Source organism: Brevundimonas sp. G8, assembly GCF_902506205.1.
Lineage (GTDB): Bacteria > Pseudomonadota > Alphaproteobacteria > Caulobacterales > Caulobacteraceae > Brevundimonas.
The window spans coordinates 1,409,129-1,462,732 of the sequence record NZ_LR732816.1; the positions used below are offsets into that span (position 1 = coordinate 1,409,129).

Here is a 53,604-nt window from a genome sequence, read left to right on the forward strand (position 1 = left end):
CCCCGCATCGGGCGCAGCGCCTGATCGAGATCGGCTGGAAGCTGGACCGGACTGACCTGCCGCTGGTGGCTCTGGTCGGCAAGGGGGTGGTGTTCGACACCGGCGGCCTGGACCTGAAGCCCGCCGCCGGCATGCGTAACATGAAGAAGGACATGGGCGGCTCGGCCCATGCCCTGGCCCTGGGACGGCTGGTGATGCAGGCGGACCTCCCCGTACGGCTGGTGGTCATCGTGGCGGCGGTGGAGAATGCGGTGTCCGCCGACGCCTTCCGGCCCGGCGACGTGCTGAACAGCCGCAAGGGCCTGACGATCGAGATCGGCAACACAGACGCCGAGGGGCGGCTGATCCTGGCCGACGCCCTGACGCGGGCGGGCGAGCACGAACCGGACCTGACGCTGGATTTCGCCACCCTGACCGGGGCTGCAAGGGTCGCGCTGGGGCCGGACCTGCCGCCCCTCTATACCGACGACGAGGCGTTGGCCGCCGGGCTGCTGGCGGCGGCGGGGCAGGTGCGCGATCCGCTGTGGCGGATGCCGCTGTGGGCCGGCTATCGCGCTGCGCTGGATACCGAAATCGCCGATCTTAAGAACGACAGCTCCGCCTGGGCCCAGGCCGGATCGGTCACCGCCGCCCTGTTCCTGCAGAAGTTCGCCCCGACCACCGGCGCCTGGGCGCACATGGACATCTTCGCCTGGAACCCCCGCGCCCGGCCTGGCCACCCCGAGGGCGGTGAGGCTCAGGCGTTGAGGGCCTGCTACGCCATGCTCAAGGCGCGTTACGCCGACTGACGATCAGGCGAAGGCGAAACCAGGGTCCGGCTCGCCGTCGCTGGACGGGGATCGCGGCGCCCACGGCTTTCTGGTGCGCCCGCCCCGCGACCGCGCGCCGCGTCTGATCCGGCCGATCAGGGCGCCGGCTCGGCTGAGGGCCATATCCCGCTGTCGAACCAGGCCGCGCCAGCCGGCGACGGCGCGCAGACTGATAGCCAGGATGACCAGATCGAAGATCACGGTCACGTCGAACATCAGAACCCAGGCGATCATGTCCGGCGCCGCCATGGAGAACAGCCGCACGCCTTCGGCCTCGAACAGCAAGATCGCCGCGACGCCCAGCAGGACGACCAGGCCGAGGCCCAGCATCCGACCGCGCGACAGACGCGCCAGAAGTCGCGCCGGCGCCTCGACCAGCCATCGCCGTAGAGCGATGCCGACAAGCCCTTCGTCGGCGACGGTCAGGCCAAGCACGATCAACAGCATCAGCGACAAAAGCACCTGAATCTCCAATAGAACCGGACGGCGTCTGGCATCTGAGGTGGCCTCTGAAGGCGAAGCTTCAAGGTGTCATATTGAATTCGAGAACGCGGTTCTGTTGATTTCTTTCGTAAAAGCGACGGCCGTTAACGGCCCCTAAGCCATCGGGGGATAAGGCTGTGGGTTCAATCACGCGAGTTCACGTTGACCGACGTCCTCGATCTTCTTCCGCCCGGCGACCGCCTCGCTCGCCCCGACCTCGCCGAACAGGCGCTGGAAGGGCTGGTGCGCGCGGGCGCCTATCGGGCGACCGAGGCCATGCATTGCCGCGCGGCCGTGGCCGACATCCTGTCCGACGAAGACGGGCGGATCGACCAGTTGCTGCACGGCGAAATCTTCGATGTTCTGGATCGGGCGAACGGCCGGGCCTGGGGCCGGGCGCGTCGGGACGGCGTGGTTGGCTGGGTCGTGCTGGACAGCCTGTCGAGCGGCGCGCCGCTGGCGACCTATCGCGTCGCCGCCGTGGACGCGGCCCTGCCGCTGAACGCCCTGGTGATCGAAGCGGCAGATCTGGCCGAGGGCGCTTTGCGTCCTGTGGGCGAGTTCGAGACCGATCTGGTCGCCGTGGCCGAACGGCTGCTGGGCCGTCCGCACGAGCTGGGCGCGCGGTCTTCGATCTCGACCGACTGTTCAGGTCTGGTGCAACAAGCGCTGCTGGCGTGCGGCCTGCCGGGTCCACGCCGGTCGGACGCCCAGGCCCAGCTCGGACGGGCGGTTTCTTCGTCCGACATCCAGCGCGGCGACATCGTCGTCTGGTTGGCGCCGACCGGCGATCAGGACTGGACCGGCCATTCGGCGTTGATGCTGGACGGCGAGCGGATCATCCATGCGACGGGCGGCAAGGGGGTGGTCATCGAACCCCTGGCCGAGGTCGAGGCGCGCCTGATCGCCGACGGTTTCGCCGCCGCCGTCTTCCGCCGCCTCTAGTCGCGCATCGTCCGCATCGCCCCCAGCCGGGCGAAGGCCAGGGTCAGGGCCTTGCGGCGCGCGGGCGCCAGCGTCATCGACGGCGCCTCACGCACCACCGCCCCGCCGAAGCCGTCGGCGACGATCAGGCCCGGCTCGTCCGGCAGGATGTCTTGCGGAAACTCGGGCGTGACGGCGAAATAGAAGGCGTCGCAGAACGGTCCGTATTCATGCCATTTGCGATCGACGCGGTAGTCGTCGACGCCAGACTTCACTTCGCAGATGACGATGTCGCCCTTGCGCCCGATGGCCATGACGTCGGCGCGACGGCCGTTGGGCAGGCAGACTTCCAGCAGTGGTGCATAGCCCATGTCCATCATCAGCCGAGCCGCGCCGCGCGTGACCGATTGCGTGGTTTGGGGGCGGCTGAAGACGAGTTCGAGATGGGCGACGGCGGACATGCCGACAGCTTATGTTCCGCCTACGTTCCCATCGCAAGCGTCGCCTTTACAGGCCGGTGTGGACCAGGCGGCCGGTGCTGAAGCCCAGGGCGCGGACGCGGGTCAGGATGCGGTCGCGCTCGGCTTGGGAAGCATTCTGATTGCGGTGCCAGATCCACCAGTTCGACTTGTCCGGCAGGCCCATGATGGCCCAGCTGTAGTCCGGGGCGTGGTCGTAGACCCAGTAATTCTGGCCGGCCAGACCGCCGAAGCTGAGCAGGCCGGTCAGGCTGAACCTGAACTTGGCGTTGGTCGTGGTGTCGGTCACGCGGGCGTTGGCGCGCAGCACCTCGACCTTGCCGTCGTTGCGGCGGGTGCAGGTCACGGCGATGGCGTAGCGGTCGGCGGCGTCGCGTTGGGTAAAGTCGATCTGCGCGCGGCTGCAGTCCTTCTGGACGTTGTTGTGATTGCGCTCGATCTCGAACCAGCGGCCGTCGAACTGTCCCAGATCGACGCTTTGCGCTTGGGCGAAAGCCGTGGCGGGCAGGAAGGCCAGGGCGGCGGAGGCGGCGATCAGGCTGGCGCGAAACATGGGCGTATCCTCGTTCGGTTTGCAGGGGATACGACGCACCGGCATGATCGGTTGCCTTCAGCGTTTCAAGCGCGACCGATTGACCGCCCATTCCTCGCGCGTCTGGCCCCACAGATCGACGGCGTGATCCTGAAGCGGATCGGGCAGGACGCCCGGTCCGCGATTGCGCGATCCCAGCCGCGTCGCCACCCCGGCCGAGGCCAGATTTTCGGGGTCGATACAGTGGATCACGTCGTCCCAGCCCAGAATGTCGAAGGCATAGTCCATCGTCGCTGTGGCGGCCTCGGCCGCATAGCCCTTGCCGGTCGCATCACGGTGCAGGCTCCAGCCCACCTCGCGGCCGGGCCAGCCATAAGGGTGCAGCGGGCCGATCCGGCCGATCCACAGGCCGGTGGACTTCTCCAGGATCGAGAACATGCCCTCGCCAGTCAGGGCCCACATGCCGGCGACGGTGCAGATCATGCGCCAGACCTGGGGTGCGGGCTGGACGCCGCCGATGAAGCGGGCGGTCTCGGGATCGGCCATGAACTCGGCCCAGCGCGGAAAGTCCTCGACCGCCGGCGGACGCAGGATCAGCCGTTCGGTCTCCAGGGTCGGACCGAGCACCAAATGGGGCGGGACGACATAGGCATCGCTCACAGCAGATACTCCCGCTCAAGCTCGTAATGGCTGCCGCTGTCGGTCAGGACGCTGGAATACAGGCCGAAGCGGTCGATGCGGATCGGCGGCGAGTGCAGCAGATTGTGTCCCGCCATCCACGCGCCGATCCGGTCGGGATTGGTCTGGGTCTTCAGATAGGCCAGGGTCACGTGCGGCTTGTAGGTGCGCGCCTCCATCGTGATCCCGGCCCGCTCGCCCGCCGATTTGCAGCGCCCCGCCAGCACGGACAGCCGTTCGTTGGGCGTCTCGACCCCGGCCCACAGGGTATGGCTGCGGTGGTCGTCGCCGAAACAGCCGACGCCCTTCAGCGCGATTTCGAACGGCCCGCCCGCCACGCGCGCCAGTTCCGACGCCAGGTCGTCGGCGCGGCGTTCGTCGGTTTCGCCATAGAAGCTGAGCGTGACGTGCAGGGCGTCCAAGGGCCGCCAGCGCGCGCCGGGCAGGCCGGATTGACGCCGCTTCAGCGTCTCTCCGACATCGGGCGGCAGGGTCAGGGCGGTGAACAGGCGAAGCATGCGACCGAAGGTAGCGGCAGGAACAACGGCCTCCAAGTCCGGTTTTCCTTGCAGCGGGGGCCCAGGCTCACGATATTCAAACCCTGTGACCGGAGAAGCCTCTCCGGCCAATCGGAGAAAGTTCGTCGCCATGAGCGATTTCAACAACGGCTACGCCCGTCCTCTGCCGCAGACGGCCGACATGTCGGTCGACGCCGGCCTGCGCAGCTTCATGCTGGGCGTCTACAACAAGCTGGCCCTGGGCCTGGTGGTCGCCGCCGCCCTGGCCTACACGACCGGCAACGTCCCGGCCGTCCAGCAACTGCTCTACACCGTCGGTCCCGACGGTCGCATGGGTATGACGATGCTGGGTATGGCGATCCAGTTCGCCCCGCTGGTGCTGATCTTCGGCTCGATGTTCTTTATGAAGAACCCGACGGCCGGCGCGACCAACATTCTCTACTGGCTGGTTGTGGCGACCATGGGCGCCTCGCTGGGCTGGGTCTTCCTGCTCTATACCGGCGCCAGCGTGGCTTCGACCTTCCTGGTCACGGCGGCGGCCTTCGGTGGTCTCAGCCTGTATGGCTACACCACCAAGCGTGATCTCTCGCCGATGGGCACCTTCCTGATCATGGGCGTGATCGGCCTGATCATCGCTTCGCTGGTCAACATGTTCTGGCCGAACGGCGTCCTGTACTGGATCATCAGCGCCGCCGGCGTGCTGTTGTTCTCCGGCCTGATCGCCTTCGACACCCAGCGCCTGAAGATGAGCTACTACGCGCTGGAAGGTGACAAGAACGCCATGGGCGTCGCCACCAGCTATGGCGCGCTCAGCCTGTTCATCAACTTCGTGAACCTGTTCCTCTTCCTGCTGCGTTTCATGGGCGGCAATCGGAACTAAGGTCTGTCGCAAGATGGATATAGAAAGGGCCCCCCGCGGGGCCCTTTCTTTTTGTGCGGTCGAATAAGTGGTGCGACATTTTGGCGCGCTTTGCTCGCTCGCCTCGGTTGCTAAGGCTTCCCGCAGCTTAGCTCTGGGGGAAGAAATGCTGACACAGTCTGCAGAGGTATTTCGCAGGGGTGTCAGGCTGGCCGCTCAGTTGCGTAGGCTGCCTGGCCGCGTCGCCGCCATAGAGCGTTCCTTACGTGATATAACCGAGGTTCAACGCGCACACAGGTTGGTGATTGATCAGGCGACTTTGCCCGAACCTTTGCTTTGGAGAGGACAGCCTCCCCTTCTGGTGAGCGGAGGCCCTGGAGTGCGCATTTTTGATCGCGGGGGCCTATGTCGACAGGATAGCTTCCAGCAACCCTACTTCTCCTTCTGGTCTGCCCGACTCAACGAAAACCTCCGATATCATCGCAAGCTTTGGGAGTTTGTATTTATCGCTCAGGCTTTGTGGGAGAGGGGGTTCTGCGTTCCTGGTAAGCGGGGTCTTGGTTTTGGTGTCGGTCGTGAACCCTTGACGGCAATGTTCGCGTCAGAAGGCGTCGCTGTGACGGCCACAGATTTAGCCGCCGACGGCCGTGTAGAACTGGGCTGGGAAGCGACGAACCAGCACGCGTCGGGGAAGGAAGCATTGCGTAATCCAGAAATATGTCCCGACGCGCTATTCCATAGGAATGTCGAGTTTCTACCCTGCGACATGAACGCCATTTCCCAAGATTTGACCGGCTATGATTTCTGCTGGTCTGCTTGCGCTCTGGAACACTTGGGTTCCATTGAGAAAGGCTTGGCCTTCATAGAGCGTTCGATCGATTGTCTCGCGCCGGGCGGGTGGGCTGTTCACACAACGGAATTCAACATTTCTTCAAACGACGAAACCGTCGACAATGAAGGGACCGTTCTGTTCCGGCGACGCGACATAGAAGCGCTGATGCAAAAGCTATCGGATCAGGGGCATGACGTGGCCGAGATGGACTGGTCATGGGGGGGCGGCCCGTTGAACAATATCTAGACCTGCCGCCCTTTCGGGCTGAGCCCCATCTCAAGATGGCTCTCAGCGGGTTCGAGACCACTTCAATCGGTGTTCTGATCAGAAAGAAGCGGTCCATTTCGACCTAATCCACCACCTGAAACTTGCGGCCGTCGAAGACCCGCAGCACCTGGGCCAGGTCGCGGCCGCGTTTCAGTATCTGGCCGCCTTCGCCGATGACGGCCCATTGGCCCTGGCGCGTCTGGAGGGCGGGGCGTTTTTCGATGCGATAGAGCGGTGCGTCGCCGGAGCGGCGGAAGACGGCGAACTCGGCGAAGTCCTTGTGGCCCACGATGCCGTAGTCGCGCCATTCGCCCTGGGCGACCATGCGGCCATAGACCCGCAGGATGGGGTCCAGTTCGCGACGGTCGAAGAAGACAGGTCCGGCGGTGGGCGTCGCGTCGTGAGGGTTCATGCTCATGCCCCTCAACTTAAGGGCACGGCGGTCCAGCGCCAGTGGGCGCGAGGAAAACAACGCAGACACGAAATGGCCCCGTTTCGGTCCTTCGCCCGCCCGGTTGGGCGACGAAATATCGATCATCGGCTCGTCGGAGTTCGGAAGCGTCCCGGATCCTGAACAGCCCCCCCAGCCCCCCTGGATGTTTCCACCAAGGGCTCCGGCGGCCGATGCTTCCTCCAAGCGAGCGCCCGCCCTGCCTTTCCCCTCCCCCTCCCTGGCAAGGCGGGCGTTTCGCTGTCTGGAGCTCTGCTCGACAGCGGTAGGACGCCCTGACCCGGCCTGGAGCCCCGCCGCCTAGAGCGGCAGGGTCAGGTTAAGGGTCTCTCCATTCCTTAGCACAGTCGCCTCGACCGAACCCGTCGCACCCTGGAGGGCGGTGGCGGCCGCCTGGGCGTCAGGCACGGCTGCGCCGCCGATGGCGGTGATCAGGTCGCCGGCCGTCAGTTCGGCCTGGGCGGCGGGCGAGCCGGCGGTGACGGCGACGACCTGGGCGCCGCCGTCCTGGTTCCGCAGCGTCGCGCCATAGGCCAGCACAGACTGGGCGCCGACGACCACGGGCAGATCAACGGGCGTCTCGACCGACAGGCTGGTCACAGCATCGCGGCCTCCGCGCAGATAGGAAACGCTGAGGTCCGAACCGGGCGCGGCGATGCCGATGGTGGCGTTGACCGAGCCGGCGTTGGCGACGGGGCGGCCCTGGATGCGGGTGATGACGTCGTTGTGGCGCAGGCCTGCACGCTCGGCCGGCGATCCCGGCGCGACATCGGCGACGACTGCGCCGCGCACGATGCCCAGGTGCAGCTCGCGCGCGCGCTCGGCGTTCAGCGAGCCGAAGATGGCGCCGGTCTCGCCGCGCTTGACCTCGCCGTTCTTCTTTAGCTGGTCGGCGACATACAGCATGATCCGCGTCGGCACGGCGAAGGCGATGCCGTCGTTGCCGCCGCCCAGGCCGCCCGACAGGATCGAGGTGTTGATGCCGATCAGCCGGCCGCGGCTGTCCAGCAGCGGCCCGCCCGAGTTGCCCGAGTTTACCGCCGCGTCGGTCTGGATATAGTCCTCGACCGCATCGCCCAGGCCCGAGCGGTTCAAACCCGAGATGACGCCCATGGTCAGGGTCTGGTCCAGGCCCAGCGGATAGCCGACCGCAAAGGCCAGGTCGCCGGTCCGCAGGGTGTCGGAATCCACCGTCTGGACCTGTTTCAGGTTCAGGGGCCGACCATCCGGCACGATGCGCAGCACGGCGATGTCGGTGGCCTTGTCCGCCCCGACCAAGACGGCGTCGAACAGGCGGCCGTCGGTCAGGTCGACGGTGAACTTGCGCCCGCCCTCGACCACGTGATTGTTGGTGATCAACAGGCCCTCGGCCGCATCGACGATGACGCCGGAACCGGAGGCATAGGGTTTGGGATCGGCGGCGTCCGAACTTGGGCCGCGCGACTGGCCCAGGGTCGTCACCTGCACCACCGCCGGCAGCGAACCCTCGAGCCCCGACGAGAAGCTGAACACGCCACGACGGGCGTCATAAGGCAGGCCGGCGGCGCCCGACTGGGCCAGCACCGGCGACGCCGAGGCCAGCAGGGCGAGCGCGAGGGCCATGGAGGAGACGGCCTTGAGGCGGATCGGCATGAGCATTCCCTTGATCGAACGACGACCCTAGCCCGAGTTTTCGCTTCTGACGATGGCCCTGATGCGCGATGGGCGGGCGGAATGAACAGATCGCGACAGGGGTTGCGTCCGGCGCCGTACGGCGTGACCATAGGGCGACGAATACAGGGAAGGCCGCCGCATGAGCCAGACGACGATCGAACGCAGCCGTTCGGGTTCGACGCCGTTCGACCGCCTGTTCCGCGACCACCCGCGCGAGGTCGAAGAGACCTATGTTCAGCACATGGTCGCCTCGGCCGGGTTCGGCTTCAAGCTGCTGCGTCTGGCGGGCGCCGCCTTCGCCCACGCCGTCGTGCCGGGCGTGCACAAGACCACCGTCTCGACCGCGATCCGCGGCATGGCCTGCGACATGGGCGGCCGGGCCGAAGAGGCGCGCGAGACCCGGATGCGCGACGCCGGCGTCTGGGACGTGGGCCTCTAAAGTCGCCGAATCCGCCCCGGCCATGCAATCGCCGGGATCCGTGCTATATAGGCCGGCTTAACCTCACGCAGGATCGCCGCCTTGAGCATCACGCTCGACCTTTCGCGCGTCTCTAACGCGCCCGCCGTAAAGGCCCCCGTCAACCTCAGCGGTCTGACGCGCGCGGGCTTGCGCCAGGCCCTGATCGACGCCGACGTCTGTCCGCCCGAAAAGGCCAAGATGCGCGCCAGCCAAGTCTGGGGCTGGATCCACCACTACGGCGTGACCGAGTTCTCGGCCATGAGCAATGTCGCCAAGGACATGCAGGCCAGGCTGGCCGAGCATTTCACCCTGGCCCGCCCCGAGATCGTCGAACGCCAGGTGTCCAAGGACGGCACTCGCAAATGGCTGATCCGCACCGCGCCGGGCATCGAGATCGAGACGGTCTATATCCCTGACGTCGGCCGGGCCGGCGCCCTGTGCGTGTCCAGCCAGGTCGGCTGCACTCTGAACTGCACCTTCTGCCACACCGGCACGCAGAAGCTGGTGCGCAACCTGACCGCCGCCGAGATCGTGGCCCAGGTGCAGGTCGCCCGCGACGACCTGGAGGAGTGGCCGTCGCCTAAGGAAGACCGTCGCCTGTCGAACATCGTCTTCATGGGCATGGGCGAGCCGCTCTACAATCTGGACCATGTCGCCGACGCCATCGACATCATTTCGGACAACGAGGGCATCGCCCTGTCGCGTCGCCGGATCACCGTCTCGACGTCGGGCGTCGTGCCGCAACTGGACGCCCTGGGCATGCGCACGGCGGCCATGCTGGCCATCAGCCTGCACGCCACCAACGACGCCCTGCGCGACGTGCTGGTGCCGCTGAACAAGAAATACAATCTCGAACAGCTGATGGCGGGCATCCGGGCCTATCCCGGCCTGTCCAACGCGCGCCGGGTGACGTTCGAATACGTCATGCTGAAGGGCGTCAACGACAGCCCCGAGGAGGCGCGCGCCCTGCTGAAGCTGATCGAGGGCATTCCGGCCAAGATCAACCTGATCCCGTTCAACCCCTGGCCGGGCGTCGAATACGAATGCTCGGACTGGAAGACGATCGAGCGTTTCGCCGCCATCCTGAACAAGGCCGGCTACGCCTCGCCCATCCGCACCCCCCGCGGCCGCGACATCCTGGCCGCCTGCGGTCAGCTGAAGTCCGAGAGCGAGAAGGTCCGCGCCAGCACGCTCAGGAAGGCGGAGCAGGCGGCGGCTTGATCTGCGTCTCCTCCCCATGAAATGGGGAGGGGGACCGCGAAGCGGTGGAGGGGCTCTTGGAGTCACGCTGCCGCTTGTGATGGACCAAAGAGCCCCTCCGTCACGGCGCGAAGATGCGCCGCGCCACCTCCCCATCGCTACGCGATAGGGAGGAGACACAACCCTCGACACATAATGTCACGCACTGTGTCCCGGCCGCGCTTGCGGATTGGGGCGACAATCGGGCAAGGCGTCTAGGTATGGATCCGTCCTTGTCGAACGTCCTTTCCAGCGCCGAGGTTCAAGCTTTCGCCTCGGGGTTCCCGGTCATGGTCATGCACCTGATCGTCACCCTGCTGCTGCTCGCGGCGGGCGCCACGGTCTATGCCCTGCTGACGCCTTGGAAAGAGGTCGACCTGATCCGTCAGGGCAATACGGCCGCCGCCATCGCTTTCGCGGGCATCCTGGTGGGTCTGGCCGTGCCGTTGGCGGTGTCTCTTTCGGTCTCGACCTCCGTGCGCGATATCGCCATCTGGGGCGTGGCGACGGTGGTGCTGCAGTTGCTGGCGTTCCGGGTGGTGGACCTGTTGCTGACCGGCCTGCCGCAGCGGATCAAGGACGGCGAGATCGCGGCGGCGGTGGTGCTGCTGGGCGCCAAGCTGGCGACGGCCGTGATCCTGTCCGCCGCGCTGACCGGCTGATCGGCCGGGGTCATGCAGTTTCCCCGCCTGCCGGACTGGGCCATCTACGGAGCGGTGGCGGCCGTGTTTCTGGCGGTGTCTCTGGGCCGTCGCGAGAATGCGGATGCGCCGCCCGCGTCGGCGCCTGCGTCTGAGGTCGAAGGCCCGCTCTTGGGACCGATCACGCCGTTCGACGCCGCCGTGACCGTCGATGCGGGCGAGGCGCCGTTCAAGCCGTCGTCGGGGACCGCCTTCTCCATCGCTGGACGTGGGCGCTGGGTCACGGCGCGCCATGTGGTCGAGGGTTGTCGCAGGCCCGCCCTGGTGGTGGGACAGGGCCGCGCGGTGGCGGCCGACGTGCGCCTGGCGCCGCGCGCGGACATCGCCCTGCTGATCACCGACGGCGGACCGGCGGCGCTGCCGGTTGCGGCCGAGGCGCCGTTGAGGAAGGGGCAGAGGGCCTTTCATCCCGGCTTTCCGCAGGGACGGCCCGGTGAGGTGACCTCGCGCCTCCTGGGTCGCGAGACGCTGAAGGTGTTCGGACGCGGGGCGCGCGACGAGCCTGTTCTGGCCTGGGCCGAGGTCGGGCGGACCAATGGGCTGGAGGGGACGCTGTCGGGACTGTCGGGCGCGCCGGCGCTGGACGGTCAGGGCCGGGTCGTGGGCGTCACCATCGCCGAGGCGCCGCGCCGGGGCCGGATCTATACGACGGCGCCCGAGACCTTCGGCCCGGCGATCCGGGGCGAACAGACGGCGGGCGAGGATGCCCGGGGCCAGGCGGTGACGACAGAGGATTATGGGCGGGTGTCGAACCGGCTGAGGCGCGATCTGCGCGTGGCGCAGGTGGTCTGCCTGTCGGTCTAGACGGCGAAGTTGCACTCGGGAAAAACAGTGCAACGAAGTGTAATTCGCTGTCAATCAACTGTAATCGTTGAAAGAAAAAGTTGCACTCGAATTGCACTGTGCAATTTGAAGGCGAGTTGGACTCGAAGTGTGGCTGCGAAAAAACAGTCCAGATCGTCCAACAAGTCCAAGTCGGCGGATTGCGATGTCAAAGACCGAGGGGGGATCATAACCCCGGTCGGGACCGCGTATGGATGAAAGACGCTGCTGGTCTTCAAGGTATTGAAAAGCTTGGGCGGCGCCGGTTGGATTAGGATGGCTGGCGAGTATGAGACGGCGTCTCTCCCTCCCCTGGCAGGGGAGGGAGAGGGTATTTGCGCGCCCTACTTCAGCGCGCCGTTGTTCAGGTTCAGGGCGCCGGCCTCGATGACTTCGAGGTTGGGGTGTTTGGCGCGCAGGGCGTCGAGGAACAGCGAGCCGTCGCCGACGATGACCAGGCTGGCGCGATTGACCGGCAGGTGTTCGGCGAAGGCGGCCTGGACCTGTTCGGGCGTCACGGCGCGGACCCGGCCGGCGTAGTCGGCGAGGTCGCTCATCGGCAGGTCATAGAGGGCCAGGTTGGCGACCAGGGCGCCCAGGCCATCCACCGTCTCCAGCGAGCGTCCGAAACCGCCGATCAAGGTGGCGCGGCGCGGGGCCAGGTCGGCCTGGCTCGGGGTCTCGGCGCCCAGTTTGGCGATCTCGGCCAGGATCAGGTCGGCGACCTCGTCGGCGGTCTCGTTCTTGGTCTGGGTCGAGGCGGTGAACAGGCCCGCATCCGCCCGCACGCCCAGAGACGACGAGGCGCCGTACGACAGGCCGCGCTTGATGCGGATTTCCTGGTTCAGACGCGACGAGAAGCCGCCGCCCAACAGGGTGTTGCCGACCGTGAGCGGGAAGAAGTCGGCGTCGGTGCGCGACACGCCGCGAACGGCCGCGACAACGGCGGCCTGCCCGGCGCCGGGCTGGTTCACCACGACGATGCGGGGCGCCAGGGCCTGGCCGGCGGGATTGGCGGTCGCGGTCGGCGCTGCGCCGGCCGGACGCCAGTCGCCGAACGCCTGTTGCGCCAGGGCGCGGGCGGCGTCAGGCGTGATGTCGCCCGAGAAGACCAGGGTCGCATCCGACGGCCGATAGCGGGCGGCGTGGAAGGCGGCGACGTCGGCCGGGGTGATGGTCGGCACCGTCTGTTGCGTGATCGTCGCGCCATAGGGGGCGTCGCCATAGATGACGCGGCCCACGGTCATGCCGGCGATGGCGGCCGGCTGGCTGAGGGCGACGCGCAGGCCGTCAAGGGTCTGGGCCTGCTGACGCTCAAGCTCCTCGGCGGCGAAGGTGGGGTTCTTCACCAGATCGGCCATCAGGGCGACGGTCGCCGGGAAGGCGTTGGACGGAGCGTTGGCGTAGACGTTGGAGAAGTCCACGCCCGCGCCGGCGCCGATCGAGGCGCCCAGCTGTTCAATCTGAGTGGCGATCTCGGGCGCCGTCCTGGTCTTGGTGCCTTGGGTCAGCAGGGCGGCGGTCATGGCGGCGATCCCGGCCTTGCCCGTCGGATCGTCGGACGAGCCGGCGTCGAAGCTGAGACGGGCCGAGACCAGCGGCACGCCGTCGGTCGGGGCGACCAGGACGCGCAGGCCGTTATCCAGGCGGAAGTCCGCGACGGCCGGCGTCACGGGCGCGACCTCCGCGCCCGGCTGGGGCAGGGGCGTGCGCTCGGCCTCGGGCAGGAGGACGGCGGGCGGACCGGCCGGCGCCAGGTCGGCGACGGTGACGGGGGCGCCGACGTTCATCTTCTGGACCGAGGCGGGGTTTGCGTCATCGGCGGCCAGGAAGGTGATCGTCGATTGGCGCTGCGGCGTCAGGTATTTGCGAGCCACGCGCTGGACGTCGGCGACGGTGACGGCCTGGATCTGGGCGACCTCATCGTCGGCGGCGGCGGCCGAGCCGGTGTTGATCAGGGCGAAACCGAGGGCGGTGGCGCGGTCGTCCACCGTCTCGCGGCTGCGCAGGGCGTCGGCGACCAGTTCGTTCTTGGCCTCGGACAACTCCTCGGCCGTGACGGGGGCGTCGCGCAGTTTGGCGATTTCTTCGTTCAGGGCGGCGACGCCTTCTTCGGCCGTATGGCCCTGGGCCATGATGGCCAGCGCCGACAGGTTGCCGGCCTGTTGCGCGAAGTCGGGGGTCGAGCCTATCTGGGCCGCGATCTGCTTGTCATAGACCAGCGAACGATAGAGGCGGCTCGATTCGCCCGTCGACAGGATGCCGTCCAGCACGGTCAGGGCGGCGCGGTCGGCGTCGGCGTATTTGACCGTCGGCCAAGCGACGACGGCGGCCGGCAGGGGTACGTTCGGCGCGTAATAGGTCACGGCGCGCGGCGCGGTCGGCTCGGGCTCGACGACATTATTGGCCGGGATGGGCGTGGTCGGGTTCTTCAGCGGGGTGAAATACTGGTCGATCCAGCGGTCCAACTGGGCCTGGTCGAAGTTGCCCGCCACGATCAGATAGGCGTTGTCGGGCCGGTAGTAGGTGGCGTGGAAGCGGCGCACGTCGTCCAGCGACGAGGCCTCAAGCTCCTCGATCGAGCCGATGCCGGGACGGCGATAGGGGCTGTCCTGATAGATGGTCTCGGGCACGAACAGGCCGAACAGGCGGCCGTAGGGATTGGCCAGGATGCGCTGACGGTATTCCTCCTTCACCACGTCGCGCTCGGCGACGAAGGTCGGCTCGTCCACGACTAGCGAGCCCATGCGGTCGGCCTCGGCGAACAGCATCCGCTCCAGATGGTTGGCGGGCACGGTCTCGAAATAGGCGGTGGTGTCGTCGGCGGTGAAGGCGTTGTTGGAGCCGCCCACATCCTCGGTCAGCCGGTCGAAGGTCTCGGGCGGCAGGTTCCTGGTGGACTTGAACATCAGGTGTTCGAACAGGTGGGCGAAGCCCGAGCGGCCTGCCGGATCGTCCTTGGAGCCGACCTTGTACCAGACCTGGACCGTGACGTTGGAGGTGTCGGCGTCACGCGCAGTATAGACCTCCAGCCCGTTCGGCAGGACGCGCTTGGCGAAGCCCAGCGGGGGCACGACGACGCCCTGGGGCGCCTGAACGGCGGCGGGGGCGGCGGCGCCTTCTGCGAAGGCGGGGGCGGCGAGGCCCAGCATCAGGGCCGAGGCGGCTGCCCCGACTTTGAGAGTGGCGGTCAGGCGGAATTTCATGAGGGGCTCCGAAGCCCGGAACGCCGGGCGCGCTGAACCTATCAGCGATTGGCCGACATGCACCTTACCGAGATGTAATGAAGCTGGGGACCAAGCCGGTCGTTCATGGACAAGTTCATGGCGGCGATCTATTGCCGAAAGGTCGCATCCAGCGACCACCAAGCTGAGGTTGCGTGCCGAGACGAGCGAAAGCGACTTCTGTCTCCGACGAAAAGATCGCAGTCTGGGCCTTCGTCCTGGAAAATATGGTTACTCCGCCGGCCGTTCTGTACGGCAGTTGGGCGGCGGCGGGGCTGATCCTGGCGGCCCTGGGGCAGCCTTGGCTGGGGCTGGGGTTCGCCGCCGTCGGCATGGCGTTCGACGCCTGGGCGCAGCAGAGGGTCAAGCGTTATCAGAACGAGGCGGCGCCGGCGTCTGGCTGGCCGGTCGTGCTGATGGTGATCGTGGCGGTTCGGTTCGGACTGGGGGTGTCGGGGCCCTTGGTCGCCTGGCTGATGAACCCCCGCCCCGACGTGATGTTGGTGGTCGTGTTGATCCAGGTCTGGTCGATCGGGGTGGCCTTCGTTCAGTTCAGCGCGGCGCCGAGGCTGTTGGGTCTGGCGGCGGCGCCGATCTGCGCCACCGTGCTGGTGGTGATTTATCCGTCGTTGATCGGTCCGCACGGCTTGGCGGTCGGGGCGGCCTTTGTCATGCTGGCGGCGATCCTGGTCATCATCTCGCGCGCGACCCACGCCCTGTGGTGCGACCTGTTCGCCGCCGACCAGCGCAACAAGGCCCTGCTGGTCGAGGTCCAGACGGCGCACGCGGCGGCCGTGGGGGACCGTGACGCCGCCGAGGGCGCGCGAGCTGAAGCGGATGAGGCCAACGCCGCCAAGTCCCGCTTCCTGGCCAATATGAGCCACGAGATCCGCACCCCCCTGAACGGCGTCATCGGCATGGCGCAGATCATGGCCGGGGATGTGCTGGAGGATCGGCAGAAGACGCGGCTGGAGATATTGGACCGCTCGGCGCACACCCTGCTGGACCTGATCAACCAGATCCTGGACCTGTCGCGGATCGAGGAGGGGCGGCTGGAGATCGTGCCCCAGGCCATCGACGCCGACGCCCTGATCCATGAGGTGACCGAGACGCTGAGGCCGCTGGCGGACAGCAAGGGACTGGCCTTCCATGTACGGTCGGCGGGCCTGGGCTGGGTCAGCGCCGATCCGGTGCGCCTGCGCCAGATCCTGTTCAACCTGTTGTCCAACGCCATCAAGTTCACGGCCGAGGGTCAGGTGGCGCTGGATGTCGCACGCACGGATGCCGGGGTGGTGTTGCGGGTCTCGGACACCGGGCGGGGCATACCGGCCGATCAGATCGAACATCTGTTCACGCGCTTCGCCCAGATCGAGGCGGCGGCGGTGGACCGGCGCGACGGGGCGGGGCTGGGGCTGTCGATCGTGGCGACGCTGGTGGAACTGCTGGGCGGCCGGATCGACGTGGAGAGCGAGGCCGGAGAAGGGGCGACCTTCGTCGTCACCCTGCCGCTGACGCCAGCGCAGCCTGTGAAGGCCGGCGAGGATACGCCCGACGCCGGGCCGGAAAGGGCGCTGCGGGTGCTGGTCGCCGAGGACCATCCGGTCAACCAGCAGGTGATCCGGGGCCTGCTGGGCCAGGCCGGGATCGAGGTCGAGATCGTCGAGGACGGCCTTCAGGCGGTCGAGGCGACGCAATCGCGCGCCTGGGACCTGATCCTGATGGACGTGCAGATGCCGAACATGGACGGCCCGACGGCGACGCGGACCATCCGCCAGCGCGAGGCCGACACAGGCCTGGCGCGGACGCCGATCATCGCCCTTACGGCCAATGCGATGGTGGAACAGGTCGAGACCTATCTGGCGGCGGGCATGGATGCGGTGGTCGCCAAGCCCATCGACCTGAAGGTGTTGCTGACCACGATCTCCGACGTGATGTCGGCGAAAACCTAGTCGCGGAAGACCTCGACGCCGATCTCGCCGGCGGGGGTCAGCCAGGCGTGTTTCATGCCCTGGCTGTTGAAGGGGGCGGCGATGTTTCCGGCGGCGTCCAGGGCGATCATTCCGCCGTCGCCGCCCATTGCGCCGATCTCGTCGATGACGGCCTGGGTCGCCTGGCTAAGGGTCTGGCCCGCCGCGACGCGCCAGGCGACCTGGGCGGCGGCGGCGACGCGGATGAAATACTCCCCCTGACCGGTGCAGGAGGTTGCGGCGCGGGCGTCGGCCCAGGTTCCGGCGGCGGGGATGGGGGTGTCGCCCACGCGGCCCGGCATCTTGCCGAACACCCCGGCGGTCGAGGTGGCGGCGGCGAGGCGACCTTGGCTGTCGAGAACGCAGACGCCGACGGTGCCGTGGCTGAGGGTTCCGGGCGGGTGATTGTCTTCGCCCTGGCCCGCGCCGGTGAACCAGGCGGCCTCGTCGGCGATAAGCTCCAGCCCCTGGTCGTGGGCGAACAGGGCTGCCCCCTCGCCCACCAGCATGACGTGGGGCGTGCGGTCCATCACGGCGCGTGCGGCGACGACCGGGTTGCGGAACCCTTGCAGGGCGGCGACGGCGCCGGCGCGTTTCGTCGAGCCGTCCATGATGCTGGCGTCCAGTTCATAGGCGCCGGCCAGGTTGGGCGAGGCACCCTTGCCGGCGACGTAGAGACCGGAATCTTCCAGCATGACTATGGCGGCCGTGGCGACGTCCAGGGCGCTGTCGCCCGCGTCCAACCGCGCCTTCATGGCCTCGACCACCTGGCGCATATGCACGACCTCGGCGTCGTAGTTGCGTTCGCGCCGGGCGCCGGCGCCGCCGTGGAGGATGAGGGCGGTCATGTCGTCTTCCTGAGCCTGGTTTTCGTCGCCTCTTTCAATCGGGCGTGGCGCTCTTTAGCGTCGCGATGAAGGCCGCGCCATGTCGGTCCAGGGGAAATGGCCTCAAGCAGCGCGAAGCGCGATAGGCCAAGAAAGGAAATTTCTATGCGTGCCGTTCTTTCGAAAGCGCCTGGCGGTCCCGAAACTCTGGTGGTCGAGGACGTGCTCGATCCCACGCCCAAGGCGGGCGAGGTGGTGATCGAGGTCAAGGCGGTGGGGATCAACTATCCCGACACGCTGATCATCGAAGACAAATACCAGTTCCGGCCCGAACGGCCCTTCTCGCCCGGCGCCGAGGTCGCGGGCGTGGTCGAGGCGGTGGGCGAGGGCGTCAAGGGCGTGCGCAAGGGCGACCGCGTCATCGCCGTGCCGGGCTGGGGCGGGCTGGTCGAACGGCTGGCGGTGCGGGCCGAGACGGTCATCCCGATTCCCGAGGCCATGAGCTTCGAGGAGGCGGCGGCCCTGATCATGACCTATGGCACCAGCTATTATGCGCTGAAGGATCGGGCGCAGCTGAAGGCCGGGGAGACCCTGCTGGTGCTGGGCGCGGCGGGGGGCGTGGGCGCCGCCGCCGTCGAACTGGGCAAGGCCATGGGCGCGCGCGTGGTCGCCGCCGCCTCGACCAACGACAAGGTCCAGTTCGCCCTGGACCTGGGGGCCGACAACGGCCTGATCTATCCGAGCGGGCCGATGGACAAGGCCGCGCAGAAAGAGCTGTCGGGCGAGTTCAAGCTGGCGACGGGCCGCGACGGCGCGGACGTGGTCTATGACGCGGTAGGTGGCGATTATGCCGATCCTGCGTTGCGGGCCATGGACTGGAACGGGCGGTATCTGGTGGTCGGCTTCCCGGCGGGGATCCCGTCATTGCCGCTGAATCTGACCCTGCTGAAGTCGGTGTCGGTGATCGGCGTCTTCTGGGGTGCGGCCGTCGCGCGCGATCCCAAGGGCCATGCCGCCAACATGGCCGAACTGATGCAGATGTACGCCGACGGCAAGATCAAGCCGCGCGTGTCCAAGACCTTCCCGCTGGAGAAGGCGGGTGAGGCGATCAAGGCGCTGGGCGACCGTCAGGCCTTGGGCAAGATCGTGGTGACGGTGGAGAGCTAAATCCTCCCCAGCACAGCGGGGGAGGCCCGCCTACTTCTTCTTCAACCGCTGCACCGCGTCCTCGGCCTGGTCGCGGTGGCGGCGTTTGATGTTGGCGCCGACCATGGCCAGGACAGCGGTGATCACGGCGGCGTCGTCTGTGTAGCCGATGCCCGCGAAGATGTCGGGAATGGCGTCGATCGGCAGGACGAAATAGGCCAGGCCGGCGAAGATCATGCCCTTGGCCGCCATCGGCGTGTCAGGATCGCGCGCGGCGTACCATGCGGCCAGAGCCTGATCCGCGAAGGGGATGCGGGCGGCCGTGCGGGTGATCTTGGGCCAGAAGCCCCGGGTCACACGCGCCTCGTTGACTTTCACGACGGAAGGGACGAGCGCCTTTTTCGGATCCAGGACATCGGCGGGATCGGGGGCCGGATCGGCGGGTTTGGCTTTGGCGGTCATGGCCGCTAAATCCTCAAACGAAACTCAGGTTCAAACAATACATAGGAACGATCAGGATGAAACTCGACAACACCATCGCCGCCGTGGTCACTGGGGGCGCCTCGGGCCTGGGCGAAGGCACCGCGCGCGCCATCGCGGCGACGGGCGCACGGGTCGCCCTGTTCGACCTGAACGCCGAGCGGGGCGAAGAGATCGCCAAGGAAATCGGCGGCGTCTTCTGCCAGGTGGACGTGACCGACGACGCCTCGGTCGCCGCAGCCTTCGAAAAGGCCCGCGCCGCCCACGGCCAGGAGCGTCTGACCGTCAACTGCGCCGGCATCGCCACGGGCCAGAAGACTGTGTCGCGCAAGAAGGACACGGGCGAGATCCGCGCCCACGACATGGCGGCGTTCGAGCGCACCGTACGGGTCAATCTGTTCGGCACCTTCCGCGTCCTGTCACAGTCGGCGGCCGGCATGATCACGCTGGAACCGATGGCGGACGGCGAGCGCGGCCTGATCGTCAACACCGCTTCTGTAGCGGCCCAGGACGGCCAGATCGGCCAGGCGGCCTATTCGGCGTCCAAGGGCGGTGTCTACGCCATGACCCTGCCAGTGGCCCGAGATCTGGCCCAGGAAGGCGTGCGCTGCAACACCATCCTGCCCGGCATCATGTGGACGCCGATGATGGCCGGCATGGACCAGAAGATCCAGGACGCCCTGGCCGCCGCCATCCCCTTCCCCAGCCGCCTGGGCACGCCGGCCGACTACGCGTCCCTGGTGCTGGAACTGGCCCGGAACGTCTACATCAACGGCGAATGCATCCGCTTGGACGGCGCCATTCGCTTGGCGCCGCGCTAACGCGCAGAGGGCGTGAGCAGGGCTTGGTCGCTTTTTGCAAATTCACTCTTGCAGGACCGCTCAACCCTCCGCTATACGCCCCCTCCTCGACGGGGAGCGCACCTAGCTCCTACGGAGTGCGGGCGTAGCTCAGTGGTAGAGCACAACCTTGCCAAGGTTGGGGTCGAGAGTTCGAATCTCTTCGCCCGCTCCAAGTCGAGAGTACGAAACGGTCCGTCGGAAACGACGGGCCGTTTGTCGTTTCAGGCCCCGGCGACGGCTTTGGAACCTCGACCCGGCGGCCGGGATTTGCTTGGCTGATCCAAACTGTCGAAGAGGCCGCCCGTGATCCTGCCCCGCCGTTCCGCCCTCGTCCTGACCGCCGCCGTCGCGGCCTCGGCCCTGTCCGCCTGCGCCTATAACGAGGCGCTGGGTCGCAACCAGTTCCTGCTGGTGGACAATGCGGCCCTGTCGCAGCAATCGACGCAGGCGTGGCGTGAGGCCATCGCCAAGCCGGGCGTGACGACGACCGGCGCCCAGGTGGACCGGATACGGCGCGTCGGCGACCGTCTGGTGCAGACGGCGGGCCTGGGGAACCGGACCTGGGACTATGCGGTCTTCACTGAGGCCAGCCCCAACGCCTTCGTCCTGCCGTCCGGTCAGATCGGCGTGACCACCAGCCTGTTGGCCCTGGTTCAGAACGACGACCAACTGGCCAGCGTCATCGGTCACGAGATCGGCCACGTCGTCGCCAACCACGCCGCCGAGCGGGCCTCGAACCAGACGGTGACCAGCGTTGGTCTGGCGGCCGTGGGCGGGGCGGCCGGGCGGTATGGGGATGCCGTGAACGCCTATGGCGGTCTGGCGGCCCAGTATGGCCTGCTGCTGCCCTATTCGCGGCGCGACGAGCTGGAGGCCGACCGGCTGGGCGTCGACTATATGGCGGGGGCGGGGTTCAAGCCGTCGGAAGCCGTCGCCCTTTGGCGGCTGATGGCGGCGCAACGCCAGACCCAGACGCCTCAGTTCGCCTCGACCCACCCGTCGGACGCGACGCGGATCGACATGCTTCAGCAGTATATCGCCAGCCGCGGCTGGAACTGATCAGACCCGGATGTCGAGGTAGGAGCCGGGCCGCATGATGCGCGGCTCTTCGCGCTGAGGCGGGGCCGCCGGCGCCTCGACCGGGCGGGCGGGGTTGGCGGTGCGGATTGTGGACATGACGGCGGCGGCGGGCGTGGGGGCCTTTGTCGCCGCAGCCTGGTCCATGGCAGCGCGGAAGAAGGCCGCCTGGGCGTTGCGCGCGCTCGGCAGGTCAAGGCCCGGGGCGGGCAGGTTCAGCGGCAGGCCGGTGCGAATCGCGCTCATGCCGGTATGGTTAATGGAAACCCTCGAAAAAGGGTTAACGCGCGTTCAGGGGATCACTGAGGGCGAGGCGCCGGGCGCGGCGGAGCTTGCATGGAGGCGACCAGCCGCTCGATGTCGGCGTCGTCCAGCAGGGGGCCGGACTGTTTGGCTGTGATCCGGCCCATGGCGTCGACGGCGAAGGTCTCGGGCACGCCGGAAATGCCCAGGTCCAGACCTGCACGCCCCTCCCGGTCCACCAGAACCATCGAATAGGGGTCGCCCATCTCGTCCAGGAAGGCGCGGGTCGCGACCGGCTCGTCCTTGTAGGCGATGCCGACGACGGCGATGCCTTGCGCCTTCAGCGCCAGCAGTTTTGGATGTTCGATCCGGCACGGCGCGCACCAGGAGGCGAAGACATTGACCAGCATGGGTCGACCGACGCCGGCGGTCTTCAGGTCCAGATTGCCCGGCCCCGCCTGATCGCCCGACAGCAGGGGCAGGACGGTCTCGGGGATGGTCTGGCCGACCAGGGCGTCAGGCTTGAAGGCCGGATCGCGCTTCAGCGACCAGCCGACGAAAAGGGCCGCCAACGCCGCGAGCACGACTAGTGGGAGGATGGCCAGCCAGCGGTTCACTTTTTTGGCCCTATCGCGCTTCGCGCTACTTGAGGGCGGTTGGGGCCTGCTTCTTCTGGCGACGGGGTTTGGTTCGTCTCCAGCTTGGCCAGTTCACGCTTCCATTTGCGGGAGGCGATGACGGCGCGGGCGGTCAGGGCGGCCAGGACAAGGGCGCTGACGCCCCAGGCGGGCCAGACGAAGGCGGCGTAGGGGGTCATGTCGAGATCGAGCATCTAGGCCTCTTGAGCCGAACGGGCGCGCAGGGTCATGACGCGGCGACGGCGGATCTCGGTGCGGATGGCCGTCAGCCACAGGGCCGCAAACAGCACCCCATAGGCCGCCAGCATGGTCAGGAAGGGCGGCAGATAGACCGGGTCCAGGCCCGATGATCCGGGGGTCAGGAAGCTGGCGGGCTGATGCAGGGTGTTCCACCAATCGACCGAGAATTTGACGATCGGCAGGTTGATCAGGCCGACGAGGCCCAGGACGGCGGCGGCGCGCCCGGCCTTCTGCTCGTCGTCGATCGAGGCCCTCAGCGCCATATAGCCAAGGTAGAAGAGGAACAGCACCAGCACGCTGGTCAGGCGCGCGTCCCACACCCACCACGTTCCCCACATCGGCTGGCCCCACAGCGAGCCGGTGAACAGGGCCAGGGCCGTGAAGGCGGCGCCCGGCAGGGCGGCGGCGCGGGCGGCGGCGTCGGCCAGGGCATGACGAAACACCAGGGCGAAGAAGCTGGAGACGCCAAGGGCCGCATAGGCGCCCAGGCCCCAGACGGCGGCGGGGACGTGGACGAACATGATCCGCACCGTGTCGCCCTGCTGATAATCGGCCGGGACGGAGAAGCTGAGCCAGGCGCCGACGCTCAGCAATACGGCGGCGAGCCCCCACAGGACGGGCGTCAACGGGCCGGTGAAAGCCATGAAGCGCTGCGGGTTGGACAGGCCGAACATCGATTCAGCGCTTACGCGGCGAAGGGCTGACGGGCAAGCTCACCCTTGCGCGTTCCGAACGGCGGCCGCTCCGGCGAAGGGGGCGATGACGGCGGCGAAGAGGACATAGGCGCAGAGCAGGGCCAGGGCCGGGCCGACCGGCTGGCTAGATGCGGCGCGTTCCAGGGCGCCGGCGCCGAAAACCACGGGCGGGATGAACAGGGGCAGGACGACCACGGCGATCAGCAGGCCGCCGCGTTTGGCGCCCAACGCGAGCGCTGCGCCCAGCGCGCCGGTGAAGGCGAAACCCGCCCCGCCGATCAGGGCGGTCAGAGCGGTCAGAGGCGTCAGCGACGCCGGCAGGCCCAGGGCCAGGGCGGCGACGGGCGCGGTCAGGGCGAGCGGCAGGCCGACGGCGATCCACTGGGCCACGGCCTTGATCAGGACGACGTGCTCCAGCGACAGATGGCCGAGCGCCAGCAGGTCCAGGCCGCCGTCCTCCATGTCGCGCTCGAACAGCCGCTCCAGCGACAGCAGAGACGCCAGGGCCAGGGCCAGCCAGGCCACGCCGCCCGCGACGGGGCCGAGCGTGCGCGGGTCGCCGCCGGCCGCCAACGGCAGGATGGCGGTCAGACAGGCGAAGAAACCGCAGGCCAGCAGCGGCCCGCCGCCCCCGCCCCAGGCCAGGTCCAGTTCGCGCTCCAGCAGGACGCGCGTGGCGCCCCGCAGGCCGGGCGGGCGCGGTTCCTGATCGGCGTCGCGGCGGCTCATTTCAGGCTCCCCAGATCGAGAGCGCGGGTCGGCAGGGGCAGGGGGTCGTGGACGGCGGCGACGATCAGCCCGTCGGCGTCGAGATGGCGCTGCATCTGTTCGGCGAAGGCCTCGCGCCAGCGAGTGTCCAGCGGCGCCATCGGCTCGTCCAGCAGCCACAGGGCGCGCGGCGATCCGACCAGCCGGCCCATGGCCAGGCGGCGGCGCTGGCCGGCGGACAGACGCCGCACCTCCAGGTCCAGAAGGGGTTTCAGGCCGAAAGCTTCGACGGCGTGATCGAGGCCGTACTGGGTGTGGCCCAGCCAGTCGCACTGGAAGCCCAGCTCCTCGCGCGCCGTGCGGCCGCCCTTCAGCCCGTCAAGATGACCGAGAAAATGGGTTTCGCGTCCGCGCGCTTCACGGGCGTCCAGTGGATTGCCGTCGCCGTCATGAAAGGCGACCGTTCCGGCGTCGGGCCGCAGCAGGCCGGCGATGGTCCGCAACAGGCTGGTCTTGCCCGCGCCGTTCGCCCCGGTCAGGGCCAGGATCTCGCCGGCGCGCAGCGTGAGGTCGAGGCCATGGAACAGCCGCCGCTCGCCGCGCGAGACGGTCAGGTCGGAGAGGGTGAGGGTGTGGATCATCTAAGTTCCGCCAAGCTCGCGGAATCTGCGAACCCTTCTCAATGTCCCTGTCGAGGGTGTGGACACATGGACGGTGCGATCCCGTGGAGCTATAGGCACGGTCGCCGCAGCAGGCTTTCGCCGCGCGCGCAGGGGCCCTGTGAGCCGCTGCGTCTGTCGCGCGAAGGCGCAACCGGATTGTCGGGCGGCGCTGACCAGAGGAAGACTCCATGCCGTCGAACGACAGCTTCAAGACCCGCCAGGACCTTTCCGTCGGGCGTAAGAAATACGCCTATTACAGCCTTCCCGCCGCCGAGGAAGCCGGTCTGACCGGGATTTCCCGCCTGCCGCGCTCGATGAAGGTGCTGCTGGAGAACCTGCTGCGCAACGAGGACGGCGTGTCCGTCACCGAAGCCGACCTGCGCGCCGTCGCCGCCTGGGTCGAGAACAAGGGCTCGGTCGAGCACGAGATCGCCTTCCGCCCGGCCCGCGTCCTGATGCAGGACTTCACCGGCGTGCCCGCCGTGGTCGATCTGGCCGCCATGCGCGACGCCATGAGCGCCCTGGGCGCCGACGCCGCCAAGATCAACCCGCTGGTGCCGGTCGATCTGGTCATCGACCACTCGGTGATGGTCGACAACTTCGGCACGTCCAAGGCCTTCGGTCAGAACGTCGAGCGCGAATATGAGCGCAACATCGAGCGCTACAACTTCCTGCGCTGGGGTTCGTCGGCCTTCAACAACTTCCGCGTTGTGCCCCCCGGCACCGGCATCTGCCACCAGGTGAACCTTGAGAACCTGGCCCAGACCGTCTGGACCATCGACGAAGGCAAGAAGACCGTCGCCTATCCCGACACCGTCGTCGGCACCGACAGCCACACCACCATGATCAACGGCCTGGCCGTCCTGGGCTGGGGCGTTGGCGGCATCGAGGCCGAGGCGGCCATGCTGGGCCAGCCGATCCCGATGCTGATCCCCGAAGTCATCGGCTTCAAGCTGACCGGCGCCATGCCGGAAGGCACGACGGCGACCGACCTGGTGCTGACCGTCACCCAGATGCTGCGCAAGAAGGGCGTGGTCGGCAAGTTCGTCGAGTTCTTCGGCGACGCCCTGCCGAACATGACGATCGAGGACCAGGCGACCATCGCCAACATGGCCCCGGAATACGGCGCCACCTGCGGCTTCTTCCCCGTCTCGGCCGCCACCATCGGCTATCTGACCGCCACGGGCCGCGACAAGGCGCGCGTCGCCCTGGTCGAAGCCTATGCGAAGGCGCAAGGCCTGTGGATCGACGAGACGAGTGAAGACCCGGTCTTCACCGACGTGCTGGAACTGGACATCTCGACCGTCGTGCCGTCGCTGGCGGGTCCGAAGCGTCCGCAGGACCGCGTCGAACTGACCACCGCCGCCCCGGCCTTCGAGACTGCCCTGACCGAGGTCTTCAGCCGCCCGACCGACGCCGAGCGCGTCTCGGTCGATGGCCAGAAGTTCACCGTCGGCGACGGCGATGTGGTCATCGCGGCCATCACCTCGTGCACCAACACCTCCAACCCGTCGGTCCTGATCGCCGCCGGCCTGGTGGCGCGCAAGGCCAACGCCCTGGGCCTGAAGGCCAAGCCGTGGGTCAAGACCTCGCTGGCGCCCGGCTCGCAGGTCGTCACCGATTATCTGACCGACGCCGGCCTGCAGAAGGATCTGGACGCCCTGGGCTTCAACCTGGTCGGCTATGGCTGCACCACCTGCATCGGCAACTCGGGTCCGCTCGATCCGGCGATCTCCAAGGCGATCAACGACAACGCCCTGGTCGCGACGAGCGTGCTCTCGGGCAACCGCAACTTCGAAGGTCGCGTGAACCCGGACGTCCAGGCCAACTACCTGGCCTCGCCGCCGCTGGTCGTGGCCTACGCCATCGCCGGCTCGATGCGGATCGACATCACCAAGGACCCGATCGGCCAGGACAAGAAGGGCAACGACGTCTTCCTGAAGGACGTCTGGCCGACTTCGCAAGAGATCGCCGACATCCAGAAGAAGTCGGTCACCCCGGCCATGTTCGCCAAACGCTACAAGGACGTCTTCAAGGGCGACAAGCACTGGCAGGCGATCAAGGTCACGGGCGGTCAGACCTATGAGTGGGACGACAGCTCGACCTACGTCGCCAACCCGCCCTATTTCGAAGGCCTGTCGATGGACCTGACCCCGGTCCAGGACATCGTCGAGGCGCGCGTCCTGGCGATCTTCGGCGACTCGATCACCACCGACCACATTTCCCCGGCCGGTTCGATCAAGAAGACCTCGCCCGCCGGGGTCTATCTGACCAACCACGGCGTCGAGGCGGCCGAGTTCAACAGCTACGGCGCCCGTCGCGGCAACCACGAAGTCATGATGCGCGGCACCTTCGCCAACATCCGCATCAAGAACCGGATCACGCCCGAGATCGAAGGCGGCGTGACCAAACACTTCCCGTCGAACGACACCATGTCGATCTATGACGCCGCCATGCGGTATCAGTCGGAAGGCCGGCCGTTGGTCGTCTTCGCCGGCAAGGAATACGGCACCGGCTCGTCGCGCGACTGGGCGGCCAAGGGCACGCGTCTGCTGGGCGTCCGCGCCGTCATCGCCGAAAGCTTCGAGCGTATCCACCGTTCGAACCTGGTCGGGATGGGCGTCGTGCCGCTGCAGTTCAAGCAGGACGGCTGGCTGAAGCTGGGCCTGACGGGCGAGGAGATCGTTACGATCCGCGGCCTGTCGGACGCCAACATCGGCAAGCTGAAGCCCCGCCAGGACCTGTGGGTCGAGCTGTTCCGTCCGTCGGACGGCAAGATGGCCCGCTTCCCGGTCCGCTGCCGCATCGATAACCAGACCGAGCTGGATTACCTGCTGGCCGGCGGCGTCATGCCCTACGTGCTGCGCAACCTGGCGCGCGGCCCGGAAACCGAGGCGCCGATCGCCGCCGAATAGGCAGCGGTCTGCTGAGATGAAGAAAGGGCCGGCGGAGCGATCCGCCGGCCCTTTTGTTTGTCCGAAGACGGTGGGTCAGCCGGCGCTGACGACCACCAGCTTGCGGTTGACGAACTCCTTGATGCCGACGTCACCCAGCTCGCGGCCGAAGCCCGAGCGTTTGACGCCGCCGAACGGCAGCTCGGGCATCGAGGTCGTGGTGGTGTTGATGAAGACCATGCCGGTCTCGATCCGCGAGGCCAGCTTGCGGGCGCGGGCCGTGTCGCCCGAGAAGATCGACCCGCCCAGGCCGAAGCGGGAATCGTTGGCCAGGGCCACGACCGCATCGTCGTCCTCGACCACGAAGACCTGGGCCACGGGGCCGAAGAATTCTTCGTAGAAGGCCGGGTTGTCGCGGGCGACGTCGGTCAGGACGGTGGGTTCGTAGAAGAAGCCGGTGCGGTCTGCCGGCTTGCCGCCGATCACCGCCTTGGCGCCGTGCTGAACCGCCTCGTCCACCTGTTTTGTCAGCGTTTTCAGCGCGTCCTCGGACGACAGCGGACCCAGGACGGTGGCCTCGTCCAGCGGGTCGCCCATGACGGCGCTCTTCATGCCCTCGACGAAGCCGGTGGTGAAGGCGTCGGCGACAGACTTCTGGACGATGAAGCGTTTGGAGCCGGTGCAGACCTGGCCCGCGTTGGACAGCCGCCCCTCGACGCCTGCCGCGACGGCCTTTTCGATGTCGGCGTCGTCCAGCACCACGAAGACGTCGCTGCCGCCCAACTCCAGCGTGGACTTCTTCAGCATTTCCGAAGCGCGGGCCGAGACCTTGGACCCTGCGCCCTCCGACCCGGTCAGGGCCACGCCCTGGATGCGGTCGTCGCCGATCAGTTCGGCGACCTTGTCCGAGGAGATGTAGAGGTTGGCGACGAAGCCCTCAGGGGCTCCGGCTTCCTGGACCAGTTCGGCGAAGCGGGCGGCGCAGCGCGGCACGATGCCAGCGTGCTTGTAGAGCACCGGATTGCCCACCGCGATGGCGGGGGCGACGACGCGGATCAGCTGATAGATGGGGAAGTTCCACGGCTCGACCGCCAGAAGCACGCCGACGGGATGGAACTCGACCCAGGCCTCGCCCAGCTCGCTGTCGATCTTCTGGGGTTTCAAAAAGTCGGCGGCCTTTTCGGCATAATAGGCGGCGATACCGGCGCACAGGTCGATCTCGCCTTGCCCTTGGGCCAGGGGCTTGCCCATCTCCTCGGCGATGGTGCGGGCCAGGCTGTCACGGTTCTCGGTCAGCAGGGCCGACAGCGACTTCAGCACGGCGAGGCGCGGCTGGATGTCGCCTTGGGACCAGTCGGAGCGGAAGACGGCGTCGGCCTTGGCCAGAGCCGCCTCGACGGCGTCGTCCGAGTGTTCGGCGTATTCCTCGACCGTCTGTTCGGTGAAGGGATTGAGGGTGCGATAGGCCATGCGGCGTCCTGAAGCTTCGGTCGGACGCCCGGGGGCGGCGCCGATCCGTTGTCTAAGGAAACGAACGCCTGCTGGGCGGGGCGGTTGCCCCGCCCTTTCGCCGAATGTCTCAGTCCGCGTCGCTGAAGGGCGGCGGCAGCTGGCCGGACTTGAAGATGATGGTCGGCTCCTCGTCGTAGTCGCCCATTTCGGTGTCGGCGGAGACGGCGAAGGCGACGACGCCCAGGCGCAAAGGCGCCAGACGTTCGGCCTTGCGACGCGCCTCCTCGGCGTCCTTGCAGCCCACCTGCTGTTCGGCGCGAAGGGCCTTGCCCCGGCCTTGGACATAGGCCTGGACGATATAGACGGTTTCAGTTGCCATGCGCTTCCCAAGCGGCCTGTTCGGCGCTGAGGTCAACAGGGCCAGTCCAGTTTCAGCGCCTCGGCCTCCGTCGGAGGCACGGCCCACGCCGATAGTCATTTCAGCGAATATCGAGCACTGTTCGTTTAGGCGAGCGATTCAAGCGCCCGCCGTTTGGGGGATTCATGAGACACGCAACGGCTCTGGCGCTTGCTATTTCTCTGCTGTTCGGTGGTCTCGCATCGGCATCGGAACCGCTCGATCCTCGGCGTGTCGTGGATGAGGTGGCGAACGCGATCGAAGCCAATTATTTTGATGTGGCGGATGCGAGGACCGCCGCCTCGGCCCTGCGCATGGAGGCCGAAAACGGCGCTTACGACCGATACTCGGACAGTGAGCAGTTGGCCGTTGCGCTGACCCGGCGTCTGAAGCCTATCGATGGGCATTTCGGCGTCGCTGGACCGCCGTCGGAGCCTACCCCCAAAGAAGAAGCTGCTTTGCATATCGACTATGAGGACCAGGTTCGGCGGATCAATTATGGATTTAGAAGCCTGGAGATACTGCCGGGCAATATCGGCTATATCGATCTGAGGTTCTTTGCGGACATTGATTTCGATGCTCCCGAGAGTCCCGAAAAACTGGCGGCCGATGCTGCGCTACAGACCTTGGCGCATGCCGATGCGGTGATCATCGACCTGCGGGACAATGGCGGGGGATCGCCTGCTATGGCCATGTATTTGGCCAGCGCCTTTCTGCCTCCACACACCGACGCCTATATGTTCGAGCGCGACCGCATCGGGACCGAAACCAGTCTGCGGCCTGCCGAGCCTTACACCCGGCCACGTATCGACGTGCCTTTGATCATCCTTATCAGCGCGCGTTCAGCCTCTGCGGCCGAAGCCCTCCCCTACATGCTGCAATCCGCCGGGCGGGCGACGATCGTCGGTCAGCCGAGCATGGGAGCGGCCAGTATGGCGCGACCGATTGCAACGCCATCCGGGTTCTCGGTTTTCGTGCCCTTCGCCGTGACCCTCAGCCCTCTGACCCAGACAAACTGGGAGCGATCCGGCGTCCAGCCCGACATCGTCGGGCCTATAGAGGAGGCTCGAAACCACGGATGGGCTCTGGCCTTGCACAATGTTCTGGATCGAGGCGCGCCAGAGGCGATCGCCATCGAAGATCGCTGGATCATCGAGGCATTGGAAGCGCCGGACTATGCGACGCCGCTTGATCCCTACGTCGGTCAGTATGGCGAGGGGCGGGTATTCGTTGAAAATGAGCGGCTGCTGTATCGCCAGGGGCAACGTCCGCCGTGGACGCTGCGTGCGCTGTCAACGGATATGTTTACCGTCGAAGGCGAACCGACCCAGCGGGTGCGTTTCAACCGTGATGGGCAAGGTCGGATCAGCGGGCTGAATGTCCTGTGGTCGGAGGGTTCGACATCACCAGCCGCATTGCGGCAGGACTAGCGTCCGGTCAGTCCAGTTTCAGCGCTTCGGCCAGCAGTCGGGCCTCGGCGGCGCGGCTGGAGCCGGCGCGCCAGGCGACGACGATCTCGCGGTGGGGCGGGGCGCCGTCGGCCTGGTTCTCGAAGGCGCGGATGGCGACGGAGGGGGTGTCGGCGAGACCGGCCTGAACCGCCATCTTGGGCAGGAAGCTGACGCCAAGGCCTGAGCCGACCATCTGGACCAGGGTGTGCAGGCTGGTGGCGGCGAAGACGTCGTCGCCACGCGGGGCCTCGATGTCCAGGGCCGCCAGCGCATGGTCGCGCAGGCAATGGCCGTCTTCCAGCAGGATCAGATCCTCGGCCCGCAGCGCGCCGGGGCGGATGGGGCCAGGCGCGGCCAGGACATGGTCGTGGGGGGCGGCGGCCATGATCTCGTCGTCGCCGATGCGGGCGTGTTCGATGCCCGGCGCGTCATAGGGCAGGGCGATGACGGCGGCGTCGATCTGACCGGCCTTCAAGGCGGCGATCAGCCGAGGGGTCAGGTCCTCGCGGATGAACAGCTTCAGGCTGGGATAGGCGGCCTTCACCGACGGCAGTTTGGCGGGCAGCAGGAAGGGGGCGACGGTCGGGATGACGCCCAGGCGGAAGCGGCCGGACAGCAGGCGGCCCGCGTTCTTGGCCGCCTCGACCAGATCCTCGGTGCGGGCCAGCACGTCCTCGGCGCGGCGCACGGCCTCGGCTCCGACGGCGGTCATGATGACGGCGCCACGCGCCCGTTCGACCACCGGCGCGCCCAGGATGCGCTCCAACTCCTGCACCCCGGCGCTGAGGGCGGGCTGGCTGACGTGGGCGGCCTCGGCGGCGCGCGAGAAGCTGCCGTGTTCGGCCAGAAGCTTGAGATATTGGAGCTGACGCAGGGTGGGGAGCATGGGCGTGAGATAGGCCTGTCCTATGCCGACGCCAAGGATAATCGATTGGCTTTATCCGTTTGACCCGTGTCGAATGACCTCGTCATCTACAGGGCTATCGAGACCGGCCCTCAAGTCGCGCGAAATCAGCAGGGAAACGCCACCATGACCGACGAAGCCAAATGCCCCTTCTCAGGCCGGACGACCGAATCCGTCGCGGGCGGCGGGGTGCAGAACCGCGACTGGTGGCCGGGGCAACTGCGCACCGACCTGCTGAACCAGCATTCGAACCGCTCCGACCCGCTGGGCGAGGGTTTCAGCTACCGCGAGGCCTTCGCCAAGCTGGACTATGAGGCGCTGAAAGCGGACCTGCGCGCGCTGATGACGGACTCGCAGGACTGGTGGCCGGCGGACTTCGGTCACTATGGGCCGCAGTTCATCCGCATGGCCTGGCACAGCGCCGGCACCTATCGCGTCGGCGATGGGCGCGGCGGCGGCGGACGCGGGCAGCAGCGGTTCGCCCCGCTGAACTCCTGGCCCGACAACGTCAATATCGACAAGTCGCGCCGCCTGTTGTGGCCGATCAAGCAGAAATACGGCCAGGCCATCTCCTGGGCCGACCTGCTGATCCTGACCGGAAACGTGGCGCTGGAGACCATGGGCTTCCGCACCTTCGGTTTCGCCGGCGGTCGCGAGGATGTCTGGGAGCCGGATCAGGACGTCTATTGGGGGCGTGAGACGACCTGGCTGGGCGGCGACGAACGCTATGCCCACGGCTCGCACGGGGTGGTGAAGCCGGGCGACGAGGCCGTGCTGGTCAGCGACGACCGCGCGGACGGCGACGAGCACACGCGCGATCTTGAGAACCCGCTGGCCGCCGTGCAGATGGGCCTGATCTACGTCAATCCTGAGGGGCCGGACGGCAATCCCGATCCGATCGCGGCGGCGCGCGACATCCGCGACACCTTCGCGCGGATGGCGATGGACGACGAGGAGACGGTGGCTTTGATCGCGGGCGGCCATACCTTCGGCAAGACCCACGGCGCCGGCCCGGCCGACCATGTCGGGGCCGAGCCGGAAGGCGAGGGCCTGGAGGCGCAAGGGTTGGGCTGGGCCTCCAGCTTTCGTTCCGGCAAGGCCGGCGACGCCATCACCAGCGGCCTGGAAGTCACCTGGACCCAGACGCCGGCCCAGTGGAGCAACTTCTTCTTCGAGAACCTGTTCGGCTTCGAATGGGAGCTGGAGAAGTCCCCGGCCGGGGCGCACCAGTGGGTGGCCAAGGACGCGGGCGAGGTCATTCCCGACGCCCACGATCCGTCCAAGAAGAAGCGGCCGACCATGCTGACGACCGATCTGTCGCTGCGGTTCGACCCGGCATACGAGGCGATCTCGCGGCGCTTCCTGCACAATCCGCAGGCCTTCGCCGAGGCCTTCGCGCGGGCCTGGTTCAAGCTGACCCACCGCGATCTGGGACCGCGCTCGCGCTACGTCGGGCCGGAAGTCCCGCGCGAGGTGCTGATCTGGCAGGATCCCGTGCCGGAGGTCGATCACCCGCTGATCGATGCGACGGATGCGGCGGTTCTGAAAGCCAAGGTGCTGGACGCGGGCCTGAGCGTGTCGGAACTGGTCGGCACGGCCTGGGCCTCGGCCTCGACCTTCCGGGGCGGGGACAAGCGGGGCGGGGCCAATGGCGCGCGCATCCGCCTGGCGCCGCAAAAGGACTGGGCCGCCAACCAGCCCGAGCAGCTGGACCGGGTGCTGAAGACGCTGGAGCGTATCCAGTTCGAGTTCAATCAGGGCCAGACGGGCGGCAAGAAGGTGTCCCTGGCCGACCTGATCGTGCTGGCGGGCAATGCGGGCGTCGAGCAGGCGGCGAAGGCGGCCGGGCATGAGGCCAGCGTGCCGTTCACGCCGGGTCGAACGGACGCCAGCCAGGCGCAGACGGATGTCGAATCCTTCTCCTATCTGGAGCCGGTCGCCGATGGGTTCCGCAACTTCCAGAAGTCTCGCTATGCCGTGCCGGCCGAGGCCCTGCTGATCGATCAGGCGCAGCGGCTGACGCTGACGGCGCCGGAGATGACGGTGCTGATCGGCGGCCTGCGGGCCATCAACATCAATGTCGGCGGGGCGACGCACGGCGTGCTGACCGAGCGGCCGGGCGTGCTGTCCAACGATGTCTTCGTCAACCTGCTGGACATGGACGTGAAGTGGACGGCGACCTCGGACGCCAAGGATGTGTTCGAAGGCCGCGACCGCAAGACGGGCGAGGCGAAGTGGACCGGCACCCGCGTCGATCTGGTGTTCGGCTCCAACGCCGTGCTGCGCGCCCTGGCCGAAGTCTATGCCGGGTCGGACGCGCAGTCCAAGTTCGTGTCGGACTTCGTGGCGGCCTGGACCAAGGTGACCGAGCTGGACCGGTTCGACCTGCACGGCTGAGCCTGAGCCGAGACTGAAAGCAAGGGGCCGGCGCCGTCGCAGCGTCCGGCCCTTTGTCGTTTAGCGCAGCTTGATCTCAAACAATTGCGGCCAGCGCTTGCCGGTGACGAACAGACGCTTGCCAGCGGCGTCCCAGGCGATGCCGTTCAGGACGTCGTCGTTGGGGTCCAGGCCGATGTCCTTGGGGACCAGGGCGGTCAGGTCGATGAAGGCCTTCACCACGCCGGTCTCGGGGTCGATGCGGGCGATGCGGTTGTCTTGCCAGATGTTGGCGAAGACCTCGCCATCGATCCATTCCAGCTCGTTGATCTGCGTCAGCGGTTGGCCGTCGGCGGTGACGGAGACCCGGCCGGTCTCGGCCAGCGTTTCGGGGTCGAGGAAGCGCAGCTGGTCTGTGCCGTCGCTCATGATCAGGCGGCGGCCGTCTGTGGTCAGGGCCCAGCCTTCGCCCGGATAGGAGAAGCCGCCAAGCGGCGAGAAGTCGTCCAGCTTCCAGATGAAGCCGATGTGGTTGCGCCAGGTCAGGCTGTAGAGCTTGCCGTTCAGCGTGGTCATGCCCTCGCCGAAATAGACGGTCGGCAGATCGCGCTGGCGCAGCACCTCGCCGGTCTCCAACTGCACCTGGCGGATGAAGGACGGATACATGCCGGTGCTCTCGTAGAGGCCGCCGTCATGGAAGAAGAGGCCCTCGGTGAAGGCCGCAGTGTCGTGCGGATAGGCCCGCACGACCTCGTAGGACTGGATCGGAACCTCGGCCCGGACGGGCAGGGAAACGCCTGTCGCCAGAAGCAGGCCGGCGACAAGACCGGCGAGATGGGACGACAGGCGGGTCATAGGTGTCAGGCCTTTTCTGCGGCGGCTTCGGCCTCGGCCTTCTGGGCGCGGACCTCGGCGGCGTTCGCCTCGCTGCGGGCCCGTTCGGCCTGTTCCTTCTTGGTGGCGCCGCGACGACCCATCATGTTCAACGCCTCCACGCCGGCCGAGAAGGCCATGGCCGCATAGATATAGCCCTTGGGCACGTGATAGCCGAAGCCGTCGGCGATCAACACCATGCCGATCATCAGCAGGAAGCCGAGCGCCAGCATGACCACGCTGGGGTTCTTGTTGATGAAGTTGGCCAGGGGGTCGGCGGCCAGCAGCATGACGGTCACGGCGACCAGGACGGCGACGACCATGATCGGCAGATGTTCGGTCATGCCGACGGCGGTCAGGATCGAGTCGATCGAGAAGACTATGTCGAGGATGATGATCTGGAAGATCGCGGCGCCCGCGTTCATGATCATGACGTCCTTTTTGTCGAGGACGGCGTCGCTGGGCGTGGGATCGACGGTGTGGTGGATTTCCTTGGTGGCCTTCCAGACCAGGAACAGGCCGCCCGCGATCAGGATCAGATCCTTCCACGAGAATTCGTTGCCCATGACGGTGAAGACCGGCTGAACCAGGCCGACCAGCCAGGCGATGATCGACAACAGAGCCAAGCGCATGACCAGGGCCAGGCCGATGCCGATGCGGCGGACCTTCTGGCGCTGGTGCTCGGGCAGCTTGTTCGAGAGGATGGAGATGAAGATCAGGTTGTCGATCCCGAGCACCACCTCCATCACGATGAGGGTCACCAATGCGGCCCAGGCGGCCGGATCGGAGAGAAGCGGGGTGATGCTGTCGAGCATTGGGGTTCCTGAGGGGGATAAAAGCTTGAGCGGAAAGCGCTAGGGCCGCCGCGAGTTCCGATCAAGCGAGAGGGTGCGGCGTCATGGTCGCACCCCCTGTCACTCTGCGATGGAAACATGGCGTGCGGAAGCGCCTTCGCGCTTTCGCTGCGAAGTTATTGGAGGGCTGGGCGGAGCGCCGGGCCTTCGCCCGGAGTGTGAGTTTGTAAGTACCGTTTCGACGAAGGGTATGACGCTCCGCGCGGAAGGTTGGCCTGCAAGCTCGGGGCGTCGAGCGGTGGCGGTCTTATCGCCTAACCCCATAAGCCTGCGACGGGTCGGCGGGGTCTGCGAACCCCGTCCCGAGTGCGATCGAGTATCCCCCTCGACCCTCCGGCACCGCTCCATGAGTCGATGTCAGCGCGAGCCGTTTCAGACCCGCTCCCGTTCCATCCGCTCCCGCCGCCGCAAGGTCGCAGGCCAAGCGAGCCCTCCGATGCGACGGGACGGGTGTATTATGCGGCGGTTTGACACCGTGGGCAGGAGAACGAGGACATAAATCGGCAAGCTGTTGAAATCTCTAGGGATGAACCAGCGTCATTGTGATGGCTGACCGTCGTCTCCTCCCCGCGCAGCGGGGAGGTGGCGCAGCGCTTGTTCAGCGCCGCGACGGAGGGGTTCTTCACCGCATCACAGGCGCCTGTGGGACTTCGAGAGCCCCTCCACCGCTTCGCGGTCCCCCTCCCCATTTCGTTCGGAGGAGACGGGTTGTCTTTCGTCACCCCTTTCCACCCCCTGCGGCATCGACGCGCCTTCACGCAATGTTGCGAGCGGCGAAACCCCGTGCTATCAGGCGCCCGGCTTGAAGGGGGCGTATTCACGGATACGGCCTCTGTCGTGCTTTCCGTAAGCATTTCAAGCTTTTGACCGTTGCGAGCCTCGCAGTCGGTCGCGACCCTGACACAACGACCTCGGACCCTAATCAGTGGCTGATGATTTCAGAACGACGGAAGTCGGCGATCGCTACGCACAGGCGCTGTTTGACCTGGCGCTGGAAACCGGCCGCCTGGACGCCGTGCGCGCCGATCTGAAGTCGCTGAAGGCGGCCTGGATCGAGAGCGCCGACCTGCGTCGTCTGGCCGCTTCGCCCGTCATTTCCGCCGACGATCAGGCCAAGGGTCTGGTCGCCATCGCCGCCAAGGCCAGGTTCGAACAGACAACGTCCAACTTCCTGGGTCTGCTGGCCCAGAACCATCGCGCCAAGGACCTGCCCGCCGTCATCGCCGGGTTCGAAGCCCGCTACGCCAAACACGCCGGCGTCGTCGCCGCCGAGGTTGTCTCGGCCCAGGCGCTGGACGCCAAACAGGTCGCCGCCATCACCGCCGCCCTGTCCAAGAGCCTGGGCAAGGCGCCGGAACTGACCGCGCGCGTCGATCCGTCGATCCTGGGCGGCCTGAAGATCAAGGTCGGCTCGAAACTGTTCGACGCCTCGCTGAAGACCAAGCTCGACCAGATGAAGTTCGCCCTCAAGCGCGCATAAACGCGCTCCCGCCACCAAGAATGCGCGCCTGAACGGCGCACCCGCAGAAGACTGAAGAACAGAGAGCCCGTCATGGACATCCGCGCCGCTGAAATCTCGGCCATCCTCAAGTCGCAGATCGCCAACTTCGGCGTCGAAGCCGACGTTTCCGACGTCGGCAGCGTGCTGTCGGTCGGCGACGGCATCGCCCGCATCCACGGTCTGGACAATGTTCAGGCCGGCGAAATGGTCGAGTTCACCAAGGCCGGCGTCAAGGGCATGGCCCTGAACCTGGAACGCGACAACGTGGGCGCCGTGATCTTCGGCGCCGACGCCCAGATCGCCGAGGGCGACGACGTGCGCCGCCTGGGCGAGATCGTGGACGTGCCGGTCGGCCGTAGCCTGCTGGGTCGCGTCGTCAACCCGCTGGGCGAGCCGATCGACGGCAAGGGCCCGATTGAGTTCACCGAGCGTCGCCGCGTCGACGTCAAGGCGCCGGGCATCATCCCGCGCAAGTCGGTTCACGAGCCGATGCAGACCGGCCTGAAGGCCATCGACACCCTGATCCCCGTCGGCCGCGGCCAGCGCGAGCTGATCATCGGCGACCGTCAGGTCGGCAAGACCGCCGTCGCCGTCGACGCCATCCTGAACCAGAAGAACGTCAACAAGACCGACGACGAGAGCGCCAAGCTCTATTGCATCTACGTCGCCATCGGCCAGAAGCGTTCGACCGTCGCCCAGATCGTCAAGACGCTCGAAGAGGCCGGCGCGCTGGAATACACCATCGTCGTCGCCGCCACGGCCTCGGAGCCGGCCCCGCTGCAGTTCCTGGCCCCGTTCGCCGGCACCGCCATGGGCGAGTTCTTCCGCGACAACGGCATGCACGCCCTGATCGTCTATGACGATCTGTCCAAGCAAGCTGTGGCCTATCGCCAGATGTCCCTGCTGCTGCGCCGCCCGCCTGGCCGTGAAGCCTATCCGGGCGACGTCTTCTACCTGCACAGCCGCCTGCTGGAGCGTTCGGCCAAGCTGAACGAAGATTACGGCTCGGGCTCGCTGACGGCCCTGCCGATCATCGAAACCCAGGCCAACGACGTGTCGGCCTATATCCCGACCAACGTGATCTCGATCACCGACGGCCAGATCTTCCTGGAATCGGACCTGTTCTATCAGGGCATCCGTCCGGCCGTGAACGTCGGCATCTCGGTGTCGCGCGTGGGTTCATCGGCCCAGACCAAGGCGATGAAGAAGGTCGCCGGCACCATCAAGGGCGAGTTGGCCCAGTATCGCGAGATGGCCGCCTTCGCCAAGTTCGGCTCGGACCTGGACGCCTCGACCCAGAAGCTGCTGGCGCGCGGCGCCCGCCTGACCGAACTGCTGAAGCAGCCGCAATATTCGCCGCTGGCCATGGAAGAGCAGGTCGTCTCGGTCTACGCCGGCACGCGCGGCTATATCGACGGCATCGCTGTCGGCGACGTGGGACGTTTCGAGAAGGAACTGCTGGCGCGCATCCATGCGAACCACGCCTCGCTGCTCGAAGGCATCCGCACCAAGAAGGACCTGACCTCGGACCTCGAAGCCGAGCTGAAGGACATCCTGGCCGCCTTCGTCAAGACCTTCGCCTGAACCCCGCCGGATAGCTGAGAGAGTAAGCGCCGGATGGCCAGCCTCAAGGAAATGCGCAATCGGATCGGAAGCGTCAAAGCGACGCAGAAGATCACGAAAGCCATGCAGATGGTCGCCGCGGCCAAGCTGAAACGCGCCCAGGATCAGGCCGAAAGCGCCCGACCCTATGCGCAGAAGATGGCCTCGGTCATCGCCAACCTGGCCGCCGGCGTCTCGGGCGCCGACGCGCCCAAGCTGTTGGCCGGCACGGGTCAGGACCAGCGTCACCTGATCGTGGTGGCGACGGCGGACAAGGGTCTGGCGGGCGGTTTCTCGACCAACGTCATCCGTGCCGCACGCGAGCGGATCAACAGCCTCGTCAACGCCGGCAAGGATGTGAAGATCATCGCGGTTGGCAAGAAGTCGCGCGATCAGCTGACGCGTCTGTACGGCGCCAAGGTGATCCACACCTTCGAACTGAGCGAGCACAAGACCATCGGCCTGCCTTCGGCCCAGCCGGTCGCCGAGATGATCGCCACGGCGTTCGAGGACGGTCAGGCCGACGTGGTCACACTGTTCTACAGCCAGTTCAAGTCGGTGATCCAACAGGTGCCGACCGGCAAGCAGCTGATCCCGGCCGTGGTCGAGGGAGACGCCCAGCCCATCGACCTGAACGGCGCGGTCTATGAATACGAGCCCTCGGAAGAGGAAATCCTGGAAACCCTGCTGCCGCGCAACCTGACGACCCAGATCCTGGCCGCTCTGTACGAGAACCAGGCCGGCTTCTTCGGGTCGCAGATGGCGGCGATGGACAACGCCACGCGCAACGCCGGCGACCTCATCAACGCCCTGACGCTGCAGTACAACCGCAAGCGCCAAGCCCAGATCACTACCGAACTGATCGAGATCATCGCCGGCGCCGAAGCCCTCTGATCCCGACCGAACAGACATTCCGATACGGACCCCAGCCATGACCGACACCGTCGCCAAAAAACCCGCCGCCAAGAAGCCCGCCGTCAAGAAGGCGCCCGCCGCCGCGACCGCGCCTGGCTCCATCGTCGCCACCGGCAAGATCGCCCAGGTCATCGGCGCCGTCGTCGACGTCGAGTTCGAGGGCCATCTGCCCGCGATCCTGAACGCCCTGAACACCCAGAACGTCGACCAGAAGACGGGCGAGCCCTTTACCCTGGTGCTGGAAGTCGCCCAGCACCTCGGCGAGAACATGGTCCGCACCATCGCCATGGACACGACCGAAGGCCTGACGCGCGGTCAGCCCGTGATCGACACCGGTTCCTCGATCCAGACCCCGGTCGGACCGGGCGTGCTGGGCCGCATCATGAACGTCGTCGGCCAGCCGATCGACGAAGCCGGCCCGATCCAGACCACGCAGTATCGCCCGATCCACCGCGAGGCCCCGACCTTCGAGGAGCAGACCAACTCGTCGGAAATCCTGGTCACGGGCATCAAGGTGATCGACCTGATCTGCCCCTACACCAAGGGCGGCAAGACCGGCCTGTTCGGCGGCGCCGGCGTCGGCAAGACCGTCACCATGCAGGAACTGATCAACAACATCGCCAAGGCGTACGGCGGTTATTCGGTCCTGGCCGGCGTGGGCGAGCGCACCCGCGAAGGCAACGACCTGTATCACGAGATGATCGAGTCCAACGTGAACGTGGACCCGGCCAAGAACGGCGGCTCGACCGAGGGCTCCAAGTGCGCCCTGGTTTACGGCCAGATGAACGAGCCTCCCGGCGCCCGCGCCCGCGTCGCCCTGACCGGCCTGGCCCAGGCCGAGTATTTCCGCGACGAAGAAGGCAAGGACGTCCTGCTGTTCGTCGACAACATCTTCCGCTTCACGCAAGCCGGTTCGGAAGTGTCGGCTCTGCTGGGCCGCATCCCGTCGGCCGTGGGCTATCAGCCGACGCTGGCCACCGAGATGGGCAACCTGCAAGAGCGCATCACCTCGACCAAGAAGGGCTCGATCACCTCGGTCCAGGCCATCTACGTCCCGGCCGATGACCCCACCGACCCGGCCCCGGCCGCGTCGTTCGCCCACTTGGACGCGACGACCATGCTGTCGCGCGACATCGCCGCCCAGGCCATCTTCCCCGCCGTCGATCCGCTGGACTCGACCTCGCGGATCATGGACCCGCTGGTCATCGGCGAAGAGCACTACCAGGTCGCCCGTTCGGTCCAGGAAGTGCTGCAACAGTACAAGGGCCTGAAGGACATCATCGCCATCCTGGGCATGGACGAGCTGTCGGAAGAGGACAAGCTGGTCGTCTCGCGCGCGCGCAAGATCCAGCGCTTCCTGTCGCAGCCCTTCTTCGTGGCCGAGCAGTTCACCAACGCGCCGGGCAAGTTCGTCGAACTGGCCGACACGATCCGCTCGTTCAAGGGCATCGTCGCCGGTGACTACGACCACCTGCCGGAAGCCGCCTTCTACATGGTCGGCGCCATCGAAGAGGCCGTCGCCAAGGCCGAGAAGATGGCTTCGGAAGCCTGATCATGGCCGGCAAGCTGAACTTCTCCCTCGTCTCGCCGGAACGCGAGGTCTTTTCGGGCCTCGTGGACCAGGTGGACGCGCCGGGCGTCGAGGGCGACTTCGGCGTCCTGCCCGACCACGCCCCCTTCATGACCGCCCTGCGCGCGGGTCTGGTCACCGTCTATAACGGCGGAACCAAGGTCCAGTACGACGTCCACGGCGGCTTCGCCGACGTCAACGGCGAAGGCTTGACCATCCTGGCCGAACAGGCTGTCGAGGTCTTCGCGGGCTAACCCTTCAAAGGGGCGAACGATTTGAGGCCTCCCGTTTCGGCGGGAGGCCTTTTTCGTGGGCGGCGGTCGCGCTAGGACCACCCCATGACCGATCTCATAGACATCCAAGGCGTCTGCGCACCCGGCTTTGAGGCCGTGCGCGAGGCGTTTGCCGCCAACTTTACCGAGGCGCCCGAGGGGCTGAACGAGCAGGCGGCGCGGTTCAGCGTGCTGGTCGAGGGCGAGGCGGTCGTCGATCTGTGGGCGGGCCATGCGGATACGGCCAAGGCCATGCCGTTCACGGAGACGACCCTGACCTCGGTCTTCTCGACCGGCAAGGCGGTGATGGCGATCCTGATGGCGACGGCGGTCGAGGCGGGGCAGGTCGACTATGACCAGACGGTCGCCTCGCTGTGGCCCGAGTTCGGGGCGGCGGGCAAGGCGGACGTGACCGTGGCCCAGTTGATGAGCCACCAGTCGGGTCTACCGGGCTTTTCCGAGGCGGTCGATCCGACGATCTGGTTCGATGTGCCCGCCGTGCTGGCGCGGCTGGCGGCCCAGGCGCCGATGTGGGCGCCGGGCACGGCCTCGGGCTATCATCCCGTCACGGTGGGCTATCTGGCCAATGAGGTGTTTCGCCGCGCGACGGGGCGGACGATGGGCCAGACGCTGCGCCAGGACTTCGCCGATCTGGATCTGTGGATCGGCCTGCCGGAGAGCGAACACGGGCGCGTGGCGCAGATGAGGAAACCGACCTCCGCCCCCAGCCTGGGCGTGGTCGATCCGATCAAACAGGCGGCCTTCCTGGATCGCGGCTCGGCGCCCGGCGGGCGCGGCTCGGCAGCATGGCGCGAGATGGAGATTCCGTCGGCCAACCTGCACGGCACGGCCTTGGGGCTGGCGCGGATGATGGGGGTGGTCGCCAACGGCGGGGCTTTGGACGGCCGGTCGGTGCTGTCGGCGGGGACGCTGGAGCAGTTGACGCGCGAACGCATCCACGGGGCGGACAAGGTGCTGCCGTTCGAGATCCGCTGGGCGGCGGGGCTGATGCGCAACGACGGGCTGAAGGTGTTCGGGCCGGATGAGGCGTTCGGCCACTATGGCTGGGGCGGGTCGATGGCCATGGCCGATCCATCGCGCCGGTTGTCGGCGGCCTATGTGATGACGCGCCAGTCGCCGCACCTGATCGGCGACCCCCGGCCCAAGCGGCTGTTGGACGCCCTTTACGCCGCCTTCTGAACAGGGCCGGGGGCGGTCAGCAGGCCGATCAAGCCGGCGACGCCCGCGCAGGCCGCGCAGGTCAGGATCACCGCCCGGAAGGCGGCGTGGAAGGCGTCGCGGCCAAGGGGCGTCATCTCCGCGCCCGACATGACCTGGGCCAGCAGGGCGCGGCCGTCGGGCAGGTTCGCGACGGCGGCGAAGACCGCCGACAGCACCAAGCCCAACAGGGCGACGGCCAGCAGGCTGGCGACGCGAGCCACGGCGTTGTTGACGCCCGAAGCCACGCCCGTATGTCCGGCCTTCACCGCCCCCATCACCGTCGCTGTCAGCGGCCCCACGGCCAGGGTCATGCCGATCGCCAGAACCGTCATTCCCGCCAGCGGCCCATCGACATAGCCGGCGCCGAGCGCAGGGATCGCCAGCAGGGCCAGGCCGATGCCCGCGAGCGCCGGGCCGACGCTGAGCGACAGCCGGGCGCCGAACCGGTCGGCGATCCGCCCGGCCAGGCCCGAGAACAGTCCCATGACGGCGGCGAAGGGCAGCATGGCCGCCCCCGCCTCGGTCGCGCTCCAGCCGTGTACGCGGATCAGGTCGAACGGGAGGAAGAACATGGCGCCGCCCAAGGCGAAATAGAGCAGCAGGGTCAGCAGATTGACGCCGCTGAACACCGAAGAGCGAAACAGGCCCAGCGGCATCATGGGATGGCTTTGGCGCGCCTCGGCCCAGACGAAGGCGGCCAGAAGGGCGACGCCGCCGACCAGTCCGCCGAGAATGACAGGCGAGGCGAAGCCCAGATCGGGCGCCGCCGTCAGCGCCCAGGTCAGGGCGCCCAGACCCGCGACGGCCAGTACGGCGCCCATCCAGTCCAGGCCCTTGGCGTCGGGATCGCGGCTTTCGGGCGTGACCGCTAGGGTGACGACGGCGGTCAGGATCGCCAGCGGGACATTGATCCAGAAGATGGCGCGCCAGTCGGCGGCGTCGGCCAGCCACCCGCCGATCAGCGGTCCGATCATGCCGGTCAGGGCGCCGAAGCCGGCCCAGGTTCCAAAGGCCTTGCCGCGCTCCTCCGGCGGGAAGGTCGCGCCGATCACCGCCAGGGCGCCGGGCGTCAGCAGGGCCGCGCCAATCCCCTGCACCGCGCGACCGGCGATCAGGGCCTGAACCGAGGGCGCCAGGGCGCAGCCGATGGAGGCCAGGGCGAAGATCGCCACCCCGATCAGGAAGACGCGGCGTCGCCCGAACCGGTCGCCCGCCGCCCCGCCGATCAAAACGAGGGCGCCCAGGGTCAAGAGATAGGCGTTCGACACCCACTGCACCGCCGCGGTTCCCGCCGCCAGATCGCGCTGCACGGCGGGCAGGGCGACGCCCAGGGCCGAGCCGTCGATGAAGGTCAGGCTGGATCCCAGGACGGTCGCCGCCAGCACCCAGCGTTTGCGCGCCGCCGACAGGTCATGTTCTGGATGGGCGGCGGCGTGGACCTGTCCGCCTTCGCAGGGGCCGGGTTGGGCGGTCGTCATGGCCTCGCCTCCTTGAAGAGCGGAGGCTACGCCGGTTCCGCCGTGGTCTTCAACGCCTCGCGCGCCGCGCGGCTGCGATTGGCGGCGCCCAGGGCGAAGATGCCGGCGCCGGCCCAGATGAAGACGAACGAGACGATGCGCAGCGGCGTCAGGGCCTCGCCCGTCAGGACGCCGCAGGCGAACTGGAGCGTGGGGGCCAGAAACTGGATGAAGCCGACGGTGGACAGGGGCAGGCGCCGCGCCGACCAGGCGAACAGCACCAGCGGGATCACCGTCGCCGGCCCGTTGATCAGGGCCCAGGCCAGGCCCGAGGGCGAAGAAAAGCCTACTGCCTGGCCCTGGATCGTCAGCCAGGCCAGGAAGACCGCGCCGATGGGCAACAGCACCAGGCATTCGACGAACAGGCCGGTCTGGGCGGAGGCGGGGACACGCTTTCGGATCACCGCATAGCCGCAGAATGTGACGGCCAGGGTCAGGCCGATGATCGGCACATGGCCCAGGGCGACGGTCTGGATCACGACCCCGACGGCGGCGAGACCGATGGCGACGGCGCTCCAGCGGTCGATCTTCTCGCGGAACAGCACGGCCCCCGCCGCCATGTTGAGCAGGGGGTTGATGTAGTAGCCGAGGCTGGCCTCCAGCGTCGCATGGTGCGTCGTGGCGAAGACGTAGAGGCTCCAGTTCGTGGCGATCAGCAGGGCCGACAGGGCCAGCCAGGCCAGGGTGCGCGGGGTGGCCAAGACCTTGCGCGCCTCGCCCCACTGACCGGCCAGCAGCAGGACGAGGCCGGCGACGAAGACCGACCAGACGGCTCGGTGGGCCAGGATCTCGGGCGCGCCGAAGCCGTGGGCCGCCATCGCCATGAACAGCAGCGGCAAGAGACCCCACAGGGTGTAGCAGGCGATGGCCGTGCCGACCGCGCGGGGGTCATTGGGGGTGGCGGAGGTCATTGGAGTATGTTCTTCCAAGCCTTTTCCATCATCTTCGGGTCAAGCTCGAGGATGACTGGTCGGATGCTTACACCGTGATCGAACGGTATCCCGACGACGACGTGATGACACCCGTCTCGTCCAGCAGCTGGGCGATCTGGATGGCGTTCAGGGCGGCGCCCTTGCGCAGGTTGTCGGACACGACCCACAGGTTCAGGCCGTGATCAACGGTCGGATCCTTGCGGATGCGCGACACATAGACGGCGTGTTCGCCGGCCGCGTCGACCGGGGTGATATAGCCGTCGTGCTCCTGCTTATCGATCACCAGAACGCCGGGCGCCTCGCGCAGGATGGCGCGGGCCTCGTCGGGTTCCATGGCGCGGTCGAACTCGATGTTGACGGCCTCGGAGTGGCCCACGAAGACCGGCACGCGCACGCAGGTGACGGTGACCTTGATGTCCGGGTCCAGCATCTTGTGCGTCTCGTCCGACATCTTCTGCTCCTCGTCGGTCGAGCCGTCCTCAAGGAAGGCGCCGATGTAGGGGATGACGTTGAAGGCGATCTGTTTGGGGAACTTCTTGGGACGCGCGTCGCCCAGGCCGTAGATGGCCTTGGTCTGGTTCCACAGCTCGTCCATGCCTTCCTTGCCGGCGCCGGACACCGACTGATAGGTCGAGACGACCACCCGCTTGATCTTGGCCGCATCGTGCAGGGGCTTCAGCGCCGTGACCAGCTGGATCGTCGAGCAGTTGGGGTTGGCGATGATGTTCTTCTTTTTGGCGTCCTTGACCGCGTCCGGGTTCACTTCCGGCACGATCAGCGGCACGTCGGGGTCCTTGCGGAAGGCCGAGGAGTTGTCGATCACGATGGGGCCGGCCTTGCCGATCTTTTCAGACCAGGCGCGCGACACGTCGCCGCCGGCGGACATCAGGACGATGTCGACGGTCGAGAAGTCGAACTGTTCGATGTCCTGGCATTTGATGGTCTTGTCGCCGAAGGAGACCTCGACGCCCTTGGACTTGCGCGAGGCGATGGCGTGGATGGCGTCGACGGGGAATTCGACCTCTTCCAGGATGTTCAGCATTTCGCGGCCCACATTGCCCGTGGCTCCGACGATGGCGACGCGATAACCCATTTTTTCTTGTCCTTCGGACGCGCTACGCTCGGCTCAGCGGAGCCTCGCTGCTTGAGCGTTTTTTTGGTGTGGTGTTCGGCATTGCAAATAGGCGTTCGCAGCCGCGAAGCAATCGCTTTTCGGTTCGGGGGACTTTAAGCAGGGCGCCATGACCTCCCGCATCCGCAACGCCTACGATATCCGCGTGGAAGAGGGCGTGCTGACGCCAGATCCAGAGCAGGCCGGCGTGATCGCGGCGCTGGAGCGACTGGAGGTCGATCTGGCCAAGCGCGGCCTGTTCGGCAAGGCGCCGGAGGTGCGGGGCGTCTACCTCTACGGCCCGCCGGGACGCGGCAAGTCGATGCTGATGGACCTGTTCTATTCGGCGACGCCCGAGCCGCGAAAGACCCGCGCCCACTTCCACGCCTTCATGGCCCGCATCCACGACCTGGTGAAACAATGGCGCGAGGGGGATGCGAAGACGAGGAAGGCCGTGTTCGGCACCCACAAGGGCGACGACCCGATCCCGCCGATCGCCAGGCTGATCGCGTCGGAAGCTCGGCTGCTGTGTTTCGACGAACTGCAGGTGACGGACATCGCCGACGCCATGATCCTGGGACGGTTGTTCGAGGCCCTGTTCGAGGATCGGGTGGTACTGGCCATCACCTCGAACCGCGCGCCGGAAGACCTGTACAAGAACGGCATCAATCGCCAGCTCTTCACGCCCTTCATCGACATCATCCGCGACCGTTGCGCGGTGGTGGAGATGGCCGGCGCGCGCGACTGGCGGCGGGACCGGATGACGTCGGCCCAGGTGTGGCACACGCCCGACGACCGGGCAGAGTTCGAGGATCTGTGGCGCGAGCTGAAGGGCGGGGAGCCCGAGGCGTCGGCGCACCTGACCGTGCTGGGCCGCGACGTGGTGGTGGCGCGCACCGTGGGCTCTATGGCCCGGGCGACGTTTGCCGACCTGTGCAGCAAGCCCTTGGGGCCACAGGACTATCTGGCCATCGCCCAGCGGTTCCACACTCTGTTCTTGGAAGACGTGCCGATCCTGAGCTCGGCCAATCATCACGAGGCGCGGCGTCTGGTGACGCTGGTGGACGCGCTCTACGAAGCCAAGACCAAGCTGATCGTGCTGGCGGCGGCCAAGCCCGAGGCCCTCTATACCGAAGGGGTGGGGGCGTTCGAGTTCGAACGGACCGTGTCGCGGTTCAACGAGATGCAGAGCAAGGACTGGCTGGCGCACGTCCGCGACTGACGGCTAGGGTGGGGGCTGACCTTCGGAGTGTTTCCCATGCGCCGCCTCGCCCTCGCCGCCGCCCTTGCTTTGAGTTTGTCGCCACTGACGGCGGGGGCGGCCTCGGCCCAGACGGCGCGGGCGACGGCCAGTCGCGGGCTGACGCCGGCCGAGGTCGGGACGTGGATCACCGGTCTGGGCGGTCGCGTTGGGCCGGTGCAGACCGAGAACGGCCTGACCTTCTTCACCGTGACCAATGCGGGCCTGACCTGGGCGGTCTTCTTCTACGGCTGCGAGGCGGGCGTCTGCGGCGAGGTGCAGTTCAGCGCCGTGGTGCCGGGCGCCGGCGCGACGCTGGACAAGGTCAACGCCTGGAACCGCGACAACCGCTATCTGAAGGCCTTCCACACGGCCGCGGAGACCCCGACGGCGACGGTGCAGTACGATGTCGTCGTGCTGTCAGGCGAAGGCGTGGCGCAACTGGCGGACCCGCTGGCGGTCTGGCTGCAACTGCTGCCCAAGTTCGCGGGCGAGATGGGATATGTGGCGCCGTAGAACTTCCCTCTCCCATTGGGAGAGGGCTTGAGCGTCCGAGAGCGAAGCGATCGGTCTGCGCGAAAGGGTGAGGGGTTACGCTGTGCGACACGGCCCGCACCGTAACCCCTCATCCGGCCCTTCGGGCCACCTTCTCCCCCAGGGAGAAGGGAAGAGTAACGGGAAAAGAAAAAAGGGCCGCAGATTGCTCCACGGCCCTTCGTCATTCGATTGACGCGTGGCTTACGCCAGCGAGGCGTCGATATCCTTGCAGGCCTGCAGCAGGCCCTGGACCGAGGCGACGGACTTTTCGAACATCGCCTTTTCTTCGTCGTTGGTGGTGAACTCGATCACCTTCTCGACGCCGTTGGCGCCGATCAGTGCGGGGACGCCGACGTAGAGGTCCGACAGGCCGTATTCGCCCGACAGCCAGACGGCGCAAGGCAGGACGCGCTTCTGGTCCAGCAGGTAGGACTTGGCCATGGCGATGGCCGATTCAGCGGGCGCGTAGAAGGCCGAGCCGGTCTTCAGCAGGGCCACGATCTCGCCGCCGCCCTTGCGGGTGCGGTCGACGATGGCGTCCAGGTCGGCTTGGCTCAGCAGGCCGGCGGCGACGGCGTCGGGCAGGGGCAGGCCGCCGATGGTCGAGTGGCGCACCATCGGCACCATGTCGTCGCCGTGACCGCCCAGGGTCCAGGCGTGGATGTCCTGAACCGAGACGCCGGTCTTTTCAGCCAGGAAATAGGCGAAGCGGGCCGAGTCGAGCACGCCGGCCATGCCGACGACCTTCTCCTTGGGGAGCCCTGAGAACTTCTGCAGGGCCCAGACCATGGCGTCGAGCGGGTTGGTGATGCAGATGACGAAGGCGTTGGGGGCGTGGGCCTTGATGCCCTCGCCGACGGCCTTCATGACCTTCAGGTTGATGCCGATCAGGTCGTCGCGGCTCATGCCCGGCTTGCGCGGCACGCCGGCGGTGACGATGCAGACGTCGGCGCCCGCGATGTCGGCGTAGTCATTGGCGCCCTTGAGCGACACGTCAGAGCCGAAGACGGCGGTGGCCTCGGCGATGTCGAGGGCCTTGCCCTGAGGGGTGCCTTCGGCGATGTCGAACAGGATCACGTCGCCCAGGGCTTCGCGCGCAGCCACGTGGGCCAGGGTTCCGCCGATCATGCCGGCGCCGATAAGGGCGATCTTCGCGCGAGCCATGGATGTCTCCGTTTATTGCGTGTGCGAAATGGGGATTAATCGTGCGGGCGGTCTAGACCCCTCAAGCGGCTGTCGCAAGAACCTCGCTTTACGGCCTTGGTCGGGGCTGCGAAGGTCCGGCCCTAACCGGAGGATTTCGATGCGCCCTTCTCTCGCTCTCGCCCTGCTGCTGGGCGCCGCGCCTGTCGTCGCTTCTGCGCCTGTCATGGCCCAGACCCCGCCCGCCACCATCGGTGACCGCTATATTCCCGCCCCCTGGTGGATGCGTGATCCGGTGATCGCCTCGGTCGGCCAGGTGCGTGTCGAGATCCAGGCCAACCGCGCCTTCGTCTCCGCCAGTTTCCAGTCGGTGGACCGCAGCGTAACGGAGGCCTCGCGCGCCGCCGCCGACCAGGTGCGGGCGTTGAGCCAGTCCCTGTCGGCTTACGGTGCGGACAAGGTGAGGGTCGAGACCAGCGTCACGACCCGGCCGCTTTACGACCAGTATCGCGACGAGAACGGGGTGATGCGCGACAACACCCGCGCCGACCGCGTGGCGCGCTATCAGGCCGACGCCTCCGTCAGCGTGACGGTGCGCGACGTGCGCCTGATCGAGCGGGTCTATGCGACGATCGTGGCCTCGCGCCCGACGTCGATCGGCCAGGTGAACTTCAACCTGGAGCCGGAGAACAGCTGGAAGGCCAATCTGCAGGCGGAGGCGATGAAGGATGCGCGCCGCCGGGCCGAGGCGGCGGCGACCAATGCGGGCGCGACCCTGGGCCGAGTCAAGATCATCGATCCGTCGGGGCGGGTCTGCCAGACGGATGTGCTGGCGGGCTGGCCCTCCTATGCCGCCGGAGGCCAGGCGACGACGGTGGACGACATCGTGGTGACAGGCTCGCGGGTGAGCGCCGAGGCGGCCTTTGCACCGCCCCCGCCGCCGCCCGCACCGATATCTGGCGGCGGCGGACCCAGCGAGGCGGACATAGAGGCGGCACGGCTGGCGTTGCAACCGCCGTTGCAGACCCTGACCGACAGCGCCTGCGTCATCTACGGGCTGAACTGATGGGGTTTGAGGCAGCGCCGGCCTTCGAGGCCGGTTCGGCCGCCGCCGCCGAATGGCCCCTGTGCCATGTGCGGCTGCAGGACGATGCGCGGTTTCCCTGGCTGATCCTGATCCCGCGCGTCGAGGGGGCGGTGGAGCTGGAGGACCTGAGCGTCGAGCAGCGGGCGATGCTGATGGAGGAGACGGTGCGGGCAGGGTCGCTGGTTCGGCGGCTGGGCGGGGTCGAGAAGCTGAACGTCGGGGCCATCGGCAATGTGACGGCGCAGTTGCATGTTCATGTGGTGGGGCGGAGGCGCGACGACGGCCTGTGGCCCGATCCGGTGTGGGGGCGAGGGCCGGTTGTTCCGTATGCGGACGATGAGCGGGCGCGGCTGCTGTCCCTCATCGGGTCGTCATCCTAGGCCTTGTGCCTAGGATCCAGACTCTCGGTTTCGACGACGGCGCACTCTGCGGACCCACCGGGAGTCTGGATCCTCGCCACGAGGGCGAGGATGACGGGGTCTAGAAGGCGAACCGCGTCATGACCCTCAGATAATATCCAGCGGCACCGCATGGTTCGGCGCGCGGAAGGCCTCGTCCAACCGTTCCAGATCTTCCAGATCAAACTGGATTTCCAAGGCGTCGGCATTGGCCTCGACGTGTTCGACGGAGCTGGCCTTGGGGATGGCGATGACGCCGTCGTGGCGCAGGACGGCGGCGAGGGCCACCTGAGCGGGGCTAACCGAATGGCGGTTGGCGATGTCGCGGATCAGGGGCTGTTCCAGCAGTTCGCCGCGTCCCAGGGGCGAATAGGCCATCATCGGCATGTCGCGCGCCTGCATCCACGGCAGGAGGTCGAACTCCACCCCGCGCGAGGCCAGATTGTAGAGCAGCTGGTTGGCGGCGCAGTCCTCGCCCCCCTCGATCTCCATCAGTTGTTCCATGGCCCGCAGGTCCAGGTTGGATACGCCCCAGCGGGCGATCATTCCCTCGTCGACCAGGTCGCGGAAGGCCTCGACGGTCTCTTCCAGCGGGACGTTGCCTTCCCAGTGCAGCAGGTAGAGATCCAGCCGTTCGACGCCCAGCCGTTCCAGCGACTTCTCGCAGGCCAGCATCATCTTCATCTCCGAGGCGTTCTCGGGCCGGACCTTGGAGACCAGGAAGACCTCGTCGCGGCGGTCGGCGATGACCTCGCCCACTAGTCGCTCGGAACGGCCGTCGCCATACAGTTCGGCCGTGTCGATCAGGGTCATGCCCAGGTCGATGCCGCGGGCGAGAGCCTGCTGTTCCTCGTCGCGCCAGGCCGGGTCGTCGCCCAGCTCCCAGGTGCCTTGGCCGAGGGCGGGAACGGTCGTACCGTCTGCGAATGTGACGAGGCGGGTCATGTCCGTCCTGACGAAGAATAAGCGGCGAAGACCGCGAAGGAGGGTGGAATGCGAACGCGGCTTATCAAGACCGACGGCCTGGTCCAACAGGTTCTGGACGCCGGGTTCGAAGACCCCAACGCGCCGCTGGTCCTGCTGATCCACGGCTTTCCCGAACTGGGGGTCAGCTGGCGGGCCCAGGTCGAGGCCTTGTCCCGGGCAGGTTACCACGTCGTCGCCCCCGACATGAGGGGTTATGGCGGGACCGAGAAGCCGGCGGGGGTGGACGCCTATTCCATCCTGCATCTGGTCGGGGACATGGTCGATCTGGTGCACGCACTGGGCAAGGCGTCCTGCGTCGTGGTCGGTCACGACTGGGGCGCGCCGGTGGCCTGGCATTGCGCCCTGTTGAGGCCCGATGTTTTCACCGCAGTGGCGGGCCTGTCGGTGCCGTTCCAGCCGCGCCGGCCCAAGGGACCGCCCACCGCCGCCATGGCCGCGATCTCAAAACGGGTGGGGCTGGGCGACCTCTATATCAGCCGATTCCAGGCGCCGGACGCCCATCGGGCGCTGGACGACGATCCGGCGACGGCGTTGAGAAAGTTGTTCTACGCCTATGACGGGGCGACCCCGGCGGAGCGGAGATCCACCGGCTTCATGCCCGAGGGCGTGGCGCTGCTGGACACCATCGCCGACGCCGCGACCCTGCCGCCGTGGATGAGCGCGGATCATTTCGACGAATATGTGCAGGCCTTCTCGGCTGGCGGGTTCGACGCGCCGCTGAACTGGTACCGCGCGATGGACCTGAACTGGTCGCTGACAGCCTTCGTGCAGGACCAGAAGATCACACCTCCAGCCCTGTTCGTCGTCGGCGAGGACGATCCGGTGCGCCACTATGCCGGTGGGCATGAGGCGGGGCTGAAGGACTGGGCGCCGGGGCTGACCCGGTCGGTGGTCGTGCCGGGGGCGGGGCACTGGATCCAGCAGGAGCGGTCCGCAGAGGTGAACGCGCTGCTGCTGGAGTTTCTGGCCGGGCTTTAGGCCGCGTCGGCCATCGCCATCCGATCGCGCGCCTCGGCGACGATTTCCAGGCTGTGGATGCGGGCGGCGTTGTCGAACATCATGCCGGTGACCATCAGCTCGTCCACGCCAGTCAGGGCGATGAAGTCGGAGAGCTGGCGCTTGACCGTCTCGGGCCCGCCGACGGCGGAATAGATCAGCCGCCCCTTTGCGCCCTCGATCTGTTGCGACGTCAGGACCGTGGTGATGTCGTCGACGGGCGGGGGCAGTTTGCCGGGCTTGCCGGTCGAGAGGCGGGCGAAGCTCTGCTGCATCGAGGTGGACAGGCGCACGCCTTCCGCGTCGGTGTCGGCGGCGAAGACGTTGATTGCGGCCATGGCGTGGGGCTTGGCCAGGCGATCCGAAGGCGTGAAGCTGCGGCGATAAAGCGACAGGGCCTCAAGCAGCAGTTCGGGGGCGAAATGGCTGGCGAAGGCGTAGGGGAGGCCCAGCTGACCGGCCAGCTGCGCGCTGAACAGGCTGGAGCCTAGCAGCCAGACCGGTACGCGCAGCCCGGCGCCGGGCACGGCGCGGACGGGCTGGTTGTCGGACGCCGGTTCGAACCACTGGATCAGCTCGACCACGTCGCGCGGGAACTGGTCGGCGCCTTCGAAATAGCGACGCAGGGCGCGGGCAGTGGCGCCGTCCGTGCCGGGCGCGCGGCCCAGGCCAACGTCGATGCGGCCGGGGAACAGCGTCTCCAGCGTGCCGAACTGTTCGGCGACCACCAGGGGCGCGTGGTTGGGCAGCATGACGCCGCCCGAGCCGACACGGATACGCTGCGTCCCCGCCGCCACATGGCCGATGACGATCGAGGTGGCGGCGCTGGCGATGCCGGGCATGTTGTGGTGTTCGGCCAGCCAGAACCGCTCATAGCCGAGGCGGTCGGCGGCCTGGGCCAGGGCCAGGGTTTCGTCC

At 67.3% G+C, this 53,604-nt stretch carries 53 protein-coding genes and 1 tRNA gene (2 of these 54 only partly in view); 27 read left to right on the forward strand and 27 right to left on the reverse strand.

Annotated elements, in window-relative coordinates; genetic code table 11:
- Positions 1 to 788, forward strand: the 3' portion of a protein-coding gene (locus CHRYSEO8AT_RS06810) for a M17 family metallopeptidase (protein WP_159848153.1). It extends 598 nt beyond the left edge of the window; 788 of the gene's 1,386 nt are visible here — the last part of the coding sequence; its start codon lies beyond the left edge, outside the window; it ends in the stop codon at positions 786 to 788.
- Between the two features lie 3 nt (positions 789 to 791).
- Here the strand turns inward: CHRYSEO8AT_RS06810 and CHRYSEO8AT_RS06815 are convergent, their stop codons facing one another.
- Positions 792 to 1,271 carry a hypothetical protein gene (locus tag CHRYSEO8AT_RS06815; RefSeq protein WP_159848156.1) on the reverse strand — a complete coding sequence of 160 codons (480 nt, stop codon included), beginning with the start codon at positions 1,269 to 1,271 and terminating at the stop codon, positions 792 to 794.
- Between the two features lie 183 nt (positions 1,272 to 1,454).
- On the opposite strand from CHRYSEO8AT_RS06815, the gene CHRYSEO8AT_RS06820 reads away from it, so the two are divergent.
- A complete protein-coding gene (locus tag CHRYSEO8AT_RS06820; protein ID WP_159848159.1) occupies positions 1,455 to 2,237 on the forward strand; it encodes a C40 family peptidase in 783 nt (260 codons plus the stop codon).
- Here CHRYSEO8AT_RS06820 and mmcB read toward each other — a convergent pair.
- Genes mmcB through thpR form a run of 4 tightly spaced genes read right to left on the reverse strand, consistent with a single transcriptional unit; the run spans position 2,234 to position 4,423 of the window.
- Positions 2,234 to 2,677 (reverse strand): DNA repair putative endonuclease MmcB, encoded by a 444-nt coding sequence (gene mmcB, locus CHRYSEO8AT_RS06825; protein ID WP_159848162.1) that lies wholly within the window; start codon positions 2,675 to 2,677, stop codon positions 2,234 to 2,236. The two genes, CHRYSEO8AT_RS06820 and mmcB, sit on opposite strands and share 4 nt — an antisense overlap.
- A gap of 46 nt (positions 2,678 to 2,723) precedes the next feature.
- On the reverse strand, positions 2,724 to 3,248 hold the full coding sequence (locus CHRYSEO8AT_RS06830) for a lipocalin family protein (RefSeq protein ID WP_159848165.1): 525 nt from the start codon (positions 3,246 to 3,248) through the stop codon (positions 2,724 to 2,726).
- Positions 3,249 to 3,305: 57 nt separating this feature from the next.
- Entirely contained in the window at positions 3,306 to 3,887 is a 582-nt protein-coding gene (locus tag CHRYSEO8AT_RS06835) for a GNAT family N-acetyltransferase (RefSeq protein WP_236547453.1), read from the reverse strand.
- On the reverse strand, positions 3,884 to 4,423 hold the full coding sequence (thpR, locus tag CHRYSEO8AT_RS06840; RefSeq protein ID WP_159851645.1) for an RNA 2',3'-cyclic phosphodiesterase: 540 nt from the start codon (positions 4,421 to 4,423) through the stop codon (positions 3,884 to 3,886). Before thpR ends, CHRYSEO8AT_RS06835 begins: the two co-directional genes overlap by 4 nt.
- Positions 4,424 to 4,553: 130 nt before the next feature.
- On the opposite strand from thpR, the gene CHRYSEO8AT_RS06845 reads away from it, so the two are divergent.
- Both CHRYSEO8AT_RS06845 and CHRYSEO8AT_RS06850 read left to right on the forward strand, forming a co-directional pair.
- Positions 4,554 to 5,303 (forward strand): Bax inhibitor-1/YccA family protein, encoded by a 750-nt coding sequence (locus CHRYSEO8AT_RS06845; protein ID WP_159848168.1) that lies wholly within the window; start codon positions 4,554 to 4,556, stop codon positions 5,301 to 5,303.
- A gap of 358 nt (positions 5,304 to 5,661) precedes the next feature.
- Positions 5,662 to 6,360 carry a bifunctional 2-polyprenyl-6-hydroxyphenol methylase/3-demethylubiquinol 3-O-methyltransferase UbiG gene (locus CHRYSEO8AT_RS06850; protein WP_159848171.1) on the forward strand — a complete coding sequence of 233 codons (699 nt, stop codon included), beginning with the start codon at positions 5,662 to 5,664 and terminating at the stop codon, positions 6,358 to 6,360.
- Between the two features lie 103 nt (positions 6,361 to 6,463).
- On the opposite strand, the gene CHRYSEO8AT_RS06855 is transcribed toward CHRYSEO8AT_RS06850, so the two are convergent.
- Both CHRYSEO8AT_RS06855 and CHRYSEO8AT_RS06860 read right to left on the reverse strand, forming a co-directional pair.
- Positions 6,464 to 6,799, reverse strand: coding sequence for a DUF2794 domain-containing protein (locus CHRYSEO8AT_RS06855; RefSeq protein ID WP_159848174.1), 336 nt, complete (start codon positions 6,797 to 6,799; stop codon positions 6,464 to 6,466).
- A gap of 333 nt (positions 6,800 to 7,132) precedes the next feature.
- Positions 7,133 to 8,464 (reverse strand): trypsin-like peptidase domain-containing protein, encoded by a 1,332-nt coding sequence (locus tag CHRYSEO8AT_RS06860; protein WP_201304376.1) that lies wholly within the window; start codon positions 8,462 to 8,464, stop codon positions 7,133 to 7,135.
- A 160-nt stretch (positions 8,465 to 8,624) separates the two neighbouring features.
- Here CHRYSEO8AT_RS06860 and CHRYSEO8AT_RS06865 point away from each other — a divergent pair, with 160 nt between their 5' ends.
- The 4 genes from CHRYSEO8AT_RS06865 to CHRYSEO8AT_RS06880 all read left to right on the forward strand — a co-directional run bounded on the left by CHRYSEO8AT_RS06865 (position 8,625) and on the right by CHRYSEO8AT_RS06880 (position 11,689).
- Entirely contained in the window at positions 8,625 to 8,924 is a 300-nt protein-coding gene (locus CHRYSEO8AT_RS06865) for a DUF6356 family protein (protein ID WP_159848180.1), read from the forward strand.
- 81 nt (positions 8,925 to 9,005) lie between these two features.
- On the forward strand, positions 9,006 to 10,166 hold the full coding sequence (gene rlmN / locus CHRYSEO8AT_RS06870; RefSeq protein WP_159848183.1) for a 23S rRNA (adenine(2503)-C(2))-methyltransferase RlmN: 1,161 nt from the start codon (positions 9,006 to 9,008) through the stop codon (positions 10,164 to 10,166).
- A 239-nt stretch (positions 10,167 to 10,405) separates the two neighbouring features.
- On the forward strand, positions 10,406 to 10,846 hold the full coding sequence (locus CHRYSEO8AT_RS06875) for a DUF350 domain-containing protein (protein WP_159848186.1): 441 nt from the start codon (positions 10,406 to 10,408) through the stop codon (positions 10,844 to 10,846).
- A gap of 12 nt (positions 10,847 to 10,858) precedes the next feature.
- Positions 10,859 to 11,689 carry a serine protease gene (locus CHRYSEO8AT_RS06880; RefSeq protein WP_159848189.1) on the forward strand — a complete coding sequence of 277 codons (831 nt, stop codon included), beginning with the start codon at positions 10,859 to 10,861 and terminating at the stop codon, positions 11,687 to 11,689.
- A gap of 362 nt (positions 11,690 to 12,051) precedes the next feature.
- Here CHRYSEO8AT_RS06880 and CHRYSEO8AT_RS06885 read toward each other — a convergent pair whose 3' ends face one another.
- Positions 12,052 to 14,913, reverse strand: a complete 2,862-nt coding sequence (locus tag CHRYSEO8AT_RS06885; RefSeq protein WP_159848192.1) for a pitrilysin family protein — start codon at positions 14,911 to 14,913, stop codon at positions 12,052 to 12,054.
- Positions 14,914 to 15,158: 245 nt separating this feature from the next.
- Between CHRYSEO8AT_RS06885 and CHRYSEO8AT_RS06890 the strand changes: the two genes are divergently transcribed.
- A complete protein-coding gene (locus CHRYSEO8AT_RS06890) occupies positions 15,159 to 16,880 on the forward strand; it encodes an ATP-binding protein (RefSeq protein ID WP_159848195.1) in 1,722 nt (573 codons plus the stop codon).
- Here the strand turns inward: CHRYSEO8AT_RS06890 and CHRYSEO8AT_RS06895 are convergent.
- Positions 16,877 to 17,746 carry an isoaspartyl peptidase/L-asparaginase family protein gene (locus CHRYSEO8AT_RS06895; RefSeq protein ID WP_159848198.1) on the reverse strand — a complete coding sequence of 290 codons (870 nt, stop codon included), beginning with the start codon at positions 17,744 to 17,746 and terminating at the stop codon, positions 16,877 to 16,879. The two genes, CHRYSEO8AT_RS06890 and CHRYSEO8AT_RS06895, sit on opposite strands and share 4 nt — an antisense overlap.
- A gap of 144 nt (positions 17,747 to 17,890) precedes the next feature.
- On the opposite strand from CHRYSEO8AT_RS06895, the gene CHRYSEO8AT_RS06900 reads away from it, so the two are divergent.
- Positions 17,891 to 18,892, forward strand: coding sequence for an NADPH:quinone oxidoreductase family protein (locus CHRYSEO8AT_RS06900; RefSeq protein ID WP_159848201.1), 1,002 nt, complete (start codon positions 17,891 to 17,893; stop codon positions 18,890 to 18,892).
- Positions 18,893 to 18,922: 30 nt separating this feature from the next.
- Here CHRYSEO8AT_RS06900 and CHRYSEO8AT_RS06905 read toward each other — a convergent pair whose 3' ends face one another.
- The gene (locus CHRYSEO8AT_RS06905; protein WP_159848203.1) at positions 18,923 to 19,333 is read right to left on the reverse strand and encodes a YkvA family protein; all 411 of its coding nucleotides are present in this window, start codon (positions 19,331 to 19,333) and stop codon (positions 18,923 to 18,925) included.
- Positions 19,334 to 19,389: 56 nt separating this feature from the next.
- Here CHRYSEO8AT_RS06905 and CHRYSEO8AT_RS06910 point away from each other — a divergent pair, with 56 nt between their 5' ends.
- The 3 genes from CHRYSEO8AT_RS06910 (at position 19,390) to CHRYSEO8AT_RS06920 (ending at position 21,252) form a co-directional block, all read left to right on the forward strand.
- Positions 19,390 to 20,172 carry an SDR family NAD(P)-dependent oxidoreductase gene (locus CHRYSEO8AT_RS06910; RefSeq protein WP_159848206.1) on the forward strand — a complete coding sequence of 261 codons (783 nt, stop codon included), beginning with the start codon at positions 19,390 to 19,392 and terminating at the stop codon, positions 20,170 to 20,172.
- A gap of 118 nt (positions 20,173 to 20,290) precedes the next feature.
- Positions 20,291 to 20,365, forward strand: a tRNA-Gly gene (locus tag CHRYSEO8AT_RS06915).
- Positions 20,366 to 20,496: 131 nt separating this feature from the next.
- Positions 20,497 to 21,252, forward strand: coding sequence for a M48 family metallopeptidase (locus CHRYSEO8AT_RS06920; protein ID WP_159848209.1), 756 nt, complete (start codon positions 20,497 to 20,499; stop codon positions 21,250 to 21,252).
- Here the strand turns inward: CHRYSEO8AT_RS06920 and CHRYSEO8AT_RS06925 are convergent, their stop codons facing one another.
- From CHRYSEO8AT_RS06925 to ccmA, 6 genes are read right to left on the reverse strand one after another with little or no spacing between them, the layout of a single operon-like run.
- Positions 21,253 to 21,516, reverse strand: coding sequence for a hypothetical protein (locus tag CHRYSEO8AT_RS06925; RefSeq protein ID WP_159848212.1), 264 nt, complete (start codon positions 21,514 to 21,516; stop codon positions 21,253 to 21,255).
- 53 nt (positions 21,517 to 21,569) lie between these two features.
- Positions 21,570 to 22,130 (reverse strand): DsbE family thiol:disulfide interchange protein, encoded by a 561-nt coding sequence (locus CHRYSEO8AT_RS06930; RefSeq protein WP_159848215.1) that lies wholly within the window; start codon positions 22,128 to 22,130, stop codon positions 21,570 to 21,572.
- A complete protein-coding gene (ccmD, locus tag CHRYSEO8AT_RS06935; protein ID WP_159848218.1) occupies positions 22,127 to 22,345 on the reverse strand; it encodes a heme exporter protein CcmD in 219 nt (72 codons plus the stop codon). The genes CHRYSEO8AT_RS06930 and ccmD overlap by 4 nt, the downstream gene beginning before the upstream one ends.
- Complete coding sequence (locus tag CHRYSEO8AT_RS06940) at positions 22,346 to 23,065, reverse strand: heme ABC transporter permease (RefSeq protein WP_159848221.1); 720 nt, start codon at positions 23,063 to 23,065, stop codon at positions 22,346 to 22,348. It abuts the gene before it with no gap.
- A gap of 39 nt (positions 23,066 to 23,104) precedes the next feature.
- On the reverse strand, positions 23,105 to 23,815 hold the full coding sequence (ccmB, locus tag CHRYSEO8AT_RS06945) for a heme exporter protein CcmB (protein WP_159848224.1): 711 nt from the start codon (positions 23,813 to 23,815) through the stop codon (positions 23,105 to 23,107).
- Complete coding sequence (ccmA, locus tag CHRYSEO8AT_RS06950; RefSeq protein WP_159848227.1) at positions 23,812 to 24,435, reverse strand: heme ABC exporter ATP-binding protein CcmA; 624 nt, start codon at positions 24,433 to 24,435, stop codon at positions 23,812 to 23,814. The genes ccmB and ccmA overlap by 4 nt, the downstream gene beginning before the upstream one ends.
- A gap of 209 nt (positions 24,436 to 24,644) precedes the next feature.
- Between ccmA and acnA the strand changes: the two genes are divergently transcribed.
- Positions 24,645 to 27,371: an aconitate hydratase AcnA gene (acnA, locus tag CHRYSEO8AT_RS06955; RefSeq protein WP_159848230.1), complete on the forward strand. Its 2,727-nt coding sequence runs from the start codon at positions 24,645 to 24,647 to the stop codon at positions 27,369 to 27,371.
- A 75-nt stretch (positions 27,372 to 27,446) separates the two neighbouring features.
- Here acnA and CHRYSEO8AT_RS06960 read toward each other — a convergent pair whose 3' ends face one another.
- Together CHRYSEO8AT_RS06960 and CHRYSEO8AT_RS06965 are read right to left on the reverse strand one after the other, a co-directional pair.
- Positions 27,447 to 28,820, reverse strand: coding sequence for an NAD-dependent succinate-semialdehyde dehydrogenase (locus CHRYSEO8AT_RS06960; protein WP_159848233.1), 1,374 nt, complete (start codon positions 28,818 to 28,820; stop codon positions 27,447 to 27,449).
- A gap of 109 nt (positions 28,821 to 28,929) precedes the next feature.
- Positions 28,930 to 29,181 (reverse strand): hypothetical protein, encoded by a 252-nt coding sequence (locus CHRYSEO8AT_RS06965; RefSeq protein ID WP_135194053.1) that lies wholly within the window; start codon positions 29,179 to 29,181, stop codon positions 28,930 to 28,932.
- A gap of 164 nt (positions 29,182 to 29,345) precedes the next feature.
- On the opposite strand from CHRYSEO8AT_RS06965, the gene CHRYSEO8AT_RS06970 reads away from it, so the two are divergent.
- Positions 29,346 to 30,629 (forward strand): S41 family peptidase, encoded by a 1,284-nt coding sequence (locus CHRYSEO8AT_RS06970; protein WP_159848236.1) that lies wholly within the window; start codon positions 29,346 to 29,348, stop codon positions 30,627 to 30,629.
- Between the two features lie 7 nt (positions 30,630 to 30,636).
- Here the strand turns inward: CHRYSEO8AT_RS06970 and CHRYSEO8AT_RS06975 are convergent, their stop codons facing one another.
- On the reverse strand, positions 30,637 to 31,536 hold the full coding sequence (locus CHRYSEO8AT_RS06975) for a hydrogen peroxide-inducible genes activator (RefSeq protein ID WP_159848239.1): 900 nt from the start codon (positions 31,534 to 31,536) through the stop codon (positions 30,637 to 30,639).
- Positions 31,537 to 31,680: 144 nt separating this feature from the next.
- Here CHRYSEO8AT_RS06975 and katG point away from each other — a divergent pair, with 144 nt between their 5' ends.
- Entirely contained in the window at positions 31,681 to 33,951 is a 2,271-nt protein-coding gene (katG, locus tag CHRYSEO8AT_RS06980) for a catalase/peroxidase HPI (protein WP_159848242.1), read from the forward strand.
- A gap of 60 nt (positions 33,952 to 34,011) precedes the next feature.
- Here the strand turns inward: katG and CHRYSEO8AT_RS06985 are convergent, their stop codons facing one another.
- Both CHRYSEO8AT_RS06985 and CHRYSEO8AT_RS06990 read right to left on the reverse strand, forming a co-directional pair.
- Positions 34,012 to 34,785, reverse strand: coding sequence for a glutaminyl-peptide cyclotransferase (locus CHRYSEO8AT_RS06985; protein WP_159848245.1), 774 nt, complete (start codon positions 34,783 to 34,785; stop codon positions 34,012 to 34,014).
- 5 nt (positions 34,786 to 34,790) lie between these two features.
- Positions 34,791 to 35,618, reverse strand: coding sequence for a TerC family protein (locus CHRYSEO8AT_RS06990; RefSeq protein WP_159848248.1), 828 nt, complete (start codon positions 35,616 to 35,618; stop codon positions 34,791 to 34,793).
- 964 nt (positions 35,619 to 36,582) lie between these two features.
- On the opposite strand from CHRYSEO8AT_RS06990, the gene CHRYSEO8AT_RS06995 reads away from it, so the two are divergent.
- From CHRYSEO8AT_RS06995 to CHRYSEO8AT_RS07020, 6 genes are all read left to right on the forward strand, one after another.
- The gene (locus CHRYSEO8AT_RS06995; protein WP_159848251.1) at positions 36,583 to 37,137 is read left to right on the forward strand and encodes a F0F1 ATP synthase subunit delta; all 555 of its coding nucleotides are present in this window, start codon (positions 36,583 to 36,585) and stop codon (positions 37,135 to 37,137) included.
- Between the two features lie 72 nt (positions 37,138 to 37,209).
- Positions 37,210 to 38,742, forward strand: coding sequence for a F0F1 ATP synthase subunit alpha (atpA, locus tag CHRYSEO8AT_RS07000; protein WP_159848254.1), 1,533 nt, complete (start codon positions 37,210 to 37,212; stop codon positions 38,740 to 38,742).
- Positions 38,743 to 38,775: 33 nt separating this feature from the next.
- Entirely contained in the window at positions 38,776 to 39,654 is an 879-nt protein-coding gene (locus CHRYSEO8AT_RS07005) for a F0F1 ATP synthase subunit gamma (RefSeq protein ID WP_159848257.1), read from the forward strand.
- Positions 39,655 to 39,691: 37 nt separating this feature from the next.
- The gene (gene atpD, locus CHRYSEO8AT_RS07010; RefSeq protein ID WP_159848260.1) at positions 39,692 to 41,227 is read left to right on the forward strand and encodes a F0F1 ATP synthase subunit beta; all 1,536 of its coding nucleotides are present in this window, start codon (positions 39,692 to 39,694) and stop codon (positions 41,225 to 41,227) included.
- 2 nt (positions 41,228 to 41,229) lie between these two features.
- Positions 41,230 to 41,499, forward strand: a complete 270-nt coding sequence (locus CHRYSEO8AT_RS07015; RefSeq protein ID WP_159848263.1) for an ATP synthase F1 subunit epsilon — start codon at positions 41,230 to 41,232, stop codon at positions 41,497 to 41,499.
- Between the two features lie 84 nt (positions 41,500 to 41,583).
- Positions 41,584 to 42,717, forward strand: coding sequence for a serine hydrolase domain-containing protein (locus CHRYSEO8AT_RS07020; protein WP_159848266.1), 1,134 nt, complete (start codon positions 41,584 to 41,586; stop codon positions 42,715 to 42,717).
- Here the strand turns inward: CHRYSEO8AT_RS07020 and CHRYSEO8AT_RS07025 are convergent.
- The 3 genes from CHRYSEO8AT_RS07025 to CHRYSEO8AT_RS07035 form a co-directional block, all read right to left on the reverse strand.
- The gene (locus CHRYSEO8AT_RS07025) at positions 42,702 to 44,216 is read right to left on the reverse strand and encodes a DHA2 family efflux MFS transporter permease subunit (RefSeq protein WP_159848269.1); all 1,515 of its coding nucleotides are present in this window, start codon (positions 44,214 to 44,216) and stop codon (positions 42,702 to 42,704) included. The two genes, CHRYSEO8AT_RS07020 and CHRYSEO8AT_RS07025, sit on opposite strands and share 16 nt — an antisense overlap.
- 26 nt (positions 44,217 to 44,242) lie before the next feature.
- Positions 44,243 to 45,166: an EamA family transporter RarD gene (gene rarD / locus CHRYSEO8AT_RS07030; protein ID WP_159848272.1), complete on the reverse strand. Its 924-nt coding sequence runs from the start codon at positions 45,164 to 45,166 to the stop codon at positions 44,243 to 44,245.
- A 67-nt stretch (positions 45,167 to 45,233) separates the two neighbouring features.
- Entirely contained in the window at positions 45,234 to 46,280 is a 1,047-nt protein-coding gene (locus CHRYSEO8AT_RS07035; protein WP_159848291.1) for an aspartate-semialdehyde dehydrogenase, read from the reverse strand.
- A gap of 148 nt (positions 46,281 to 46,428) precedes the next feature.
- On the opposite strand from CHRYSEO8AT_RS07035, the gene zapE reads away from it, so the two are divergent.
- Together zapE and CHRYSEO8AT_RS07045 are read left to right on the forward strand one after the other, a co-directional pair.
- Positions 46,429 to 47,520, forward strand: coding sequence for a cell division protein ZapE (gene zapE, locus CHRYSEO8AT_RS07040; protein ID WP_159848294.1), 1,092 nt, complete (start codon positions 46,429 to 46,431; stop codon positions 47,518 to 47,520).
- A gap of 36 nt (positions 47,521 to 47,556) precedes the next feature.
- Entirely contained in the window at positions 47,557 to 48,054 is a 498-nt protein-coding gene (locus CHRYSEO8AT_RS07045) for a YbjN domain-containing protein (RefSeq protein ID WP_159848297.1), read from the forward strand.
- A gap of 222 nt (positions 48,055 to 48,276) precedes the next feature.
- On the opposite strand, the gene mdh is transcribed toward CHRYSEO8AT_RS07045, so the two are convergent.
- On the reverse strand, positions 48,277 to 49,239 hold the full coding sequence (mdh, locus tag CHRYSEO8AT_RS07050) for a malate dehydrogenase (protein WP_159848300.1): 963 nt from the start codon (positions 49,237 to 49,239) through the stop codon (positions 48,277 to 48,279).
- A 139-nt stretch (positions 49,240 to 49,378) separates the two neighbouring features.
- Between mdh and CHRYSEO8AT_RS07055 the strand changes: the two genes are divergently transcribed.
- Both CHRYSEO8AT_RS07055 and CHRYSEO8AT_RS07060 read left to right on the forward strand, forming a co-directional pair.
- Positions 49,379 to 50,284 carry an SIMPL domain-containing protein gene (locus CHRYSEO8AT_RS07055; protein WP_159848303.1) on the forward strand — a complete coding sequence of 302 codons (906 nt, stop codon included), beginning with the start codon at positions 49,379 to 49,381 and terminating at the stop codon, positions 50,282 to 50,284.
- Positions 50,284 to 50,685 carry an HIT domain-containing protein gene (locus tag CHRYSEO8AT_RS07060; protein ID WP_159848306.1) on the forward strand — a complete coding sequence of 134 codons (402 nt, stop codon included), beginning with the start codon at positions 50,284 to 50,286 and terminating at the stop codon, positions 50,683 to 50,685. The genes CHRYSEO8AT_RS07055 and CHRYSEO8AT_RS07060 overlap by 1 nt, the downstream gene beginning before the upstream one ends.
- 126 nt (positions 50,686 to 50,811) lie before the next feature.
- On the opposite strand, the gene CHRYSEO8AT_RS07065 is transcribed toward CHRYSEO8AT_RS07060, so the two are convergent.
- Entirely contained in the window at positions 50,812 to 51,648 is an 837-nt protein-coding gene (locus CHRYSEO8AT_RS07065; RefSeq protein WP_159848309.1) for an aldo/keto reductase, read from the reverse strand.
- A 48-nt stretch (positions 51,649 to 51,696) separates the two neighbouring features.
- On the opposite strand from CHRYSEO8AT_RS07065, the gene CHRYSEO8AT_RS07070 reads away from it, so the two are divergent.
- Complete coding sequence (locus CHRYSEO8AT_RS07070; protein WP_159848312.1) at positions 51,697 to 52,668, forward strand: alpha/beta fold hydrolase; 972 nt, start codon at positions 51,697 to 51,699, stop codon at positions 52,666 to 52,668.
- Here CHRYSEO8AT_RS07070 and CHRYSEO8AT_RS07075 read toward each other — a convergent pair.
- Positions 52,665 to 53,604, reverse strand: partial view of an LLM class flavin-dependent oxidoreductase gene (locus CHRYSEO8AT_RS07075; protein ID WP_159848315.1) — the 3' portion only. Its footprint extends 65 nt past the window's final position; 940 of the gene's 1,005 nt are visible here — the last part of the coding sequence; the start codon falls outside the window, past its right edge — the gene reads right to left on this strand; it ends in the stop codon at positions 52,665 to 52,667. The two genes, CHRYSEO8AT_RS07070 and CHRYSEO8AT_RS07075, sit on opposite strands and share 4 nt — an antisense overlap.

What these genes read in the sequence shown, in the direction of transcription:
- mmcB (WP_159848162.1), bottom strand. Translation starts at nt 2,677, where the DNA reads ATGTCCGCCGTCGCCCATCTCGAACTCGTCTTCAGCCGCCCCCAAACC.
- CHRYSEO8AT_RS06830 (WP_159848165.1), bottom strand. Translation starts at nt 3,248, where the DNA reads ATGTTTCGCGCCAGCCTGATCGCCGCCTCCGCCGCCCTGGCCTTCCTG.
- thpR (WP_159851645.1), bottom strand. Translation starts at nt 4,423, where the DNA reads ATGCTTCGCCTGTTCACCGCCCTGACCCTGCCGCCCGATGTCGGAGAG.
- CHRYSEO8AT_RS06845 (WP_159848168.1), top strand. Translation starts at nt 4,554, where the DNA reads ATGAGCGATTTCAACAACGGCTACGCCCGTCCTCTGCCGCAGACGGCC.
- CHRYSEO8AT_RS06855 (WP_159848174.1), bottom strand. Translation starts at nt 6,799, where the DNA reads ATGAGCATGAACCCTCACGACGCGACGCCCACCGCCGGACCTGTCTTC.
- CHRYSEO8AT_RS06860 (WP_201304376.1), bottom strand. Translation starts at nt 8,464, where the DNA reads ATGCCGATCCGCCTCAAGGCCGTCTCCTCCATGGCCCTCGCGCTCGCC.
- CHRYSEO8AT_RS06865 (WP_159848180.1), top strand. Translation starts at nt 8,625, where the DNA reads ATGAGCCAGACGACGATCGAACGCAGCCGTTCGGGTTCGACGCCGTTC.
- CHRYSEO8AT_RS06875 (WP_159848186.1), top strand. Translation starts at nt 10,406, where the DNA reads ATGGATCCGTCCTTGTCGAACGTCCTTTCCAGCGCCGAGGTTCAAGCT.
- CHRYSEO8AT_RS06880 (WP_159848189.1), top strand. Translation starts at nt 10,859, where the DNA reads ATGCAGTTTCCCCGCCTGCCGGACTGGGCCATCTACGGAGCGGTGGCG.
- CHRYSEO8AT_RS06885 (WP_159848192.1), bottom strand. Translation starts at nt 14,913, where the DNA reads ATGAAATTCCGCCTGACCGCCACTCTCAAAGTCGGGGCAGCCGCCTCG.
- CHRYSEO8AT_RS06890 (WP_159848195.1), top strand. Translation starts at nt 15,159, where the DNA reads ATGGTTACTCCGCCGGCCGTTCTGTACGGCAGTTGGGCGGCGGCGGGG.
- CHRYSEO8AT_RS06895 (WP_159848198.1), bottom strand. Translation starts at nt 17,746, where the DNA reads ATGACCGCCCTCATCCTCCACGGCGGCGCCGGCGCCCGGCGCGAACGC.
- CHRYSEO8AT_RS06900 (WP_159848201.1), top strand. Translation starts at nt 17,891, where the DNA reads ATGCGTGCCGTTCTTTCGAAAGCGCCTGGCGGTCCCGAAACTCTGGTG.
- CHRYSEO8AT_RS06905 (WP_159848203.1), bottom strand. Translation starts at nt 19,333, where the DNA reads ATGACCGCCAAAGCCAAACCCGCCGATCCGGCCCCCGATCCCGCCGAT.
- CHRYSEO8AT_RS06910 (WP_159848206.1), top strand. Translation starts at nt 19,390, where the DNA reads ATGAAACTCGACAACACCATCGCCGCCGTGGTCACTGGGGGCGCCTCG.
- CHRYSEO8AT_RS06925 (WP_159848212.1), bottom strand. Translation starts at nt 21,516, where the DNA reads ATGAGCGCGATTCGCACCGGCCTGCCGCTGAACCTGCCCGCCCCGGGC.
- ccmD (WP_159848218.1), bottom strand. Translation starts at nt 22,345, where the DNA reads ATGCTCGATCTCGACATGACCCCCTACGCCGCCTTCGTCTGGCCCGCC.
- CHRYSEO8AT_RS06940 (WP_159848221.1), bottom strand. Translation starts at nt 23,065, where the DNA reads ATGTTCGGCCTGTCCAACCCGCAGCGCTTCATGGCTTTCACCGGCCCG.
- ccmB (WP_159848224.1), bottom strand. Translation starts at nt 23,815, where the DNA reads ATGAGCCGCCGCGACGCCGATCAGGAACCGCGCCCGCCCGGCCTGCGG.
- ccmA (WP_159848227.1), bottom strand. Translation starts at nt 24,435, where the DNA reads ATGATCCACACCCTCACCCTCTCCGACCTGACCGTCTCGCGCGGCGAG.
- acnA (WP_159848230.1), top strand. Translation starts at nt 24,645, where the DNA reads ATGCCGTCGAACGACAGCTTCAAGACCCGCCAGGACCTTTCCGTCGGG.
- CHRYSEO8AT_RS06960 (WP_159848233.1), bottom strand. Translation starts at nt 28,820, where the DNA reads ATGGCCTATCGCACCCTCAATCCCTTCACCGAACAGACGGTCGAGGAA.
- CHRYSEO8AT_RS06965 (WP_135194053.1), bottom strand. Translation starts at nt 29,181, where the DNA reads ATGGCAACTGAAACCGTCTATATCGTCCAGGCCTATGTCCAAGGCCGG.
- CHRYSEO8AT_RS06970 (WP_159848236.1), top strand. Translation starts at nt 29,346, where the DNA reads ATGAGACACGCAACGGCTCTGGCGCTTGCTATTTCTCTGCTGTTCGGT.
- CHRYSEO8AT_RS06975 (WP_159848239.1), bottom strand. Translation starts at nt 31,536, where the DNA reads ATGCTCCCCACCCTGCGTCAGCTCCAATATCTCAAGCTTCTGGCCGAA.
- katG (WP_159848242.1), top strand. Translation starts at nt 31,681, where the DNA reads ATGACCGACGAAGCCAAATGCCCCTTCTCAGGCCGGACGACCGAATCC.
- CHRYSEO8AT_RS06985 (WP_159848245.1), bottom strand. Translation starts at nt 34,785, where the DNA reads ATGACCCGCCTGTCGTCCCATCTCGCCGGTCTTGTCGCCGGCCTGCTT.
- CHRYSEO8AT_RS06990 (WP_159848248.1), bottom strand. Translation starts at nt 35,618, where the DNA reads ATGCTCGACAGCATCACCCCGCTTCTCTCCGATCCGGCCGCCTGGGCC.
- atpA (WP_159848254.1), top strand. Translation starts at nt 37,210, where the DNA reads ATGGACATCCGCGCCGCTGAAATCTCGGCCATCCTCAAGTCGCAGATC.
- CHRYSEO8AT_RS07005 (WP_159848257.1), top strand. Translation starts at nt 38,776, where the DNA reads ATGGCCAGCCTCAAGGAAATGCGCAATCGGATCGGAAGCGTCAAAGCG.
- atpD (WP_159848260.1), top strand. Translation starts at nt 39,692, where the DNA reads ATGACCGACACCGTCGCCAAAAAACCCGCCGCCAAGAAGCCCGCCGTC.
- CHRYSEO8AT_RS07015 (WP_159848263.1), top strand. Translation starts at nt 41,230, where the DNA reads ATGGCCGGCAAGCTGAACTTCTCCCTCGTCTCGCCGGAACGCGAGGTC.
- CHRYSEO8AT_RS07020 (WP_159848266.1), top strand. Translation starts at nt 41,584, where the DNA reads ATGACCGATCTCATAGACATCCAAGGCGTCTGCGCACCCGGCTTTGAG.
- CHRYSEO8AT_RS07025 (WP_159848269.1), bottom strand. Translation starts at nt 44,216, where the DNA reads ATGACGACCGCCCAACCCGGCCCCTGCGAAGGCGGACAGGTCCACGCC.
- rarD (WP_159848272.1), bottom strand. Translation starts at nt 45,166, where the DNA reads ATGACCTCCGCCACCCCCAATGACCCCCGCGCGGTCGGCACGGCCATC.
- CHRYSEO8AT_RS07035 (WP_159848291.1), bottom strand. Translation starts at nt 46,280, where the DNA reads ATGGGTTATCGCGTCGCCATCGTCGGAGCCACGGGCAATGTGGGCCGC.
- zapE (WP_159848294.1), top strand. Translation starts at nt 46,429, where the DNA reads ATGACCTCCCGCATCCGCAACGCCTACGATATCCGCGTGGAAGAGGGC.
- CHRYSEO8AT_RS07045 (WP_159848297.1), top strand. Translation starts at nt 47,557, where the DNA reads ATGCGCCGCCTCGCCCTCGCCGCCGCCCTTGCTTTGAGTTTGTCGCCA.
- mdh (WP_159848300.1), bottom strand. Translation starts at nt 49,239, where the DNA reads ATGGCTCGCGCGAAGATCGCCCTTATCGGCGCCGGCATGATCGGCGGA.
- CHRYSEO8AT_RS07055 (WP_159848303.1), top strand. Translation starts at nt 49,379, where the DNA reads ATGCGCCCTTCTCTCGCTCTCGCCCTGCTGCTGGGCGCCGCGCCTGTC.
- CHRYSEO8AT_RS07060 (WP_159848306.1), top strand. Translation starts at nt 50,284, where the DNA reads ATGGGGTTTGAGGCAGCGCCGGCCTTCGAGGCCGGTTCGGCCGCCGCC.
- CHRYSEO8AT_RS07065 (WP_159848309.1), bottom strand. Translation starts at nt 51,648, where the DNA reads ATGACCCGCCTCGTCACATTCGCAGACGGTACGACCGTTCCCGCCCTC.
- CHRYSEO8AT_RS07070 (WP_159848312.1), top strand. Translation starts at nt 51,697, where the DNA reads ATGCGAACGCGGCTTATCAAGACCGACGGCCTGGTCCAACAGGTTCTG.